The sequence below is a fragment of the Sphingomonas immobilis genome (assembly GCF_030580995.1).
In the GTDB taxonomy this organism is placed as follows: domain Bacteria; phylum Pseudomonadota; class Alphaproteobacteria; order Sphingomonadales; family Sphingomonadaceae; genus Sphingomonas; species Sphingomonas immobilis.
Genome location: NZ_JAUQSZ010000001.1, coordinates 504606 through 561439, shown reverse-complemented (window position 1 = coordinate 561439; position 56834 = coordinate 504606). Strand labels below are relative to the sequence as shown.

Below are 56834 nucleotides of genomic sequence, written 5' to 3'. Positions count from 1 at the left end.
CCACGCATTCGTCGCAGATGAACACGGTTGGACCCGCGATCAGCTTGCGCACCTCATGCTGCGACTTGCCGCAGAACGAGCAATATAGCGTGCTCTTGGAATCGCCGCCGCTGAGCTTCGTCATCAAAAATCATCCTTCGCGTCCATCCCGAACGCGTCTGTGCAAGAAGCCCATCGTAGACCGGGCGGCTTCATTCCTACAATCACCAAAATCGCGGAGCAGCGATGTCAGGTTTCACCCCTAACCCGCTGCTCCCCAATACATCGTTACGAGGAAGGCAGCGCCGGCGACGAACCCGAGTCGTCCGGCAGTGCCGGGCGCTTGTCGAACACTTCGTCGATCAGGCCGAACGCCTTCGCTTCTTCCGCTTCCAGGAAATTGTCGCGATCCATCGCCGCTTCAATCTTCTCGATCGGCTGGCCGGTGTACTGCGCGTAGAGTGCGTTCATCCGGTTCTTGATGCGCTGGATTTCCTTGGCCTGGATCTGGATGTCCGAGGCCATGCCCTGTGCGCCGCCCGAGGGCTGATGGATCATGATGCGCGCGTTGGTGAGCGCGACGCGCATCCCGGGTTCGCCGGCGGCGAGCAGGAAGCTGCCCATCGAGGCAGCCTGACCGATGCACACCGTGCCGACCCGCGGGCGGATATACTGCATCGTGTCATGGATCGCCATGCCCGCCGTAACGACGCCGCCCGGCGAGTTGATGTACATGAAGATGTCCTTCTTCGGATTTTCCGATTCGAGGAACAGCAACTGAGCGGTGATGACCGAGGCCATGTGATCCTCGACCCCGCCGGTCACGAAAATGATGCGCTCGCGAAGGAGGCGCGAATAGATGTCGAAGCTGCGCTCGCCGCGGTTCGACTGTTCGATAACGATGGGCACGAGCCCGCCGGTGATCGGATCGGTGCGGAAGCCGGGAGGCGCGAAATTGCCGGTCTCGAACGGATTGTGCATGGAGTTCTCTTGGTCCTTATGCCCTAGCGGAACCCTACATCGGCGCTGGCGAAAGCGAGTTCAAGCCCCGCCTTGATCGCCCCGACGGTCGATCCCCGGCGCGCGATGGGAAAGATAGGCCAGCCGCCGCACCTCGCGCCGACCGCGCACCACGGTATCGAGGATCAGCCCGGAGAACAGGCACAGCGCGGCTAGTATCATCAGCCCCGTCACCATCACCGCCGTCGGGAGGCGCGGGACGAGATGGGTGTGCCAATAGGTGATGACCAGCGGCACAGCGAGCCCGAGCCCGATCAGCGCCAGCAGCAGGCCAATGCCGCCGAAAAACAATATCGGCCGTTCGATCCGGTAAAGCTGGACGATCGTGCGCAGGATGCGGAAGCCGTCGCTGTACGTGCTGAGCTTCGATTCGGAGCCTTCGGGCCGTTCGAAATACGGCGTCTCCAGTTCCGCGACCGGCATGCGCAGTTCCAGCGCGTGGACGCTGATCTCGGTCTCGATCTCGAACCCCGCCGATAGCACCGGGAAGCTCTTCACGAAGCGGCGCGAGAATACGCGGTAGCCCGAGAGGATATCGGTGAAGCTGCGCCCGAACAGGCGCGCGAGCATGCCGGTGAGGAGCGCGTTGCCGAAGCGGTGGCCGCGCCGGTACGCGGCATCGGCCTGCGTCACGCGCGCGCCGACGATCATGTCGAGCTGTTCGTCGAGCAGGCGTTCGACCATCGCGGGGGCGGAAGCGGCGTCGTAGGTCGCATCGCCGTCGGCCATCACATAGACGTCGGCATCGACGTCGGCGAACATGCGGCGCACGACCGCGCCTTTGCCCTGGATCCGCTCGCTACGGACGGTCGCGCCCGCCGCACGCGCGGCGGCGACGGTGCCGTCCTTGCTGTTGTTGTCGTAGACGTAGATCGCCGCATCAGGCAGCGCGGCGCGAAACCCGGCGATCGTCGCACCGATCGCGGCCTCTTCGTTATAGCAGGGGAGCAGGACGGCTATTCTTGGTTCTGACAAAGTCCTCGCCCCATCCCCGTTCGGACTGAACCCGTCGAAGTCCTGTCCCTCTTAGACAAGAAGAACAGCCCTTCGACAAGCTCAGGGCGAATGGATTTAGGCCTCGGCCTTCTTCGCCGGGGCCTTCTTCGCCGCGGGCTTCTTGGCGGGCGCGGCCTCGGCGGTTTCCGCAGGCGCTTCCGCCTTGGCGGCGGGGGCCTTCTTGGTCGCGGCCTTCTTCACCGGCTCAGCGGCGACGGCCTCGGCGGGGGCAGGCTCTTCCGACGTGTCGACCTTGGCGGCGGCCTTCTTGGCAGGCGCCTTCTTGGCGGGCTCGGCAGCAGGCGCGTCCTTGGGCGAAGCGGCCTTGGCGGCGGGCTTCTTCGCGGCGGCCTTCTTCGCCTTGGGCTTGTGGTTGTCGTGGTCGTGGTGATGCGTGCCGGTCGAAAAGCCTTCTTCGCTCTCGATCGCCGCTTCCAGTTCCTCGCGCGTCACTTCGCGGTCGCTGATTTCAGCCTTTTCGAACAGCCAGTCGACGACCTTGTCCTCATAGAGCGGCGCGCGGAGCTGCGCGGCGGCCATCGGCTCGGACTGGACGTACTGGATGAAACGCTGGCGATCCTCGGGGCCGTATTGCTGCGCGGCCTGCGCGATCAGGCGGTTCATTTCCTGCGCGGAGACGTCGACGCCGTTCTTCTGGCCGATCTCCGAGAGGAGCAGGCCGAGGCGCACGCGACGCTCTGCGATGGCGCGGTAATCGTCGCGCTCGCCTTCCATTTCGGCGAGGGCGCCGGCGGGATCCTCCTCGTGCGTCGCTTCGTGCTGGAGCTGCTGCCAGATCTGGTCGAACTCGGCCTCGACCATCGTCGGCGGCACTTCGAAATCATGGCCCTCGGCAAGCTGATCGAGCAGCTTGCGCTTCATATAGGTGCGCGTGAGGCCGTTCAGCTCCTGCTCGATCTGGCCCTTGAGCAGACCCTTGAGCTGCTCCAGGCTCTCGAGGCCGAGCGAGGTCGCGAGGCTGTCGTCGATCTTGGTCTCGCCGGCGGTCTGCACCTTCTTGGCGGTGATCTCGAACGTGGCGGGCGCGCCGGCCAGATCCTTCGCCGGGTAATCCGCCGGGAAAGTGACGTTGAGCACGCGCTCCTCGCCGGTCTTCACGCCGACGAGCTGGTCCTCGAAGCCCGGGATCAGGCGGCCCGAGCCGATCTCGACGCCCATGTCGGTGCCGGTGCCGCCCTCGAAGGCGACGCCGTCCGCCGTCTTGCCGACGAAATCGACGGTGACGAGATCGCCCTGCTTCGCCTTGTACGTGTCCTTGGCGTCTTCCCAGTTCTTCTGCTGCTCGGCGAACTTCTGGAGCTGCGCGTCGATCGCGTCGTCGCCGGCGGGGACCGTCAGGCGTTCGAGCTTGAGGCCGTCGATGGCGGGCGTCGGCACGTCGGGCAGCACTTCGAGCGCGACCTGAACCGAGGCGTCCTTGCCGGGCTCATAGCCTTCGTCGAGGCTGACCGAGGGCTGGATCGCCGGACGCAGCTGCTTCTCGGCGATCAGCGACTGGATACCTTCCTGGATCGAGCTGTTGAGCGCATCCTGCGTCAGCGCCTCGCCATGCATTTTCCGCACGAGGTTGGCGGGAACCTTGCCGGGGCGAAAACCGGGCATCCGCACCTGCGGCGCGACGCGCTTCAGCTCGGCATCGACCTTCTTGTCGATATCCTTTGCGGTGATGGTCAGGGTGTAGGCGCGCTTCAGCCCCTCGTTCAACGTCTCGACAGTCTGCATCTCAGGTTCTCGTGCCTTTTCAGGGGAATCGGGATCGCGGCATCCCTTGCCACGGGCGGTGACTGGTGCGGGCGAAGGGACTCGAACCCCCACATCTTGCGATGGCAGGACCTAAACCTGCTGCGTCTACCAGTTCCGCCACGCCCGCATGGGACACCGCCGGTGTGGGGGGCGTCTATAGCAATGATCGGGGCGGAGGCAACCTTGCTTCCTGTCCCTGCGTTGATGGGGCGAAGAGGAGAGCCAAAATGGCGACCACGCCCCCGACAGAACTGCCCCCGCAACCGAGCACCCCCGCCCAGCCGGATTCGCCCCCGCCCGAGGTGAGTCCGCCGACGCCTGACGTCGACATCCCCGCGCCGCAGCCCGGCGACAGCCCCGGCGGTGCCCCCGCCTCGCCCACCGACCTGGGAGATTTCGCATGATCGATGGCAAGGACGAGCGCAGTGATCTCCAGCGTCTGGTCGAGGAGCGCAAGGACGCGGTCGAGCGCGGCGAAGGTGGGCCGGAACCCGATCCACTGGCGCGGCCCGGCGATGCCGATGGCGTCGGCGGGACTGGCGGCGTGACGAAGAACCAGGATTCGGACGCGCAATAGCGTCTAGGGCTTCACCCGCCGTGCCGTCAGCACCTTTACCGCCGCGGCCGGCATTTCGCCCTTGAATGCGCCGCGTTGGGTCAGCGTTGGGGAGACGGGCTGGTCCATGATGTGAATGATCACGTCCATCCCTTCGACGACATGGCCGAAGGCGGCATATCCGAGGCCATCGGCCGGTACGCCGGGTGCGGCGTCGAGCGAGCGGGTCTGGTCTCCGACGCTGACCGTGAATTCGCCGCGCCCGCTGCCTGGCTCCAGCCGGGCGAGCGAGATCGTGCCTTCGGTGTGGTGGAGGCCGGTCTCGGTGGTCGGCTCGTGCTTGATCGGAGGCAGGTTGCGCTTGGGGTCGCCCGCCACGCCGAACTGCACGAAGCCATAGCGATCGGCGACCTTCACCGTACGATAGAATTCGACGCCGTCGAGCTTCTTCTGGTCAACGTATTTCAGGAAATTGGCGGCCGAGATCGGTGCCTTGACGCTCTCCACCTCGATGACGACGCGCCCTGCACTGGTGTCGAGCGCGACGCGCGGGAGGGCAACAGCGGGCGTCGGCGATGCGACCGACGCGGGAGCCTGGGCGACGACGGGCGACGCGACCGCGACGAGCAGCGCCGCGAGCAAGCCGCCGCGCATCACGCCAGCGCCTTCTTCAGCAGTTCGTTGACGACCTGCGGGTTGGCCTTGCCCTGCATCGCCTTCATCGTCTGGCCGACGAAGAAGCCGAACAAAGCCTCCTTGCCGCCCTTGTACTGCTCGACCTTGTCGGCATTGGCGGCGAGGATGCCGGCGATGACGCCCTCGATCGCGCCGGTGTCGCTGGTCTGCTTGAGGCCGCGCTCGTCGACGATCTTCGCGGCGCCGTCACCGGTTTCTAGCATGATCTCGAACACCTGCTTGGCTAGGCTGCCCGATAGCGTGCCGTCGGCGACGAGGCCGAGCAACTCGGCGGCCTGCCCTGGCGACACCGGCGAGGTGGCGATATCCTTGCCGGTGCGGTTGAGCGCGCCGAACAGTTCCGACGTCGTCCAGTTCGCCGCCGCGACCGGCTTCGCGCCCGCCTCCAGCAACGTATCGAACCACAGCGCCGAGTCGACGTCGGCGGTCAGCACCGCCGCCTGATAGGGCGTGATCCCCGCCGCCTCGTACCGCGCGCGCTTGGCGTCGGGCAGTTCGGGCAGGCTCGCGCGGCATTCCTCCAGGAAAGCATCGTCGAGTTCCAGCGGCAGCAGATCGGGATCGGGGAAGTAGCGGTAATCGTGCGCGTCTTCCTTGGAGCGCATCGAGCGCGTCTCCCCCCGGTCGGGATCGTAGAGGCGGGTTTCCTGCACGATGCGCCCGCCGGCTTCGATCACCGCGACCTGGCGCTTGGCCTCCTGCTCGACGACCTGCATCACGAAGCGGACCGAGTTGACGTTCTTGGTCTCGGTGCGGGTGCCGAATTCGTCGCCGGGCTTGCGCACCGAAACGTTGACGTCGGCGCGCATCGACCCCTGATCCATGTTGCCGTCGCACGAGCCGACGTAGCGCAGGATCGAGCGCAGCTTGGCGAGATAGGCGCCCGCCTCCTGCGGGGAGCGCATGTCGGGCTTCGACACGATCTCCATCAGCGCGACGCCCGAGCGGTTGAGATCGACGTAGCTGCGCGTCGGATGCTGATCGTGCATCAGCTTACCGGCGTCCTGCTCGACATGGATGCGCTCGACGCCGATGCGCTTGCCCGACGCATCGGGGTTCTTCTCGTCGAGGCTGATGTCGATCGCGCCCTCACCCACGATCGGGTGATAGAGCTGGCTGATCTGATAGCCCTGCGGAAGATCGGCGTAGAAATAGTTCTTGCGGTCGAACCGCGACCATTTGTTGATCTGCGCGTCGATCGCCATGCCGGTGCGAACCGCCTGACGGATGCACTCGCGGTTCGGGACCGGGAGCATGCCGGGCATGGCGGCGTCGACCAGCGACACCTGCGTGTTGGGCTCCGCCCCGAAGGCGGTGGCGGCACCCGAAAACAATTTGGCGTTGGAGGTCACCTGCGCGTGGACTTCGAGGCCGACCACGACCTCCCACTCGCCGGTTTCGCCTGTAATGCGGTAGGGTGCCGTTGCGTCAGCCATAACCTAAAATCCGTTCGGGCTGAGCTTGTCGAAGCCCTGCCCTTCTTGGCCAGAAGTAAAGTACAGCCCTTCGACAAGCTCAGGGCGAACGGTGTTGAGGGCTTCTACCACCAAGCCTCGGGTCGCGCGACAAATCCCGCCCGCTGCTCGATCGCGAGGCCCGCGTTCAGCACGCCCTGTTCGTCGAGCGGGCGGCCGATGATCTGCAGGCCGAGCGGCAGGCCCTGTGCATCGAGGCCGCCGGGGACGCTCATTGCTGGAAGGCCGGCCAGCGACGCGGGCACGGTGAAGACGTCGTTCAGATACATCGCGATCGGATCGGCCTGCTTCTCGCCCAGCGCGAACGCCGCCGAGGGGGCGGTCGGGGTCAGCAGCAGGTCGCATTTCTCGAACGCCTGTTCGAAATCGCGGGCGATCAGCGTGCGGACCTTCGACGCCTGCGTGAAATAGGCGTCGTAGAAGCCCGCCGACAGCACATAGGTGCCGATCATGATGCGGCGCTTCACCTCTGACCCGAAACCCGCCGCGCGGGTGGCGGCGTACATGTCCTGCAGGTTCGCGCCTTCGGGCAGATCGCGCAGGCCGTAGCGCACGCCGTCGTAGCGCGCGAGGTTGGACGATGCCTCCGCCGGGGCGATGATGTAATAGGCCGGCAGCGCGTATTTGGTGTGCGGCAGCGAGACCTCGATGATCTCCGCGCCCGCGTCCCTCGCCCACTGGATGCCTTGCTGCCACAGTGCCTCGATCTCGGGCGGCATATTGTCGACGCGGTATTGCTTCGGGATGCCGATCGTCTTGCCCTTGAGGTCCGCCGACAGCCCCGCTTCCCACTGCGGCACCGGCAGATCGAGCGAGGTCGCGTCCTTCGGGTCGAATCCGGTCATCGCCTCGAGCATGATCGCGCAGTCGCGAACGTCGCGCGCCATCGGCCCGGCCTGATCGAGCGAGGAGGAGAACGCCACGACACCCCAGCGCGAGCAGCGGCCGTATGTCGGCTTGATGCCCGAAATGCCGGTGAAGGCGGCGGGCTGGCGGATCGATCCGCCGGTGTCGGTGCCCGTCGCCGCCGGGCACAGCCGCGCCGAGATCGCCGCCGACGATCCGCCCGACGATCCGCCGGGCGCGAGCGCCGCGTTGCCGCCGTCGTTGCGCCGCCACGGCGAGATGACGTTGCCGAATGCCGAGGTCTCGTTGGACGAGCCCATCGCGAACTGGTCCATGTTGAGCTTGCCGAGCATCCCCGCGCCCGCCGCGAACAACTTGCCCGATACGGTGGATTCGTACGTCGGCGAGAAGCCTTCGAGGATCAGGCTGGCGGCGGTGGCCGGCACGTCCTTCGTGCAGAAGAGATCCTTCATGCCGATCGGCACGCCGGCGAGCGGCTTGAGCGTCTCGCCCGCGGCCTTGGCGGCATCTGCTGCGTCGGCGGCGGCGATGGCGTGGTCGGGGGTCTCGACCAGAAAGGCGTTGAGCACCTTCGCCGACTGCACCTTGGCGATGAAGGCGTTTGCGACTTCGCGCGCGGAGAAAGCACCCTCGCGCACGCCGTCGCGGATGGCGGCGACGCCGAGATCGGTGAGGTCGGTCATGCCAGAATTCCGTTCGGGCTGAGCTTGTCGAAGCCCTGCCCTTCTTTTGCGACGGCGGAGAAGAAGTACAGCCCTTCGACAAGCTCAGGGCGAACGGAGGTGGTGATCGTCATCATTCGATCACCTTCGGCACGGTGAAGAACCCGTGTTCGGCCTGCGGGGCGTTCGCCAGCACCAGATCGCGGACGTTGCCGTCGGTGACGACATCCTCGCGCAAGCGCAGGTGATTGGGGATCACCGCCGTCATCGGCGCGACGTCCTTCGTATCGACCTCGCCGAGCTGTTCGATCCAGCCCATGATATTGTCGAGCTCGGGCGCGAGCTTCGCGGCATCTTCGTCGGAGATCGCGATGCGCGCGAGGCTCGCGATCTTCTTCACGGTGGCGGTGTCTACTGGCATCAGGCGCGGCTAGCATCGCCCACGTCGGTCATCAACCTTTCACCGATTGCACCGGGCGCATTCCTGCGCCAACCAGCACACACTTGCGCGCGGCGGTGGTTTTGCTGCACTGCACAATGGAAGTCCTTCGCCGATGGCACGAAAGTTCCTCTATGTCTTTGCGTTCCTCATCGTGATTGCCGCCGGCGTGGGCATCGCCTTCAACTTCTTCGGTACGCAGATCATGCGGATGGCGATGGTGCCCGGCGGCAGCGTCGAGGCGCTGTCGCCGCCGCCGGACTATGCGGATGCGAAGATGTGGCTCGCGCGGCCCGACATCGCGCGCAACCCCGCACGCTGGACGCCGCCGGGCTACAAGCAGGGAGCGAAGCCCGAGGCGGCGGTGTTCTTCGTCCATCCGACATCGTATCTCGTGCGTGCGCGCTGGAACGCGCCGCTCGACGACATGGATGCGAACACCAAGGCGGCGATCTTCCTGAAAGGCCAGGCAAGCGCGTTCAACGACTCCGGCGAGATCTGGGCGCCGCGCTATCGCCAGGCGGCGTTCGGCGCGTTCCTGACGACGCAGGCGAACGCGCAGAAGGCGCTCGATTTCGCCTATCGCGACGTGCTGGCGGCGTTCGAAGAGTTCCTGAAGCAGGCGGGCGACCGGCCGATCATCCTCGCCGGGCACAGCCAGGGGGCGCTGCACCTGACGCGACTGCTGCACGAACGGATCGCGGGGACGCCGCTCAGCAAGCGGATCGTCGCGGCCTATATCGTCGGCTGGCCGGTCTCGCGCAGCACCGACCTGCCGCTGATGGGGCTGCCCGAGTGCGCGCACGCTGATCAGGCCGGGTGCATCCTGTCGTGGCAGAGCTTCGCCGAGCCTGCCGATCCCTCGCTGATCTTCGACACGTTCGACGGCACGAAGGGCTTCACCGGCGCGTCGCGCAAGGGCACGCCGATGATCTGCACCAACCCGATCACCGGCACGCCCGGCACCACCGCACCGGCCAGCGCCAATCTCGGTACGCTTTATCCCAGCCGCGACCTGACCGCCGCCGATATCAAGCCCGGTCGCGTGGGCGCGGCCTGCGTGGGACGCGGACTGCTGATGATCGGCGCGCCGCCGTCGCTCGGCGGGTTCGTGCTGCCGGGCAACAATTACCACGTATACGACTACAGCCTGTTCTGGGCGAACGTCCGCGCCGACATCGCGCGGCGGCTCAAGGCTTTCCAGTCCCTGCCCCGCTAGGATGATTACCACCGACCGCACGACTTTCCGCGAGGCGCTGCCCGGCGCCGGGCGACTGCTGGGGATCGATCTCGGCACCAAGACGATCGGCACGGCGCTGTGCGACGCGGGCTGGTCGTTCGCCTCGCCCGCCTTGCTCATCAAGCGGAGCAAGTTCACCGCCGACAAGGCCGCGCTGGTCGCGCTGATCGCGCAGCAGCAGGTGAAAGGGATCGTCATCGGCCTGCCGATCAACCTCGACGGCAGCGAAAGCCCGCGCTCGCAGAGCACGCGCGCCTTCGCCCGCAACATGGAGGATGTCGCCCTCCCCATCCTGCTGTGGGACGAGCGCTGGTCTACGCAGGCGGTCGAGCGGCAGATGATCGCCGAGGACATCAGCCGCGCGAAGCGCGCCGAGCGTGTCGACAAGCTGGCAGCGAGCTACATCCTGCAGGGCGCGATCGATGCGCTGGTGGCCGTTTAATCGTCCGACTACGACCAATGTCTAACGCTGCGTGTTAGTACCGATGCGTACCTAAAGTACCGGTTAACCATTGCCGCCTAGGCCGTGGCAATGACATTCGCGCGGGCGCTCGTATTCGGACAGACAGGCGGGATCGTCCTCGCGCTGGGTGCGCTCGCGTTCCAGCCGCCCGCGCATGGCCGCATGATGCTGATACCGATGACCGCCCACGCCGCCGCGACGCTCGTGCCGCGCGCGACCGGCAACGGCGCGGCGCTGATCGCACGCGGTCCCGCCGGGTCGCTGATCGTGTCGGGCGACCGCAATCGCCTGCAGGCCGCGAATATCCTGATCCTTGCTGCACCCCCTGCAGGATGCGCCGCATGAGCGACGCTGTGGAACTCGATCGCCTGCGCCAGCGCGGCATGCAGATCCTCGCGATCGCCGGCTGGGCGAGCACGTTGGTTTGCCTGCTCATCGATATCACGCTCGACGGCACGCTCACGCCGGTCGCACTCGCTATTTCGGTGACCTTCAACATCGCGCCGAGTGTGATGGTCCTGCGCGGCCGCCACGACGAATCCGCGCGGCTGCTCATCGGCACGCTTGCCGCCGTCCAGCCCGCCGTCGCGGTGTCGCTGCTCGCCGGGCATCCGTGGCAGATGGACGGGCATATGTACTTCTTCGTCGGGCTCGCCGCGCTGACGGTGCTGTGCGACTGGAAGCCGCTCGCGCTCGCCACGGTGCTGATCGCGGTACATCATTTCGCATTCGAGCTGCTGATGCCGGCCTTGGTGTTCCCCGGCAACGGCAATATCGGCCGCGTTCTGATCCATGCCGCCGCGGTCCTCCTGCAATTCGCGGTGCTGAGCTATCTGACGGTGAAGCTGCGGCAATTGCTCGTCCGCCAGGCCGATGCGACGCGCGAGAGCGAGCGGCTCGCCACCGACGCCATCGCCCGCAGCCGCGAAACCGAGGCCGCGCTCGCCGCCGCCCGCGCCGCCGAGGGTCGCGAATCGGCGGAGCGCCACCGTCGCCAGGAGATCGAGACCGAAGCCGCCGCGCGCCGCCGCGAGGAAATGCTGACGCTCGCCTCCGCCTTCCACGCATCGGTCGCCGATATCGTCGCGGCGGTCGGCACTGCGTCGACCGAGCTCGACGGATCGGCGCGTTCGCTCAACGATCTCGCCAAGCGCGCCAATCGCGGCACATCGGACACGGCGCTGCTCGCCGCGCAATCGTCGGACACCGCACAGACGCTGGCGGCGCGGATCGCCGACCTGTCCTATTCGATCACCGCCATCGCCGCGAGCGCGACGCAGCAGGCGCAACTGAGCGGCAGCGCGCGCACCATGTCCGATTCGGGGCATCAGGCGGTGAGCGCGCTGGCCGAACGATCCGGCGCGATCGCCAGCTTCGCCGATTCGATCAGCGACATCGCCGGTCGCACCAACCTGCTCGCGCTCAACGCGGCGATGGAGGCGGCGCGCGTCGGCGAGGCCGGGCGCGGCTTCGCGGTGGTGGCGCAGGAAGTGAAGCAGCTCGCCGGCCAGGCTGCCGACGCGACGGGCGAGATCCGCAGCCTCGCAGGCTCCGTGCAAGGCGGCGCGGATATCGCCAACGGCGCGCTGCACGAGATCGCGACGATGGTCGGCGCGCTGTCCGAAGCGGCGCAGGAAATCCGCACCGCCGTCGACCAGCAGCGCGACACCGCCAACGCGATCGAGGCGACCGCACGCAACACCGCCGACGGCGCGAGCCGCATGGCGCAGCAGATCGGCGACGTGGTCGCCGTGGCGGGCGATACCGAGCGACTCTCGACCCGCGTGTCGGGCGCGGCGACGACGCTGTCGCGGACAGCGCAGGATCTGCAGGCCGCGACTGAGCGATTCGTGGCGCAGTTGAAGGCGGCCTGATTCGCCCGCGAAGGTAACGAAGGTAACGCAAAACGACGGTGAAAATGCGACGAAGCGTTGAGGTGTGAAGCAGTTGCGAGGGCGAACGGGCATCGGGGCGGGGGACGCGGCGCGGTGCATGTGCCGTCAGGATACGGAAAGGCGGCAGTGTAGGACAGAACCTGTCTCCGACGCCCCGGCCTCGACCCGGGGTGACGGGATGGATGTTTAGCTGTTAGTTTGCTGCGACAGAAAAATATCCCTCAAGCCGCCATTTGAGACGGTTGCGACACAATCACGAAATGCGATTCAACCGAGATTGGCTCCGGGGAATCTTTGAGCAACAAGCTCTGAAACAAGGTCTTGTCGGAGTTCAACTGAGTCTCGAGCAATGTACTCTCGGCTCGGCTCTTCAAGATCGCAACGGCCTTGAGTTGATCAGCGCAGACTTTCTCACCCGAGACGGCAGAAAACATCGACTTTCCGGTTTCGATTTTGAGATCTACCAGTAACGAAAGTGCGTCTTTTCCGGTTAATCCTTCGAAGTACTCCAGCATTTGACGAATTTCGGTTTCTGCGATGGACGCGTTCAATGTCTTAAAGCAGACAAGTTTAACGAAACTCTCAACCGTCTCATCGATTTGCGCGCGTCCTGCCGCAGCCCGCTCGTTTGCTGAAGCCTTGCGATCGAGAGCCAAGAGGAGCTTTACCTCGACAAGATTCAGAATATTTTGGATATTCAATATGTCGATATACTGCGCAGCCGTTGGCGATTTAAGCGAAGCTACCACTTCGTCGAGATAACTTGAGAAAAGCCTCACCTCTTTGGCAAGTGGCGCATAATTTGCCAATACCAGCGCCCTAGCCTCTTGAGCAGGTAAGTCATCCGCCATCACGAGTAGGTCGAGCGAAGCGCCAACTCCGGCAAACATCGCACTTTTGTGCCTCAAGTCCATCTTGGCGCCGATGTTGATGACGGCAGCTTCAGTTTCTTTCAATTGCTGCCGAAGCGCAACAAACGTCGCCAACGTGACCCCGATGTTCGCCACCGCAAGAACCGTATTAACGGGCCCAAGAAAATTAGATGCACCTTTTGCCAGCGGGCCAAGATTCTCCAGATGAGTCAATATTTTACTTGTTTCTATGTTCACGATGTTCGTACCGCGCACCTGATGGATGAGCGGATTAAACCAATCCGGAACAGCACAAACGTACTGCGTCAATTGCGTGACCAAGATTCTATCCCCCCGCGTTCGCCAATTGGCAGCCGAGCGGTACATCATGGTTTGAGGAAGATGCAAATAGCCCGGCCCGCTTGCCCTGCCCCGCTTAGCAGACTACCGAACCCCTTTAATGCCAGCATCCGATCACCGCCCCGCTTCCCAGATTTCGGGCAGCGCCGTTTTCCCGCACCGGCACCTCACCGGGATCGACGGGTTGCAGCCGCATGAGATCATGTTCCTGCTCGACGAGGCGGATCAGTGGATCGAGGCGAACCGCAACCGCGCCAAGAGCGACAAGCGGCTGGAAGGCCTCACGCAGATCAACGCATTCTTCGAGAACAGCACGCGCACGCTGCTGAGCTTCGAGATCGCGGGCAAAAGGCTCGGCGCGGACGTGGTCAACATGCACGCCGCGCAATCCAGCGTGAAGAAGGGCGAGACGCTGATCGACACGGCGATGACGCTCAACGCGATGCGCGCCGACGTGATCGTCATCCGGCATATGTCGTCGGGCGCGGTGCGGCTGATCGCGGGCAAGGTCGATTGTCCGGTGCTGAATGCCGGCGACGGGCAGCACGAGCATCCGACGCAGGCGCTGCTCGATGCGGTGACGATCCGGCGGCGGCGCGGCAGCATCGCCGGGCAGCGCGTGGTGATCTGCGGCGATATCCTGCACAGCCGCGTCGCGCGTTCCAACATCCTCGCGCTGACCGCGCTCGCCGCCGAGGTGCGGGTATGCGCGCCGTCCACGCTGATGCCGGCGGGGATCGAGGCGATGGGCGTCACGCCGTTCAGCGATTTCGACAAGGCGCTGGAGGGGGCCGACGTGGTGATGATGCTGCGCGTCCAGAACGAGCGGATGGCGGGCGGCTTCATCCCTTCGAACAGCGAGTTCCACCTGCGCTACGGCCTGACGCCAAAGCGGCTGGAACGCGCGCCCGGTGCGCTGGTGATGCATCCCGGCCCGATGAACCGCGGCGTCGAGATCACCTCCTCGGTCGCCGACAGCGCGCAGTCGGCGATCACCGAACAGGTCGAGATGGGCGTGGCGGTGCGCATGGCCTGCCTCGACGTGCTGACGCGGCGGGCGCGCGGCGTGGAGGGTTGGGCATGAACCGCACCCTCGCGCTGCTGAACGCGACGCTGGTCTGCCCGGTCGCGGGCGTCAGCAAGGGCGGCGTGCTGGTGGCGGGCGACCGCATCGCCGCGACCGGCCTGTTCGACCTTCCCGACGATGCCGAGACGATCGACTGCAAGGGCAAGATCCTCGCCCCCGCGATCGTCGATCTCGGCGTGTTCGCGATCGACCTGCCCGCCTTCCACGCGGGCGGCATCGTGCGCGTCGGGCTGATGCCCGATCAGTCGCCGGTGCTCGACAATCCCGGCCTCGTCCAGCGCGCGGCGCTGATCGGGCGGCCGGACCTGTGGATCCATCCGATCGCCGCCGCCACGCGCGGGCTGGCGGGCAAGGATCTCGCCGAGATGGCGATCAACCGCGACGCGGGCGCGCGCGCGGTCGGCACGGGCGCTGGCTGGATCGCCGATTCGGGCGTGATGCGGAAGGTGCTGGCGTACGCGGGCGACCTCGGCCTCACCGTTGTCGCGCACGGCGAGGATGGCGGCATGACGGCGGGCGCGGTCGCGACCGCGGGAGAGACGGCGACACGGATGGGCCTGCCCGCCGCCCCTGCCCTTGCCGAGCCGCTTGCCATCGCGCGCGACCTGATGCTGGCGGAGGATACGGGAGCTGCCCTGCACATCCGCCAGGTGACGACGGCGGCGGGTTTCGACCTGATCCGCGCGGCCAAAAGGCGCGGCGTGCGCGTGACGTGCGGCATCACGCCAGCGCACCTGTTCCTGTCCGACATCGCGATGAGCGACTTCCGTACCTTCGCGCATTTGTCGCCTCCCTTGCGTAGCGAGAGCGACCGCAAGGCGGCGATCGCGGCGGTCGGCGACGGCACGGTCGACGTGCTGTGTTCGGGCCACGATCCGCAGGGGCCGGAGGAGAAGCGCCTCCCCTTCGCCGATGCCGAGGCCGGGATGGCGGGCGCAGAGACGTTGCTGGCGCTGGCGCTGGGGCTGGTGCGCGACGAGGTGATCGCGATCGACCGGCTGTTCATGCTGCTCGCGCTCAATCCGGCTAAGGTGCTGGGGGTCGCGACGGGATCGCTGACGCCGGGCGCTCCGGCCGATCTGCTGCTGTTCGACGAGAACAAGCCCTGGAAGATCGATTCGGACGAACTGGTGGCGAAGGCGGGTAACACGCCGTTCGACGGCCTGCCGGTTCAGGGCAAGGTGCTGCGCCTGTTCAAGGGCGGCAAGTCGCTAATTTGAGCTTGGCCGGGGTCAGCCCCAGCAATCGTCGAGCTGCACCGAGGTTTCGAACTTGATGCCCGCGCCGCCACCCGGCCGCAGGCGTGCGACGACGCACAGGACGGGTGCCCGGCCGGGGAGTTTCGCATACACGACATCGCCGACCTGCAACTGGCCGGAGTCGAGCAGCAACATGCCGGAGGTGGAGATGTTCTTCACACGGCTGGAAAATGGGAGGATGGTGGGCCCGGCGATCTCGGCAGCGACATCCACGTCGTGTCGTGGCGCGCGCGGGATGATCCTGGGTTCGGGGCGGCGCAGGGCGAAAGCGGTCATGGACCTGGCTTAGCGCCGCTTCCCTAACGTCGCGTTCACCACGACATCGGTTTTTCTACTTAAATGAGCGTCTCGGCTTCGGGATGCATCTCGAAGCGAAGCGCCTTCGCGTCGAGTTCGCGCATATAGTCGCGGAGGAAACCCCGCGAGGTCGTGTCGTTCATGCCCTCGAGTACCCGCAGCACCCGCTCCAGTTCACGTTTGGTCGCTTCGATCTCGTACATTGGCCACCTCCCGGGCCCCCTCCTCCGTAAAATTACGCAGCGCATGGTTAACAAATCGTAAATTTCTGCCGTCGTCCCAAAGCAAAAGGCCCGCCCCCTTGCGGGAACGGGCCTTCGCGTGACGAAATGTCGAGCGGTTTTTAGCGTGAGGCGAGCTGCGGGCGGCCCGGCTTCACCCATGAGGCGAGCTGATCGCCGGCGCCTGCGCGCACGAAGCACTTGCCGCCGGTGGCGCGGTAGCTGAGGCAGAGCTTGACCGCTTCGGGGCGGGTGAAGCCGCCGACCGACAGGCGGTAGAAATTGCCGGACTTGGTCGCGAAGCTCATGCCCTGCGGCTTGTATGCGCTGAAGCCCGCGAAGCGGCGGCTGGCGCGGCCCCAGGCATCGCGCGCAACGCCGGCGTTGTCGTAAGCGCCGACCTGCACGAAGAAATTGCCTTTTGCCGGCTGCTGCTGCGGCTGGGCCGGAGCGGCGGTCTTGTACGAGGCGGCGGCGGCCTTGATGAGCGCGACCTTCTGCGCCTTCTGCGCCTTGGCGGGGAGCGGCTGGACCACTTCCTGACGCGGGCCGAACTGGATGCCGGTGTTGAGCGACGGCGCGACAGCGGCGACCGCGACGGGGGCCGGAGCGGCGGCAGCGGGTGCCTCGGTAGCAGCGACGACCGGAGCAGGCGCGGCCTCGGCAACGGCGACGGGTGCCGCCGCATTGAGCGCCAATGCGACCGGCTGGCCGTTGTCGGCGACCGGCTTCACGCCTAGCAGCTTCGCAACCTGATCCGATGCGCCGTTGGGCTTGGCGAACAGCGCCCATTCCTGGATGCGCTGATCGACATCGGCGGGCGAGAGATCGACCGCGATGATGGTCTTGGCATCCGCCCAGCGGCCCGCGAGCGCGAGGCTGAGCGCGAGGTTCTGGCGGGTCTTGGAGGTAGCGTCGGGCGAGCGGACCGCCGGGATCAGCAGATCGACCGCAGCCGACGGATCGCCAGCAAGCGCGATGGCGAGGCCGCGATCGGCGATCGGGATGATGTCGGCGTGACCGTCGAGCACCTTGCGCGCGCCGTGCCAGTCGCCGGTCGCGATCAGCGCGAGCGAGAGGTTGAGCGCGGCCTTGGCATTGTTGCCGTCGAGCGCGAGCGTATCGTTGAAGGCGTCGCGGGCGGAGGCGAAGCGACCGGCCTTGAGATACGCCTGGCCCAGCGTCATGCGGTACGCGGCCAGTTTCGGCGCGGCGGCGACGGCGCTCTCGGCGTGCTGGACTGCGCCGTTGGTGTTGCCGTCGGTCAGCATCGAGCGCGCGATGGCGGCCTCCACGCTGGCGTTGCGGTCACCCTGCGACTGATCGCGGTCCCCTGCGAAGGCGCCGCTGACGACCGCGCCGCCGAGCAGCAGGGCCGTGACGCTCATAGTCAGGATAGGACGGGTCTTCATCGAAATTTCCCCCCAGAAATTCAGCGTGCGGCCCGCGCCGGAAGCTGGCGGACCAGCTCCTCGACCTCGGGAATGGATTGCAGGAAAGCGTCGAGCGCTTCGGTGACGAGCGCCTGCGCGGAGACGCCCTGGACGGCCGAGGCGAGGCGCAGGCGCAGGTGACGCTCGCGGTCGAGACGCAGCGTGAAGGCCGAACGCGGGTTCTTGGCGCGGGCGCCGTGGCCGATCGTCGCCGCCATTTCGGGCGAGATGACCGGGCGGGCGACTTCGATGACCGGAGCGGGTGCTTCGAAAACGGGTTCCGGCGCGACTTCGGCGACGGGCTCTACGACGGTCTCAACCGGCGCTTCGAATTCTTCCTTCAGCGCCTCGCGCTGGACGAGCACCGGCGGCACCACGGCGACCGGCGCAGGCACATCCGCGCCCATGTCGTTCCAGCCGAGATCGTCCTCGCCGACCGGCGGATGGCCGAACGCGCCGAAGCCTTGCGGACGCATCGCCGGACGCGCCTGGCCCTTGCGGGCGAGCAGGGTCGCCGAAAGCGAGCCCATCGGGCGGGTGTTGTTGCCGAACATGCTCATGTCAGCTCACTCCCCGGCGGCCGAAACCACCCTGGGCGGCGCGCTGCGCGCCGAAACCGGCCGACGTCGTCGGGGCGGCGAACACGGTGCGGCGGAAATTCTTCTCGAGCCGGTCGGAAATGTACGTCCACAAAGCCTCGACCTCCTGTGCGGAGCGGCTCTTGGGATCGACTTCCATCACGGTGCGGCCATCGATCATCGAGGCGGCGAAATCGGTGCGGTGATGCAGGACGACCGGGGCGACGGTGCCGTGCTGCGACAGCGCGACCGCGGCCTCGGTGGTGATGCGCGCCTTCGGCGTCGCGCCGTTGACGACGAACAGCAGCGGCTTGCCGGCGCGCTCGCACAGATCGACGGTGGCGCCGACCGCGCGCAGATCGTGCGGCGACGGGCGCGTCGGGATGACGATGAGTTCGGCGACCGCGATCACGCTCTGGATCGCCATCGTGATGGCGGGCGGCGTGTCGATCATCGCCAGCTTGAAGCCCTGCTGGCGCAGCACTTCGAGATCGGCGGCGAGGCGCGCCACGGTGGTCTGCGCGAACGCCGGATAATCGGTGTTGCGCTCGTTCCACCAGTCCGACAGCGACCCCTGCGGATCGATATCGACCATGACGACGGGGCCAGCGCCCGCAAGCTGAGCTTGCACGGCGAGATGCCCGGACAGCGTGGTCTTTCCAGACCCGCCCTTCTGTGATGCCATCGCGAGAACGCGCATGTTGTATCGGACTCCCCGTTCTTCCGGGAAGGGATTGCCATGCCAGGCGTCAATAATAGGTTAATGCCATCGTCAGCGACCCAAATTGAGCGTGGACGTGCCTAACGATTTCTTTTCGAAATTGGCGTTACGAGGCATAGCATGGCTGTCGCGAGTGGCGTGGGATGGGTTCGGACAAGATGAAATTCGGGTTTTCGGGAACGTTTGCACTTGGGTTGACCGGGTTTCTCGCCGGCACCGGCATCATCCTGGCGACGATGCCCGCCTCCGCCGATGTGAAGGCCGGCGTCGATGCGTGGAGCCGCGGCGACTACCGCAAGGCCGTCGATCAGTGGCGCCCCGACGCGATCAAGGGCAACGCCGACGCGCAGTTCAATCTCGCGCAGGCCTACAAGCTCGGCCGCGGGGTGCCGCTCGACATGCCGATGGCGGAAAGCTGGTTCCGCAAGGCCGCAATGCAGGGTCATCAGCAGGCGGAGGACAATTACGGCCTCGTGCTGTTCGATCAGGGCAAGCGCAAGGACGCGCTGCCGTGGCTGGAGAAATCCGCGCAGCGCGGCGAGCCGCGCGCGCAGCTCGTGCTCGGTACGATGCTGTTCAACGGCGACGCGGTGCCGAAGAAGGACTGGCCGCGCGCCTATGCGCTGATCGTGCGCTCCGTCGCGGGCGGGCAGCCGAAGGCGCCGCAGGTGCAGGCGCAGATGGACCAGTACATCCCGGCGAGCGACCGCCAGAAGGGTCTCGAGCTTGCGCGCCAGTATGAGGACGATGCGCGCCGTCCACAGTTTACGCCGGATCGCCCGACGCGCGGCAATCCCGATCAGCCGCTGCCCGGTCGCGATGTAGCGGTCGGTGGGGCGGACGTGCCGCCATCGGACTACGGCCCGGATTCGCCGCCGCCGCCCGCGCCGAAACCGACGCCGAAGCCCCGGCGCACACCGGTGCCGGTCGAGGTGGCGAACGATCCCGCACCGCCGCCCGTGCAGCGGCCCGCTCCCCGTCCGCCGGTCACGGCGAGCGGCGGGCGCTGGCAGGTGCAGCTCGGCGCGTTCGGCGATGCCGGCAATGCGCGGAAACTGTGGGCGCAGGTCGGCGGCCGCTTCCCCGGCGCGGGCGTGACCTATGCGCAGGCGGGCAAGCTGACGAAGGTACTGGTCGGGCCCTATGGCTCGCGCGGTGCTGCGGTCGCGGCGTGCGGGGCGGTGAAGCCCTGCGTGCCGGTAGGGAACTGAGCCTCCCCTACCCGTTCGTCCTGAGCGAAGTCGAAGGACGTGCCAGGAACACCAGCACTCGGGACACGTGCTTCGACTTCGCTCAGCACGAACGGATTATGAAATAACCCACTCGCTCTTCGGAATCCCCTGCGCGTAGAGCAGCGCGGTCAGATCATTGTGGTCGATCCGCGCCGCCGCCGCCGCCGCGACGACGGGCTTGGCATGATAGGCCACGCCCAGCCCCGCCGCCCCGATCATCGCGAGATCGTTGGCGCCGTCGCCCACCGCGAGCGTCTGCGCGGGCGACAGACCCAGTTCGGCGGTCGCGGCCTGCAGCGTGTCGAGCTTGGTCTGCGCGCCGACGATCGGCTTGGTCACGGTGCCGCTCAGCGCCCCGTCCGCCAGCTCCAGCCGGTTGGCGACCGCACGGTTGAAGCCCAGCCGCGCCGCGACCGGCTCGGCGAAGCGGGTGAAGCCGCCCGAGACGAGGATCGCGGTGCCGCCGCGCGCGCGGAACGTCCTGATGAGGGTTTCCGCGCCGCCCATGTCGCGCACGCGCTCGGCAAGGCAAGTCTCGATCACGCTCTCGGACAGGCCCTTCAGCAGCGCGACGCGGGCATCGAGCGCGCCTTCGAAATCGAGCTCGCCGCGCATCGCCGCCTCGGTGATGGCGGCGATCTGCGGCTTGATGCCGGCATAATCGGCGAGTTCGTCGATACATTCGACGGTGATCATGGTGGAGTCCATATCGGCGACGAGCAGCGCCTTCTGGCGCGCGTGATTGGACTGCACCACCACGTCGACGCCCGCGAACACGCCCTCCAGTGCCGTGCGTGCCGCATCGGGCGCGGTGCGGAAGGCGATGTCGGCGGCGTCGCCTTCGTCGAGCCATTCCCACGCGACCGGTGCGCATTCGGCGGCGGCGAGCCGATCGCGCGCGTTCGAAATATCGGCTGCGGTCAGGCGGCCCGGTGCTATCAAAGTGGCGATGAACATGCGCGCTCCTCAATTCACCGTTCGTGCTGAGCGCAGTCGAAGCACATGGGATGCCCATGCCCTTCGACTTCGCTCAGGGCGAACGGAGGTTGGGAGCATATGACCAATCTCCCGAAGGTCGCGCTCATTGCAGGACCGACCGCGAGCGGCAAGTCCGCGCTCGCCGTCGCGCTGGCGGAGAAGCATGACGGCGTCGTGATCAACGCCGATTCCGCGCAGGTCTATCGCGACCTGCGCGTCGTCTCCGCGCGACCGTCTCCCGACGAGGAGGCGCGCGCGCCACACCGGCTGTTCGGGCATGTCGACGGGGCTGACCTCGGCTATTCCGCCGCGCGCTGGGCGAGTGAGGCGCGCGCGGAAATCGCGGCGGCGCACGCGGCGGGCAAGCTGCCGATCCTCGTCGGGGGGACGGGCCTGTATCTGCGTACATTGCTTGACGGCATCGCGCCCGTCCCGCCGATCGATGCGGGCATCCGCGCCGAGGTGCGCGCGCTGGCGGTCGCGGAGGCGCACGCCCAGCTCGCGACGCTCGATCCCGAAATGGCCGCCGCGCTCAACCCCGCCGACACGACGCGCGTCGCGCGGGCGCTGGAGACGATGCGCTCGACCGGCCGGTCGATCGCCGACTGGCGCGGTGCCAAGATCGGCGGGATCGGCGCGGAGATCGCCCTCGCCGCGCTCATCCTGCTGCCCGATCGCGACTGGCTCAACGCGCGGATCGAAGCGCGTTTCGAAACGATGGCCCGCGACGGTCAGGTGGAAGTCACCGCCCTGCTTGCCCGCGCCGACGTGCCGCCCGACGCGCCGGTGCGCCGCGCGATCGGCGTGGCGGAGATCGCCGCGCTCCTGTCGGGCGAGATCGACATCGCGACGGCGACAACCCGCGGCGCCACCGCCAGCCGCCAATATGCCAAGCGCCAGTACACCTGGTTTCGAAATCAGCCTCCCGCCGCTTGGATTCGCTCTCATTCGACAGATACGAACGAACAAATAGATCAAATAGCAACTTTATTACAATATTAGGTGTTGACGCGCATATTTGATGCGATTAGCAGCGCCGCTCCGATGGTGCTAAGGGGCGCCCTCGCGAAAGGAGACTGACTGTGGCCGAGTTGAGTGGAGCCGATATCCTGATCGAGACGCTGTGCGATCTCGGTGTGGAAGTCGTGTTCGGCTATCCGGGCGGCGCCGTCCTGCCGATCTACGACGCGATGTTCCGCTCGCAGCGGATCAAACACATCCTCGTCCGCCACGAACAGGCGGCGACGCACGCGGCGGAGGGCTATGCGCGTTCGACCGGCAAGCCCGGCGTGGTGCTCGTCACCTCCGGCCCCGGCGCGACCAATGCCGTCACCGGCATCACCGACGCGCTGATGGATTCGATCCCGATGGTCGTCATCACCGGCCAGGTGCCGACGGCGCTGATCGGCACCGATGCTTTCCAGGAAGCCGATACGGTCGGCATCACACGCCACTGCACCAAGCACAATTATCTGGTGAAAGACCCGGCGATCCTCGCCGATGTCATCAACGAGGCGTTCCATATCGCCACCTCGGGCCGCCCCGGCCCGGTCGTGGTCGATATCCCCAAGGACGTGCAGGTCGCGACGGCCAGGTTCACCAAGGGCACCGGCACCCCGGTCGCGACCGTCCACAAGACCTACCGCCCGCAGGTGAAGGCCGAGCCCACGCTGATCGAGCAGGCGATGGATATGCTCGCCGCGGCCGAGCGCCCGATCCTCTACACCGGCGGCGGCATCATCAATGCCGGCCCCGGCGCGAGCCAGTTGCTGCGCGAGCTCGCGCGGATCACCGGCGCGCCCGTCACCTCGACGCTGATGGGCCTCGGCGCGTTCCCGGCGAGTTCGGACCAGTGGCTCGGCATGCTCGGCATGCACGGCACCTACGAAGCCAATTACGCGATGAACCAGGCGGACCTCATCCTCTGCCTCGGCGCGCGCTTCGATGATCGCGTGACCGGGCGGCTGGATGCGTTCAGCCCCAACAGCCGCAAGATCCACGTCGATATCGATCGCTCGTCGATCAACAAGAACGTGCGCGTCGATCTGCCGATCGTGGCGGACGTGGGCCGCGCGCTCGAGGACATGGTCCGCGTCTACAAGTCGCGGCGGCATCCCAAGCCGGATCTCGCCGAATGGTGGCGGCGCATCAAGGGCTGGCGCGAGGTGCGCAGCCTCGATTTCCCGGAGAACAAAGCGGAGATCATGCCGCAGGCCGCGATCCGCGCCCTGTGGGAGGCGACGCACCGCAAGAGCCCGATCATCACCACCGAGGTCGGCCAGCATCAGATGTGGGCCGCGCAGCATTTCGGGTTCGAGGGGCCGAACAAGTGGCTGACGTCGGGCGGGCTCGGCACGATGGGCTACGGCCTGCCCGCCGCGATCGGCGCGCAGATCGGCAATCCCGGCGCGCTGGTGATCGACATCGCCGGCGAGGCGAGCATCCAGATGAACATCCAGGAGCTCGGGACGGCCACGCAATACCGGCTGCCGGTGAAGATCTTCATCCTCAACAATCAATATATGGGCATGGTCCGCCAGTGGCAGGAGCTGACCTATGCCAGCCGCTATGCCGAGAGCTATTCGGACGCGCTGCCCGATTTCGTGAAGCTGGCCGAAGCGTACGGCTGGAAGGGCATCTGCATCGAGGGGCCGGACCAGCTCGAAAGCGGCATCGCCGACATGCTGGCCTATGACGGCCCGGTGATGGTCGATTGCCGCGTGGCGCAGCTCGCGAATTGCTTCCCGATGATCCCGTCGGGCGCGGCGCATACCGACATGCTGCTGCAGGCGAGCGAAGTCTCGGGCGAGATGGACGACAGCGCGAAGGCGCTGGTGTGATGAGCACAATCTTCGTCGCCCCGGCGCAGGCCGGGGCCGCCGCGTTTGACGCGGACCGTCAGCCCAACAACCCAACGGCCCCGGCCTACGCCGGGGCGACGGAATAGCATCATGCACATTACCCAGGAAATCGCGCGCCCGCATACGCTGGCGATCATGGTCGACAACGAGCCGGGCATCCTCGCGCGGATCGCGGGGCTGTTCACCGCGCGCGGCTATAACATCGAGAGCCTGACCGTGTCCGACGTGACGCAGGATCAGGCGGTGAGCCGCATCACCATCGTCACCTCCGCGTCGGATCACGTGATGGAGCAGATCCTCGCGCAGCTCGACCGGCTGGTGCCGGTGCATTCGGTGACCGACCTCACCGCGCTCGGCGCGCATGTCGAGCGCGAGCTGGCGCTCATCAAGGTGCGCGGCGTGGGCGATCACCGCGTCGAGGCGCTGCGCCTTGCCGAGGTCTACCGTGCGCGCGTGATCGACGCGACCACCTCCAGCTTCGTGTTCGAGGTGACGGGCGGGCGCGAGAAGATCGACACGTTCATCGGCCTGATGCGCGAGATCGGCCTGATCGAGGTCGCCCGCACCGGCATCGTCGCGATCGCGCGGGGCAACGGCAGCTAATTCCAACGGACTGAACGACAACCAACGCCGTCACCCCAGCGAAAGCTGGGGTCTCCCGGTTCGGGCCGAGCGCCCTTCCCGCACGAGATGCCAGCTTTCGCTGGCATGACGACCATTTTGAAAGGGAAGAAAGAATGCGTGTCTACTACGATCGCGATGCCGATCTGGGCCTGATCTCGGGCAAGAAGATCGCCATCATCGGCTATGGGTCGCAGGGCCATGCCCATGCGCAGAACCTGCGCGACAGCGGCGTCAAGGACGTGGCGATCGCGCTGCGCGAAGGCTCGGCTACCGCCAAGAAGGCGATCGACGCGGGCTTCGCCGTCAAGTCGAACAAGGAAGCGGCGCAGTGGGCCGACATCCTCATGATCCTCGCGCCGGACGAGCATCAGGCCGCGATCTACGAGAACGACGTGAAGGGCAATCTCAAGCCCGGTTCGGCACTCGCCTTCGCACACGGCCTCAACGTGCATTTCGGCCTGATCGAGCCGCCGAAGGACATCGACGTCATCATGATCGCGCCGAAGGGCCCCGGTCACACCGTCCGCTCCGAATATGCGCGCGGCGGCGGCGTGCCCTGCCTGATCGCGATCCATCAGGACGCGACCGGCAATGCGCATGACGTGGCGCTGGCCTATGCTTCGGGCGTCGGCGGCGGCCGCAGCGGCATCATCGAGACCAACTTCAAGGAAGAGTGCGAGACCGATCTGTTCGGCGAGCAGGCCGTGCTGTGCGGCGGCATCACCCATCTGATCCAGGCCGGGTTCGAAACGCTGGTCGAGGCGGGCTATGCCCCCGAAATGGCCTATTTCGAGTGCCTGCACGAGACCAAGCTGATCGTCGACCTCCTCTATGAGGGCGGCATCGCCAACATGCGCTACTCGATCTCGAACACCGCCGAATACGGCGACATCACCACCGGCCCGCGCATCATCACGGCGGAAACCAAGGCCGAGATGAAGCGCGTCCTCGCCGACATCCAGTCGGGCCGGTTCGTGAAGAACTTCGTCCTCGATAACCGCGCGGGCCAGCCCGAACTGAAGGCCGCCCGCAAGGCCGCCGAGGCGCACCCGATCGAAAAGACCGGCGCCGAGCTGCGCGCGATGATGCCGTGGATCGGCGCGAACAAGCTGGTCGACAAGGACAAGAACTGAGGCGCGGCGTGAGTCAGGCGGCAGCGCCAGCCTGACTCACGCAAGCCCGGCCGGCACGGCGAAGCCGGCGCACAGGAGCCGGCTTTGCCGGGTCCGACGCGCCGCCTACCGGAAGCAATTGACGCGGCACCGTGCCATCGCGCACGGTGCCGTCGTCGTTTCTGGGAGAGAGACAATGCGCACCGCCCCTGCCCTGCTGCTGTTCCTGGCCGCCCCTGCTGCCGCGCAGATGACGCTGCCGGTCGAGGCGCCAGGCAAGCCCGATCCGAAGATCGCGACCTCGGGCAAGTACAAGATCGAGCCGACGCACACGCAGGCGCTGTTCACCGTCACGCACCTCGGCTGGACCTATTACACCGGCCAGTTCACCAATCCGACCGGCACGCTGACGCTCGACACGAAGCGCCCGGCCAATTCCAAGGTCAGCGTCACCTTCGCGATCGACAAGGTGCTGACGACGGTCCCCGATCTCGACGCGCATCTGAAGGGCCCGGATTTCTTCGATGCGGCGAAATTCCCCACCGCGACCTTCACCTCGACCAAGGTCACGCCGACCGGCCCGGCGACCGCGACCATCGCGGGTACGCTCACCCTGCACGGCGTGACGAAACCGGTAACGCTCAAGGCGCGCTTCATCGGCGCGGGCAAGACGTTCTGGGGCGAGAAGAAGATGGCGATCGGCTTCGCCGCCACCACCAGCATCAAGCGCAGCGCCTTCGGCATGGGCGCGAACATCCCGCTCGTGTCCGACAATGTCGATCTGGTGATCAACGCCGGGTTCGATGCGGATTGATTGCGAAACGATCCGTTGCCGCATCGGCGTTTGACGCCGCGGCGCGGGTCGCCCAGCTAGGCACGGTCCAACCCGGAGACCCGATGATGCGATCCAAAGCCCTGTTCGCCGCCGCAGCCCTGCTGCTCACCGCCCCCGCGCTCGCGCAGATGACGCCGCCCGCCGACATGCTGCACGGCAGCGGCACCGCCGCCGACGTGAAGGCCGGCACCTATGCGGTCGAGCCCAATCACACCCAGGTGACGTTCAGCGTCAGCCATTTCGGCATCTCGCCCTTCGCCGGCACCTTCTCCGGCGCGAGCGGGACGATGACGGTCGATCCCGCCAAGCCCGAGGCGACGAAGCTCGACGTGACCATCCCCGTCGCCAGCGTACAGACGACCAGCGACGTGCTGACCGGCGAGCTGAAGGCCGCCGACTGGCTCGACGCCGCCAAGTTCCCGACCGCCACGTTCCACGCGACCAAGGTGACGCCACTCGGCAAGGACGCGGTTTCGGTCGATGGCAACCTCACGCTGCACGGCGTCACCAAGCCGGTGTCGTTCCGCGCCAAGCTGTTCGGCGCGGCGACCAACCCGATGAGCAAGAAATTCTCGATCGGCTTCCTCGGCCGCATGACCTTCAAGCGTTCCGATTTCGGCGTGAGCAAGTACGTGCCGATGGTGTCGGACGAGACCGTGCTCGTCATCAACGCCGCGTTCGAGCAACAGTGAGCGAAGCGCCGTCCGAACAGGAAGGCCGCCCCGGCGTCGGCCGCGTGGAGGCGTTTTCGGACGGCGTCATCGCCATCATCGTGACGATCATGGTGCTGGAACTGCACCCGCCGCTGTCGGAAAACATGGCGAAGCTGTGGACGCTGTGGCCCATCTTCCTGGCCTATGTCCTGAGCTATGCCTATGTCGCGATCTACTGGGTCAACCATCACCGGCTGTTCAGCCATGCGACGCGGGTGACGAACGGGCTCGTCTGGTCGAACATGCTGCTGCTGTTCGCGCTGTCGCTGGTGCCGTTCTCGACGTCCTATCTCGGCGAGCATCGTTTCAGCCGCGAGACGACATGGCTGTACCTCGCGACGATGCTGTTTCCTGCCGTCGCCTATACCTGGCTGCAAGCGGTGATCCGGCGCACCGGAAAGCAGGGCGCGGCGGCCGAGGCCTATCATGTGTCGAGCAGCCGGAAGGGACTGTTCGCCACCGCACTCTACCTGCTCGGCGTCGCCCTCACCTTTCTGTCGCCCTGGGCGGGAATCGGCTGCGCGGTGATCGTCGCGATCCTGTGGTTTCTGCCCGATAGCCGCATCGACGGGCTGTTTGCGCGGAAATGACCGATACGCGCTGGACTTCCTGACCACGCCCGCGCTATCGGGATCGCAGATGACGACCCGGACCGGCCTTCTCCTGCTTCGACTTACGCGCCCTTAGGCGCGAACGAACCCCTGCGCGGTTTCCCGCGCGGCGCGCCTGAGGGCCTGACACATTCCCGTCATTCCAGTCAGCGAGAACCCGCAAATGTTGCGCGATCCTTCCGTAAAATACCGCCCCTTCCCGCAGGTCGATCTGCCTGACCGGCAATGGCCGAGCCGCACCATCACCCAGCCGCCGCGCTGGCTCTCCACCGATCTGCGCGACGGCAACCAGGCGCTGATCGATCCGATGGACGCCGAGAAAAAGACGCGCATGTTCGATCTGCTCGTCAAGGTCGGCGTCAAGGAGATCGAGGTCGGCTTCCCGAGCGCAGGCGCGGTCGAGTTCGATTTCATCTCCGGTCTCGTCAAGACCGGGCGGATCCCCGACGACGTCATCGTTCAGGTTCTCACGCAATCGCGCCGCGACCTGATCGAAACGAGCTTCGAATCCTTGCGCGGTGCGCCAAGGGCGATCGTCCACCTCTACAACGCCGTCAGCCCGGCGTGGCGCAAGATCGTGTTCGGCATGACCCGCGACGAGATCAAGCAGATCGCGGTCGACGGCGTGAAGGTGCTGCGCGATCAGGCGGCGGCGCAGCCCGGCACCGACTGGCTGTTCGAATATTCGCCCGAAACCTTCTCCACAGCCGAACTCGATTTCTCGGTTGAGGTTTGCGAGGCGGTGATGGACGTCCTCCAGCCGACGCCGGATCGCCCGCTGATCCTCAACCTGCCCGCCACGGTCGAGGCGGCGACGCCCAATATCTATGCCGACCAGATCGAATGGTTCTGCAAGCATATCCGTAACCGCGAGTCCGTGGTCATCAGCCTGCATCCGCACAACGACCGCGGCACCGGCGTCGCGGCGGCGGAGCTCGGGCTGATGGCGGGCGGCGACCGTGTCGAGGGCTGTCTGCTCGGCAATGGCGAGCGCACCGGCAATTGCGACCTCGTGACGGTCGCGCTCAATATGTACACGCAGGGGCTGTCGCCGGGCCTCGACTTCTCGGACATCGACGAGATCGTCAACACGGTGCAATATTGCACCCAACTCCCCGTCCACCCGCGCACCCCCTATGCCGGCGAGCTGGTGTTCACGGCCTTCTCGGGCAGCCATCAGGATGCGATCAAGAAGGGCTTCGCCGCGCAGGAAGCGCGCAACGACGAACTGTGGGAAGTCCCGTACTTGCCCATCGACCCCGCCGATCTCGGCCGCAGTTACGAGGCGGTGATCCGCGTCAACTCGCAATCGGGTAAGGGCGGCGTCGCCTGGGTGATCGAGCAGGACAAGGGCCTCAAGCTGCCTAAGCGCCTGCAGGCCGATTTCAGCCGCCACGTCCAGGCGCTCGCGGACGAGACCAGCCGCGAGCTCAACGCCGCCGATATCTGGGGCCGGTTCGAGGACACGTACCTCGCCAAGCCCGCCGACCGCTTCGCGCTCGGCGCCTATGACGAGACGCGCGCACCCAATGGCGAGCGGCTGTTTGTCGGCGATATCGAAACGGGCGGCGAGCATCACTCGGTCAGTGGGCGCGGCAACGGCCTCATTTCCAGCGTGGTCGCGGCGATCGACGATGCCTTCGCGGTGAAGCTCGAGGTGGCGGATTACGTCGAGCATGCCATCGGCAAAGGCTCGGACGTGCGCGCCGCCGCCTATGTCGAGTGCCGTACGAGCGATGGCCGCACCGTTTGGGGTGTCGGCATCGACGAGGACATCGCTACCGCCTCGGTCCGCGCGGTGCTGTCGGCGGCGAACCGCGCCTGACCGGCTACTATCATGCGCGGGCGGGTTAGCCCCGCCCGCGTACGATCTCGCAACCGACGGCGGCGTCGGGGTAGATGTCGGGCTTGCTGGTGCGCACCGTCACCTGCCGCACGCGGGCGTCGCCGAGGCAAAGGGCGGCGATCGCCTCGCAGAGCGTTTCCTGCAGCGCGAAATGCCGCTTCGCCGCCAGCGCGCGGATGCCCTCGCGCACGAAATCATAATCGAGCACCTCCTCGATCCGATCCTCGGACGGCGACGCAGGATAGTCGATGTCCATACGCACCGACACGATCACGCGCTGGTGCGCGGCCAGTTCCTGCGGATGGATGCCGAGGCCCATCACGACCTCCAGCCCCTCCAGGATCGTCGTGAAGGTGGCCGTCATGCCCCTGCCCCCTGGCGCGTCTCGAACATCACGTCGCGCGTCTTGGGCAGGAAGCGTTGGCCGTTGTCCACGAACACGGTCTGCCCGGTGACGCCGCGCGCCGACAACAGGAAAGCGGTCGCGCGGGCGATGTCGCGCACATCGACCGGCCGCCCGAGCAGGTTGCGGCTGGCAACCGCGTGGAACTCCTCTTCGCTCTGGTCGCCGCTCGGCAGCGAGATGCCCGGTGCGACGGCGTTGACGCGGATGCGCGGGCCCAGCCCCTGCGCCAGCATCACCGTCGCGGCGGCAAGCCCGGCCTTGGCGCAGGTATAAGAGAAGAAATCGGGGTTCAGGTTCGCGAGCTTCTGGTCGAGGATATTGACCACCGCCCCCGCCCCCAGATCGTCCTGCGCGGCGAGCGCAGAGGCGAGCAGGACGGGCGCGTGCAGATTGACCGCCTCATGCTCCCTCAGGCTCGCGGCATCGGCCAGCGGCGGACGGTCGTAGGCGAACATCGACGCGCTGTTGACCACCGCCCCCACCGGCCCGCCGAACGCAGCACGTGCAGCGGCGATCAGCGCGGCGGGCGTCGCCGCGTCGGCGAGATCGCCGGTCAGGATCGGCGCATCCTCCGCCAGATCGCCGAGCAACGCCCGGTCGAGTTCCGAATGGTGATGATGGATCGCCACGCGCCAGCCCGCGTCGGCCAGCCCGCGCGCGATCACCGCGCCGATGCGTCGCGCGCCGCCCGTCACGATCACGGTGCGGGGCACGGCGCGGGGCACGGCGTGGGGCACGGCCGCGCTCACGCGCGCGGGTTGCCGATCAGCGCCAGCACTTCCTTGCGGCTGCGTTCGTCGTCGCGGAACACACCCATCATGCGGCTGGTCGTCATCGATACGCCCGGCGTGCGCACGCCGCGCGCGGTCATGCAGGCGTGGGTCGCCTCGATCACCACGGCGACGCCGATCGGCTTGAGATTGTCCCAGATGCAATCGGCGACTTCGGCGGTGAGCCGTTCCTGCACCTGCAGCCGCCGCGCGAAGGCGTGCAGCACGCGCGCCAGCTTCGAAATGCCGACCACGTAATTGCCGGGCAGATAGGCGATGTGCGCCTTGCCGATGATCGGCGCCATATGGTGTTCGCAGTGCGATTGGAACGGAATGTCCTTCAGAAGGACGATCTCGTCATAGCCGCCGACCTCTTCGAACACGCGCGACAGATGATGCTCGGGATGGTCGCTATAGCCGGCGCAATATTCCTTCCAGGCGCGGGCGACGCGCTTGGGCGTGTCGATCAGCCCTTCGCGATCGGGATCGTCGCCGGTCCAGCGGATCAGCGTGCGGATCGCATCCGCGACATCGTCGGGAACCGGAATCTTCGGCGTTTCGGAAACGAGATCGCCATTGCCCGCGTCCTCGGAATGGTCGTGCATCGTCGATCCTCACCTTCTTTTCTTCCCCGCCGCCCGCGCTACCCGAATTAGGCGGCGGAGGCGCGGGGAATTTCATTTCCCAAACGAGATCATCGGCATAGTGATCCATGCGGATATCCGATGCGGCACGCAATGCATTGACTGAATCGCGCACCGCGCTAGTCAAGCTCTCAAAATGACAAACGATCGGACCGTCAAGACACGGCCGGCGATAATAGGGGCGCAACCGGGATGAGATTCGAATTTCTCGCGGCAACCGCACTAGCGGTAACTGTCGCCGTGCCTGCTTTTGCCGAAGGCGGCACCTCCGCGCCCGACGAAACGGCGCAATCGGACGATATTATCGTAACCGCGACCAAGCGCGAACGTACGCTCGGCGATGTGCCGCTGTCGGTATCGGTCACGACGCCCGAAACGATTCAGCGCGCGCAGATCATCGACGTGATCGACCTGCAAACCGTCGTCCCGTCACTGATGGTCCAACAGTTTAACGCCATCGGGCAGACCAATTTCTACATTCGCGGCTTCGGCAACGGCAACGGCAACGACGGGATCGAGGGATCCGTCGGCCTGTTCATCGACGGCGTCTATCGCACGCGCACTTCGGCCGGCATGGACGATTTGCCCGAGATCGAGCGGATCGAGGTGCTGCGCGGCCCGCAATCGACCTTGTTCGGCAAGAACGTGTCGGCGGGCGCGATCAGCATCGTCACCAAGAAACCGCAATTCGCCTGGGGTGGCAAAGCGGAGCTGACCGCAGGCAACTACGGCCTGATGCGCGCTTCCGCGACGCTTACCGGGCCGATCTCCAGCACGCTCGCGCTGCGGCTGTCGGGCACGATCAACCAGCGCGACGGCACCTTCACCGACACGCTGACCGGGCAGGACATCAACAACCGCAATCGCTATTCCGTGCGCGGCGATCTGCTGTGGCAGCCGAACGCCGATCTCAGCGTGCGCATCCTTGCCGACTATACGCGCATCAAGGAACGTTGCTGCGGGGTCACCTCGCTCCAGAATGGGCCCGCAACGCAATTCATCGGCGCACCGGCACCTTTTGGGCTGGGCAAGGCGATTTCCGATCCCGCGAATCCGTTCAGCTACAAGGTCGCGTTCAACACCGATCCCAGCAATCGTCTGGTCGGCAAGGGCGTGTCGGGCCAGATCGACTATAATCTCGGCTTCGCGTCGCTGACTTCGATCACCGCCTATCGCAATCAGGTCAACCAGTCGCAGCAGGACGTCGACTTCACCGGCGCCGATATCGTCACCAACACGACCGCCAATGATATCAGCACCTTCACGCAGGAAGTTCGGCTTGCCTCCAAGGATGGCGGCCGTTTGAACTGGCTGCTCGGTGCCTTCTATCAGGACGAGAGCGTCGATACCGGGCGCGACATTCGTTTCGGTCGCGAGACCCGCGCGTTCGCCGACGGTGTGAGCGGCGGCGCGATCGGCCAGCTCGAAACACTCCAGTCGCTGGTCAATCCGGGCGTGATACCGGGCCGCACGTACTTCCAGCCGGGCCAGGGTCTGTCGGATCGCTACAAACTCTCGCAGCGCTCCTTCTCGATTTTCGGCGAGGTCGATTTCAAGGTCACCGACCGGCTGACGCTGACCGCCGGTGCCGCCTATCTCAACGATCACAAGCGCGCCCAGTCGTTCGTGGTGATGAACGAGCCCTTTTCGGCGCTCAATCTGCAGAACGTGCCGGAGCTCGGCTTCCTACCGCTGGCGATCCTCAACCCGCTTGCCCCGCCCGGCGCAACCATTCCGACCAATCTGTTCGCGCCGCTCAGCCAGCTGCAATTCTTCTATGCCAACTCGCCGGTCCACGGCCCGGTCAACTTCCCCAACGCGACGGAAAGCGGGGTGCTCGATGGCGACAAGGTCACCTATTCGCTGCGCGCGGCATATGATTTCGGGCCGGTGAACGTCTATTTCAGCTACGCCACCGGCTGGAAGGCGGCGGCGTTCAACCTGTCCTCCGACGGCCGTCCGCCCGATGGCAACGGTGTTGGCCGCTCGGCCGCGCCGGAGAACGTCACCGTCTACGAGGCGGGGATCAAGGCGCAGTTCCGCGGCGGCTATCTGAACCTCGCCGTGTTCAAGCAATCGATCATGGGCTTCCAGTCGAACATCTTCACCGGCTACGGCTATTCCCTCCTCAACGCGGGCGAGGAGTCCGTAAAGGGTTTCGAGGTCGACGGTGCCTATGCCCCTGTGAAGATGCTGAGCCTCACGGCGGCGGCGACCTATCTCGCGCCGCGCTATGACAGCTTCAAGGGCGCGAGTTGCGTCAACTACGATCTCGTGCGCTGCCCGATCAATCCGGTCACGGGCCTACGCCCGAATTTCCGCGATCTGACCGGCGATCTGCCCGCCGGAATCCCCGAGTGGCGCGTGTCGGTTTCCGCCACCGCCAATCACGACATCGCACCCGGCGTGAACGCCTATCTGCGCGGCGAATACGACTATACCAGCCCGAATCACCTGTCGGAATCGACCCCGCCGGGCATCGGCACCTGGGGGGCGAACGTCGTCAACGCGAGCGTCGGAGTCAGCTTCGAGCGGGTGAAGCTCGACCTCATGCTGTGGGCGCGCAACCTGACGAACGACAATTCGATGATCAGCACCTTCCCCACCGTCGCGCAGGACGGCAGCTACACGGGCTATCCCACGCAGCCGCGCACTTTCGGAGCGACGATCCGCAAGTCTTTCTGAAACAACGACAGTTTATGTCGCCCCGCAAGATGAATGGAAGTGGGATCGTGAAGAGTGTTGCTGCATGGCGACTTGTCCCCTTCCGGCGACGGCAGCCATAACGGTTACAAATCTGCGTCAACCGCGCCCGCGGGAGAGTGACAAACGCAAAAAGGCAGCGCACAAGCGGGCCCACGCTGTCTCCAGGCGTGAACCCGATGTCGGCTTTAACGACACAGCAGGAAGGAAGACCAATGGCAAAGACCCCGTCCGCCGCGCCGAAGACCGGCGGCATCCACGCCCCGATCACCCCTTCGCCCGAGCTCGGCGCGATCGTCGGCACCGACAAGCTGCCCCGCAGCGAGGTGATCAGCAAGGTGTGGGAGTATATCAAGAAGCACGACCTTCAGAATCCTGCGAACAAGCGTGAGATCCTGGCTGACGAAAAGCTGAAGAAGATCTTCGGCAAGGACAGCGTGACGATGTTCGAAATGAACAAGCATCTCGCCGGCCACATGAAGGCGTAAATTCTCTATCCGGCGCAGGCACTTGATCCTGCGCCGCCGCGATCCGGCCGGCTCGCCTCTCGCGAAACCGGCCGGACGGGCCTGCCACGGGCAGGAACTTACCGCATATTCGCTTCGTTTGGCCTCCCAGTTTACCAGGAGAGACCAGATGACACGCACCAACCTGTTCGTCAGCGGCGTCAGCGCCGCCGCGCTGTTGTTCGTGAGCGCGCCCGCCCTTGCGCAGGGCAAGGCCGACCGCGCCCGCTCCGCCATCGCCGAAGCGCAGGGCAAGATCGACGCCGCCAACAAGATCGGCGTTTCAGGCGACGCCCCCCGCCTTTCGGCACAGGCCCAGGCATCGCTCCGCACCGCGCAGGAAGAACTCGCGCGCGGCATGAAGGACGAGGCGATCGCCAATGCGCATCACGCCTCCGAACTCGCCGACACCGCGCTCGGCGTAGCACAGCGCGAGCGGGATTCCGCCGCCGCCGCCCGCGCATCCGACGCGCAGCAGCAGACCGTAGCGGCGCAGCAGGCCGCAGACGCCGCCAACCAGCGCGCCGATGCCGCGCAGCAGGCCGCCGCCGCAGCGCAGGCCGATGCCGCCGCCGCACGCAACGCCCCGCCGCCCCCGCCGGTCGTAATCGCCGCGCCGCCTGCCCCGACCACGACGGTGACGACCGAAACGGTGAAGTCGGCGAGCGCATCGACCGCGCCGCGTCGCAAGGTGGTGCGCAAGACCACCACCGCCCGCAAGGCCGCGCCGAAAGTGACCGAGCGCACGACGACGAGCATCACCACGTCGCAGTGATGCAAAACGTGCCGGGGAGCCGTTGGCGGCTCCCCGGATCTTTTCCGAGATAGTGAAACTGGTGGTCCCGGAGGGACTCGAACCCCCGACGCCCACATTAGGAATGTGGCGCTCTATCCTGCTGAGCTACGGAACCGCTCGACCGCATCCCTACCGGGGCGGCGCGTGTGGCTCAAGCTAGTTGACCGAGTCCGGCGGCAGGACCGGGAACGGCAGCGGCGCGACGGGAACGCCTTCTTCGACCAATGCCTTGGCCTCGGCGAGCGACGTCTGGCCGTGGATGATCGCGGCGGGCTCATCGCCGATGTGCATCGCCCGCGCCCGGTCAGAAAAGGCCGAGCCCACCCATTCCGACTTTTCGAGCGCCTTGGCCTGCGCGGCAGCGAGTTGGCGCATGGCCTCCTTCATCACCTCGGGCGGCGGTGCGTCCTTGGCCCGCACGACCGCCTTGGACGAGTTCGGGCGACTGTTGCCCTTGGCGGCGACATTGGGCGCCATCACCGCCTTGGAGATCGCGCCGTCGCCGCACACCGGGCACGACAGCAGGCCGCGTTCGCGCTGATCCTCGTAAGCCGCGCTCGATCCGAACCAGGCCTCGAAAACATGGCTTTGCGCACAGGCGAGATCGAACACGATCACGCCGTCGCCACCTCCGGGATGGCACGCCGATGCGCCAGCACCGGCACACGCGCCCGCACGTCGGAGATCAGCGCGGGGTCGATCTCGGCGAAACCGATGCCGGGCGCCTCGCCCATGTCGAGCAGCACGTTGCCCCAGGGATCGACGACGAGCGAATGGCCGTAGGTCTCGCGCCCGTCCTCATGGCTCCCGGTCTGCGCGGCGGAGATGACGAAGGCCGCACTCTCAATCGCGCGCGCGCGCTGCAGGATATGCCAGTGCGCCGCCCCGGTCGGGCGCGTGAAGGCGGCGGGGATCGCCAGCAGGGTCGCGCCGGCGTTGCTCAGCGCGCGGAACAGATCGGCGAAGCGCAGATCGTAGCAGATCGACAGGCCGAGCTTGCCGGCGGGCGTCTCCACCACCACCGCGCCCGCGCCGGGGGCATAGCTCGCGGATTCGCGCCAGCTCTCGCCGCTCGGCAGATCGACGTCGAACAGATGGAGCTTGTCGTAGCGCGCGCGGATCTCGCCCCGGTCGTCGATCACGAAGGCGCGGTTCGCCAGCCGCCCGTCGGGCGCCAGCACCGCCAGCGAGCCGAGATGCACCCAGACGCCGTGTTCCTTCGCCGCCGCGCGCGTGGCCGCCAGCACAGGATCGTCGCTCTCCTCACGGATCACCGCCGCCGCGCGCTTGCGATTGCTGTCGACGAGCCCGGACATCTCCGGGGTGAACAGCATCGCCGCGCCGCCATCCGCCGCCGCGCGGATGCCGTCGACGATCGTGCGCGCATTGGCGGCGGGATCGATCCCGCTCGTCATCTGGAGCAGCGCGACCTTCATGCGGCCAGAAGCGCGTCGAGCTTGCCCTCACGCTCCAGCGCGGCGAGATCGTCCGATCCGCCGACATGCCTTCCGTCGATGAAGATCTGCGGCACGGTCGAGCGGCCGTCCGCGCGATCGAGCATCTCCTTGCGCTTCGGGCCGCCCATCGTGATGTCGAATTCCTCGACCTCGACGCCCTTGTCCGCCAGCAGGCGCAGCGCCCGCGAGCAATAGGGGCAGAAGGCCTTGGTGTAGATTTGTATGTGTGCCATGCCGGTAGAAGTGTGGGGTCGCCCCCCGCTTGTCAATCGCTTGCGCCTTCATCTAGCACGCGCGCCCAGCACAGGATCGTGACCGAGGCGGCGCCAGCGCGCAGCAGCGCGGCGGTGCAGGCGTCGGTGGTGGCACCGCTCGTGTAGATGTCGTCGATCAGCGCGACCGTGCGGCCCTTCACGCGGTCAGGATGCGCGACGCCGAACACGCCCTTCACCGCCCGCTTGCGCGCTTTCGCGCCGAGCCCGCGCAGCACCGGCGTCGCGCGGCGGCGGACCAGCGCGACGGGATCGTGCGCGATGCCACTGCTCCGCGCCATTGCCGCCGCGATCAGCGCCGCCTGGTTGAACCCGCGCGACCACAGCCGCCAACGGTGCAGGGGCACCGGCAGCAGCAGGTCGGCCCCATCGGGCAGCAGGCGCGCCATCTGTCGCGCAACCGTTTCGGCAAAGGCGATCCGCCCGCCGTATTTCAGCCGCAGCGCGACAGTGCGCGCGACATCGCCGTACGCGACCGCCGCCAGCACGCCGTCATGGCGTGGGGGATCGGCGCTGCATGCGGCGCAGCGAGCGTCGTCGCCCATATCGTGGTCGAACGGTACGTGGCAGCCAGCGCACCACGGCGGCGCGAGGAAGCGCAAGCTGCCCCAGCAGGCGGCGCAGAAGCGGTGATCCTCGCCCGTTACCGCGCCGCACCCCGGGCAGCGCGGCGGCAGCGCGAGCCCGGCGACGAAATGGAGCGGAGACAGGAGGCGAAGCACGCCCGCGCTTGTCGCAAGCCGCGCTTCCCGGCACAAGCCGCCCGCGATGAACGACTCCGCGGGCGTCCCCGACATCTTCGACCGCGCCGCGCGCCGCCTGCGCCGGACCCGCGCCGCGCCCGGCTTCGCGGCGTTCGATTTCCTGCGCGCGGAGATGCTCGACGGGATCGCCGACCGGCTGCTCGACGTGAAGCGCGCGTTTGCCGACGTGCTTGATCTCGGCTGCTTCGACGGCGGTTTCGTCGCCCCGCCCGGCGCGACGGTGACGCGGTGCGACGCCTCCGCCGCTTTCGCGGGCATTGCGGGCGGGATCGTCGCGGAGGAGGACCGCCTGCCCTTCGCGCCCGGCAGCTTCGATCTGGTGGTGTCGGCGGGGGTGCTCGACAGCGTCAACGATCTGCCCGGCGCGCTGATCCAGGCGCGGCGCGCGCTGCGGCCCGACGGGCTGTTCCTGGCGGCCTTCACCGGCGCGGGATCGCTCGCGACGCTGCGCGCGGCTCTGCGCGAAGCGGAGGGCGAGCGGCCTGCGGCGCGCATCCACCCGCAGATCGACGTGCGCTCGGCGGGCGATCTGCTGGTGCGTGCGGGCTTCGCGCTGCCCGTCGCCGACAGCGAGACGCTGACGGTGCGCTATTCGGGACTCGGCGGGCTGCTGCGCGATCTGCGCGGCATGGCGGCGACTAACGTGCTGGCGGGCCGCGCTCCGCTGCGGCGCGACACGCTCGCGCGCGCGTCCGAGGCGTTCGCGGCGCGCGCCGATGCCGACGGCAAGACGCCGGAGCGATTCGAGATCGTCTATATGACCGGCTGGGCCCCTGCCCCGTCGCAACCGCAGCCCGCGAAACGCGGCAGCGCCACCGCGTCGCTGGCGGCGGCGTTGCGACAGAAGCCGTAGGGGTAGGCCGTCACTTCGTTCAGGCGGAGCCGAAAAGGGTGACTATCGAGCATCGGAGCGCAGCGTGCTCAAGGCACGTGAGCACCGAAGCGCAGAGAATCGCGCTTTGCAGGCCCGCATGAGCGGAGTGACCGCCTACCCCTAGCCGATCAGGCCGCTGCCGCTCTTTGCCAGCATCCGCCCGATCGCATCGAACAGCGAATCCATCGCCACCGGCTTGAACAGTACTTCGTCCGCGCCCTCGGCCAGACACGTCTCGCGCAGGTCGATCGCGGTGTCGGCAGTGAGGATGACAACGGGCAGCTTGCCCTTGGCATCGCCGCGCGCGCGGATGCGGCGCAGCGCCTCGAGCCCGTCCATGCCGGGCATGCGCAGATCGAGCAGCACCATGTCGAAATCGGTCCGCTCGATCAGGTCGAGGCCGATCTCGCCGCTCTCCGCGCCGACCATCTCGGCACCGGCGACATCGAGCATGTCGTTGACAACGCGCCGATTCATCGGATCGTCTTCGATGAACAGGATTTTCATCGCCGGTCGCCGGCGCGATAACCCAAAATGGGGCGATTTGGTCTCATCATACACTCACTATCGGATCATGCCGCTCGCGTTACAAGCCCGTTAGCAACGGTTTGCTGCAGTTCCGTATCATACATTAGGGCCGCCAAGGCTGCGCCCGCAATCGGTTTCGCCACAATGCGGTCGATGCCCGCCTTCATGGCGCTGGCACGCATCCCGTCATCCGGCGCGGCCCACAGCAAGGTCGTCGTCGCGCCTGCAGCAGCGCGCGCAAGGCCGGACAGTGCGGCATCGATATCCTCAGCCGGGACGCAACCCTGATCGACCAAAATCTGCGCGACACCACCGTCCCCGATACGCGTCACCGCCTCCTCAATGGACGCAGCGAACACAATTGTTCCGGCGCGCGGCTCCAGCACGGCGCGCAGCATAGCCCGCGCGATCGGGTTGCGATCGACGATCAGCAGCACGCTCGGCGCGGCGTCCGCGGTCTCCTCGACGGCAGGCTCCGCGAGCACCAGCGGCAGATCAACGAAGAAGGTCGATCCGGCGTCGAGCACGCTTTCGACACGCACGTCGCCGTCCATCGCGCGGGCGAGATTGCGGCAGATCGACAGGCCGAGGCCGGTGCCGCCGAAGCGCCGCGTCGTTCCGGCATCGACCTGGCGGAAGGATTCGAAGATGAGATCGTATTTGTCGGCAGGGATGCCGATGCCGCTGTCGCTGATCGCGATGGTCAGCACGTCGTCGACCGCGCGGACGCTCAGGCGAACCTCGCCCTTCTCGGTGAATTTGAGCGCGTTCGACAGCAGGTTGAACACGATCTGGCGCAGTCGCGCGGCGTCGCCGACGATCCGGTCCGGCGCGGCATCGAGATCGAGCGCAAAGCCCAGCCCCTTGGCCTTCGCCTGTTCCTGCCACAGCCGGCAGACGTCGCGCAGCGTCGCCTTCAGATCGAACGGCGCCTGCTCGATCGTCATGTTGCCGGTTTCCATCTTGGCGACGTCGAGAATGTCGTCGACCAGCGCGCGCATCGTCACACCCGCGCCATGCACCACGCCGAGCCGGTCGCGCAACGTCGGCGCGAGGTTCTGGTCGGCGAGGATCACCTGCGTCATGCCGAGGATACCGTTCAGCGGCGTTCGAATTTCATGGCTGGTCGTCGCCAGGAACTCGGTCTTGGCGGCAAGCGCCTTGGCGAGCGCGACGTTGGTTGCGGCAAGATCGATATTGGCGGCGCGCACTTCGTTGCGGCTGCGGCGGATCGTGAAGAGTCCGACGCCGAGCAGGCCGACGATCACCACCGTGACGACGGCGGCACCGATGAAGATCAGCCGCTGCGTATCGGCGCGCGCGCGTTCGAATGCGGCGGTGCGCGTCAATTCGTCGTTGCGCAGCTTGGTGATGCGCAATTCCTGATTGGCGAAATCGAAGCGTGCTGAGGCCAGCGCCGAATTGCTCGATGCGGTGGCGCGCGAAGCCTCGTCGTCGAGATGCTTCTGCGCCTCCAGATGCGCCATAGCCTGCTTGTCGTCGCCGATCGCCTTGAAGGCGAGATAGGCGGTTTCATGCGCCTCGCGGTCGGCGAGCGTCGGGTTGGCGGGATCGCGATCGGCAAAGGCGCGCGTGATCAGCTCTGCCGCGCGCCTGGCGTCGTGATGCTGGAGCGCGGCCTGCGCGGCTAGCGGCCAGAATTGCGCGACGCCCGCGGCGGCGGCCTTGTCCTTGCCGTACTGGAGCCCCTCCGCGATGGTGCGATCGGCAGCGTCGAGATGGCCGGCGAGCAACTGCGTGCGGGCCAGATTGCTGAGCAGGCGCGCCTCCAGCATCGGGCTGTGCATCTTGCGCCCCAGCATGATCGCCTCGCGGAACTGCTTCTCCGCCTCGGCGTAGCGGTGCATTTCCTTCAGCGCGCAGCCGCGGATGTTGAGGATCGGCATCAGCAATTGCGGATCGGCGCTATACACTTCGCGCGCCTGGTCGGCGTAGCGCAGCGTCTTGGGATAGTCGTTCGCCTCCTGATACAGGAGCGCGATGCTGAGCAGCGCGATCGCCCGGCTGCGTGTCTCGCCCGTATCGCGGAACGTGTCGTGCGCCTGCTGGAAATCGGACAGAGCACGGGCGACATCGGCCTTCGCCATATGTACGCCGCCCAGCGACAGCAGCAGGTCGCCCTTGAGCTTGGTCGGCTTCGGATCCTGCGCGATGCTCTTGTACGCGCCTTCGATCAATGGCGCGGCATTGCGCATGTCGCCGAGCCGGGAATAGGCCTCGCCGCTCAGCCAGCGCGCCGTCGCCAGCGCCGTCACGCGGCGCGCGGGCGGCAGCGTCGCTGCGATCGCTTCGGCGGCACGCGCCTTCTCGATCGTCGCCATCGGATTGGCGACCATGGCCGCCTTGGCTTCAGCGATCTTTGCATCGAAAGCGTCCGGTGCGCCGGCGGCACGCACCATCGGCGCCGCGACCAGCATCAGGATCGCCAGCAACGGCGCAATCACGGTGAAGGGGCGGAACATGCTCATGTCCGGCCAGTCTAGGCCGGAACGCCTTAACGTCGCGCTAAACGAACCGCTCAGGCGCTACGCCAGAAGCTCGCCGGGCGCTTGAACATATCGCGTGCGTCGTGATCGAACTGCAGCTTCTGGTCGTTCATGAACGCGCGGAAGGCGTCTATCGAGATCGGCCGGCTGATGAGATAGCCCTGGACGATATCGCAGCCCATTACCGTCAACAGCGCCATCGCGGCCTGCGTCTCCACACCCTCGGCCGTAACTTCCATGTCGAGCGCGTGCGCCAAATCGATCGTCGAGCGCACGATCAGCGGGTCGCGGTTGCTGCTGGTCAGTTGCAGCACGAACATCTTGTCGATCTTCAGCTCGCGCGCGGGAAGCTGCTTGAGATAGGCGAGAGAGGAAAGGCCCGCGCCGTAATCGTCGATGGCAATGGCGATGCCGACATCGGCGAAGCGGCGCAGATTGGCGATCGCGCTCTGCGGATCGCGGATCACGGCGGTTTCGGTGATCTCGAAACCGATCTTCGCACCGCTTGTTGTGATCGTGCGGCAAGCCTCCTCGACGAAACGCGCGTCGCCGAGCAACTGGCCGGAGATGTTGATGAAAATCGTCAGGTCGCGGCCATCGGCGGAAAGAAGGCGCTGGTCGGCGATCACCTGATTGAGCGTCCAGTAGGTAAGATCAGCAATCTGGCGCGCTTCCTCCGCCAGCGTGATGAAATCGCCCGGCATGATCAGGCCGTGGCGCGGATGCTGCCAGCGGACCAGCGCCTCCGCACTGTTGATCTCCTGCCGGCGGACATGGACCTTGGGCTGATATTGCAGGAACATCTCGCCATTGGCGATCGCGGCGGGCAGTTCGCGCGTCAGCGTCAGCCGGTCGAGCATCGGCGTGCCGATCGACAGATCGCGGACCACGATGCGTTGCTCGGCGCGCGCCTGGTCGAGCGCAGCCTCGGCCTGTTCGGCAAGCCGAACGTCGTCTGTCACGCCAAGCGGCGCCGCGGCGGCAGCGAGGGTGACCTCGATGTGCAAGTCCTCGCCGTCAATTACGAACGGAACCGCAAGCGCAGTATCGAGCGCGGCGACGATCCGTTCGACATCGGCGACGTTATCGCCGCCGGCCTCGAACTCTACCGTGGTGCGGCTCGCTGCCGTACCGAGGAGCGACGGGTCGGTGGCAGCAGCGCGCGCCAACAGATCGAGCGCAAGCCGGTCGGCACGGGCGCGGCCCAGATGACGACGCAGCGAGGCAAAGTTGGTGATCTCCGCCAGCGCGACGAACTGCCACGGCTGAAGGGCTCGCGGCGTCGCGGCATCGGCATGGATAACAAGCGGCCCTGCGCCCGCGCGGCGCAGCTTGCGCGTCGGCAGACCGGCGACCGCGACGTCGGCGACGGGTACGATCGTCTCGGCAGTACCGCGCGTATCCGCCAACGCGCCGATTGACGCGGCCACGCGTCCGCCGCGCCGAAGCTGACGGCGTGCGGGTTGGGGCTTTTCGACGGTGCGCGCCATGTTCCGTGACCTAGCAAACCAGCCCTGAAGGAACGGTTAAACGCTGCCGCGAGGGAGCGGAACGGCCCGCAAATAGGTTTGATTCGTGCCTAACTTTCCATTAACTGAAAGCCGCGCTCAACGTAGCGCGCTAGGGAGAAAGTAAATGCTTAAGTTCCTTCTCTCGCTGGTTTACAGCGACACGAACATCAAGCCCTGGTAAAACAGGGATCGACCCGGTCGGCGGTTTAATTGGGGGTTTTCCGCAGCTTAGCATCCGACCGGGTCGATTTTTACCGATACAGAACGGGCGGTCTTCGGGCCGCCCTTTTCGTTTGTGGGGCATGAGCGGCTGACCCGCTCCGGGTAGACAGCCGGTGGACAGCGACAGAAAACACGATGTTTGCACCGCCTAAGTACGAATACCTAGGTCCGATTTCGGCACTCCGAAATCAGCGCAGCGCCTCGCAAAATCGCGCCATGAAAGTCGCCCCGCGTGTCAGTTGCGCGACCTCCAGATATTCGTTCGGCTGGTGCGCCTGTTCGATCGATCCGGGCCCGCAGATGATCGTCGAGAAGCCCGCTTCCTGGAATTGTCCGGCCTCGGCGGCATAGGATACGACCCGCGCCGGGCCGTTGTCGCCGGCCAGTCGCCGCGCCAGCAGCTCCGCCGCGCTGTCGGGATGCGGCGCGAGCGGCGGCGTCGCCGATCGCCGCGTCACCTCGACTCCGGCATCGGCGAAGCGCGCCTTGATCGCCGCATCCTCCGCCGCGCACAGCGCAACGAACGGCGCGATCACCGCGTCGGGATCGGTCCCGCCGGGCGCGCGTAGATCGAACACGAACACGCATTCGCGCGCGAGGATGTTGACCGCCGTCCCGCCGTTCACCAGCCCGATCGTCAGCGTCGCGTGCGGCGGATCGAACGGCGATGCCGGATCGGGATTGCGCTCCAGCTCCCCCGCCAGCGTCGCCAGCGCGTTCATCAGCTTCACCGCGACCATATTGGCGGAGACGCCGAGGTGCGTGAGGCTCGAATGCGCCTCATGCCCGCGCACCGTCACGCGCCAGCTCGATATGCCCTTGTGGCCGCTCACCACCTCCATGTTGGTGGGCTCGCCGACGATCACGGCGAGCGGCGCGGGCAGTTCCTTCACCAGCTCGCGGATCATCGAAGGGGCACCGAGGCAGCCGACTTCCTCATCATAGGAAAACGCCAGGTGCATCGGCCGCGCGACGGGTGCGCGCGCCACCTCAGGGACGACCGCCAGCGCGAGCGCCAGGAACGCCTTCATGTCGCACGTGCCGCGCCCGTAATAGCGCTCGCCGCGCCGCGTCAGCGTGAAGGGATCGCTCGCCCAGTCCTGCCCGTCGACCGGCACGACATCGGTATGGCCCGACAGCACGACGCCGCCCGCCACCGCCGGGCCGACTGTCGCATAGAGGTTCGCCTTGCGCCCGTCCTCGTTGACCACCCGGCGCGAGGCGACGCCGTATTGCCCAAGGAAATCCTCGACATATCCGATCAGCGCGAGGTTGGAATCGCGTGAGGTCGTGTCGAACGCGATCAGCCGTTCGAGATGCGCGAGCGCGGCGGATTCTATTTGGCTGGCGTCCATCGCACCAGACTAACCCCTCACGGAGCCGCTGGCGAGCCTTCCTCCCAGCCGCCGCCGATCGCCTTGAACAGCGACGCGGTGTCCTGCCGCAACTGGCTGTCGCTGGCGGCGAGCTGTTCGCGCGCCGACAGGGCCTGCACCTGCGCATCGAGCAATGTGTTCTGCGCGACGAAGCCGGTGCGATACTGCGCCTCGACCGCGTGAACCGTTGCCTGCGCATCGGCGAGCGCACGCTTCAGCGTCGCGTTGCGGCGGCGCTCGGCATCGAGGCGGGCGAGCGGATCCTCGACGTCGCGCAAAGCCCCCAGCACGGTCGCACGATATTGCGCATAGGCCTGTTCGCGATCCTCCTTGCGCAGGCCGACGGTGGCCTTGCGCCGACCCCAATCGAGGATCGGGAAGGTCGCCCCGCCAGAGACATTGCCCTGCACACTGTCGCGGCTGAACAGGTTCGACAGCGACGTCGACAGCAGGCTCGCCGCCCCGGTCAGCTTGAATTTCGGATAGAGGTCCGAGACGGCGACGCCGATATCGGCGGTCGCCGCCGCGAGCTGCCGCTCCGCCGCGCGGATATCCGGCCGCCGCCGCAACAGATCGGACGGTAGGCCCGCGGGCACGTCGGGCAGGCCGAGCGGAACAGCAGCCGACTTGGCAAGCTCCTCGTCGAGCGCCTCGGGCGTATCGCCGACCAGCACGCCGAGCGCATGGACGCGCACGCGCACGTCGGCGCGGAGCGGCTCCAGCCGCGCTTCCAGGCTGGTCAGCGTTCCGCGCTGGCGCGTCACGTCGATCTGCGGCGAAAGGCCGGCCTTGGCTGTATGCCCGGCGATGGCGAGCGTGCGCTTCTCATGCACGATCTCGTCCTCGACGATCGCGATCTGCGCCTGATCGAGCCGCAGCGCGAAATAGGCCTGCGCCACTTCGGCGGCGAGCGTCACGCCGGCATCGCGCTGGTTCCAGATTGCGGCATCGGTGCGCGCGACCGCGCCCTCGACCTGACGCCGTCCGCCGCCGAAAAGGTCGATTTCCCAGCTCGCATCGAAGCCGACCGAATAGGTGGTGATGCCGGTGCCGGGCAAAGCGATGCCGCCCGTGGAGCCGCTCCCCGACCCCGATCCGCCGCCAGAGAACAGCTGCGCGATCTGCGACAGCCCGGCATTCTTGCTGAGTTCGATATGCGAAGCGTTGGCGCTCGATCCGACAGTGGGCAGACCGACGCCGCGCGCCTGGATCTCGCCGAGCCGTGCCTGCTTCACGCGCGATGCGGCGATCGCCATGTTCGGGCTGTCCTTCAGCGCGCGCGCGACGAGCGCGTCGAGCTGGGGATCGCCGAACGCCGTCCACCAATGCGCCGGGTCGACGGAGGAACCGGGGCCCTGCTTTTCCGCGAAGGCGGGGGGCACCGCCATTTCGGGCGGCTTGTAATTGGGGCCGACGGTGCAACCGCCGACCGCAGCGGCGGCCGCAAGCGCCACGAGGGTGTATTTACGGATCAATGCGCCATCCCTCCGCCGGTATTCTTGCCGGGCTTCATCAGCAACACGACCGGGGTGACGATCAGCACGATGACCATCAGCGCCCGAAAAACGTCGAGGAACGCCAGCATCGCCGCCTGCTTCTGCACCTGCGCATACAGCACGCCGAGCGGCAGGACGCTGGGATCGCCCATGCCGCTGAACACGCCGGTCGCGGTCTGCAACCATTCCGAGTAGTTCGGATTGACCGGGCTCAGCCCCTCGACCAGATGCGCCTGGCGGACCTGCAGACTGCTCGCCAGCATCGACTGCGAGCTGGAGATGCCGATCGTCCCGCCCAGGTTGCGCGCGACGTTGAGCAGGCTCGACGCCTGCCCGGTCTTGTTGCGCGGCAAGCCCGCGAACGCGACCGCGTTGAGCGGCACGAACAGGAACGGCAGCGCAACCGATTGCAGCCCGCGCGCCCAGGCCGCCTGCCCGAAGCTGATGTCGGCATTGAGATGCGACATATACCAGAGCGCGAAGGCCTGCATCAGCAGTCCGGGTATCAACATCATGCGCACGTCGATCAGGCCGCTCAGCCTCCCGGCGAAAGGCACCATCACCAGCGTCGCCACGCCGCCCGCCGTCAGCGCGAGGCCGGCATCGAACGAGGTATAGCCGAGCACCTGTTGCAGCATCTGCGGAATGAGCTGCGTCGTGCCGAACAGGATCAGCCCGACCAGCCCCATCACCAGGATCGAGGCGGCAAAGTTGCGGTTCTTGAGTAGCCGGATGTCGACAACCGGATCGTCGTGATTCAATTCCCAGATCACGAGCGCGATCAAGGACGAGGCCGCAATCGCGGCCGATGTGACGATCAGCCCGCTCGCGAACCAGTCCTCGCGCTCGCCGCGATCGAGCGTGAGCTCGAGGAACCCAAGCCCCAGCGCCACCAGCAGCACGCCGATATAATCGATGCGGATGCCGCGCTCGAACAGCGTCTTGCGCTCCTTCACCAGCGCCTCGGGCTCATCGACGAACAGGTTGACGCCGATGAACGACAGGATCCCGATCGGCACGTTGATGAGGAACACCCAGTGCCAGCTCGCAACCTCGGTGATGTAGCCGCCCAGCGAGGGCCCGAGCACCGGCCCAACCACCACCACGATCGCGAAGGCGGCGATCGCCATGCCGCGCTCCCGTGGCGGGAAGGTGTCGACCAGCATCGATTGCTCGACCGGCGCGAGACCACCGCCGCCGATGCCCTGCAAAACGCGCGCGATCACCAGCGTCGTCAGATTTGGCGCCATCCCGCACAGCAGCGACGACAGCGTGAACAGCGCGATCGACATCAGGAAATAGCGTTTCCGTCCGATCACGTCAGACAGCCAGCCGCTGATCGGGATGATGATCGCGTTGGCGACGAGGTAGCTTGTCAGCACCCACGTCGCCTGATCGTTCGAAATCGACAGGCCGCCGGCGATATGATCGAGGCTGACGTTGGCGATCGAGGTGTCGAGCACCTCCATGAAAGTCGGCAGACTGATCAGCGCGACGATCGCCCAGCGATTGTACGGCCCCGCCGCCGAGCGCGACGGATCCCAGCCGTCCGCGCCCTGGCCCGCGGCGGGAGCGGCGCTCGCCACTTCAGCGGACCTTGACGGTGGGGATGACCGACATGCCTGGGCCGAGCGGATATTTCTTCGGATCGGGCCCGTTCTTGGCGTCGAACTCGATCCGCACCGGCACGCGCTGCACCACCTTCACGAAATTGCCGGTGGCATTCTGCGGCGGCAGCAGTGCGAACGCCTGCCCCGCACCGCGCTGCACCGAATCGACGTGACCCTTGAACTCGATATCGGGATAGGCATCGACCTTGATCGTCACCGGCTGGCCGATCTTCATGTCGCGGAGCTGGGTTTCCTTGAAGTTGGCGGTGACCCAGACGTGATCGGGCACGATCGCCATCAGCTGCGATCCCGGCCCCACATAGGAGCCGAGGTTGACCTGCCGATTGACCACCTGCCCAGAGACCGGCGCGGTGAGGCGCAGGTCGCCGAGGGTGACGTTGGCCTGATCGACCTGCGCCTTGCGCGCGCCCACGACGGCCTTCGCTGCGGCGACCTGGCGCCTGGCGACCTCGACCTGCGAGGCGGCATTGTCGATCTCGCGGCGCGCGGCGGCGGCATCGGCGGCGGTCGAACGCGCGGTGGCGCGCGCGGCGTCGAGCTGCTGCCCGGCGACGGCGGCGGGATCGAGGCGGCGGAGCTGTTCGTAGCGCGCGAGATCCTGCGCGGCCTTCTGCGCGGTGGCGAGCGGGGCGCGCGCGGAGTCGATCGCCTTCAGCACGCTCGCCTGCGCCGCTGCGACCTGCGCGTTCGACTGCTCGACCTGCGCGTTGGCCTGCACGACGTTCGCCTGCGCCTCGGCAAGCTGCGCCTGCGGGCCATTGGGCTTGATCACCGCCAGCAGCCGACCCGCCTCGACATGATGGTTGTCGAGCTCGGCGACCTCGACCAGCGTCCCCGCCACGGTCGGCGAGATGCGCACGATATGCGCATCGACGAAGGCGTCGTCGGTCGCCTCATACTGCCGCGCGTCGAGATAATAGAGCGTGCCGACGATCGCGATCACCGCCACGACGGCGATGACGATGAACCAGAAGCTCGGCCGGCTGAACAGCGAGGGCTTGTCGGATTTCGGCTGCGCGTCGTCCTGCTTCTCTTCGGGCTTATCCGTGTTGTCGGCGTGCGGCGTATCGTCCGCCTCGGGCTTGTCGGCCTGATCCTCGGTCATGCAGCCTCCTGGCGTTCGGCGATCAGCCGGTCGATAATTGCTTCGGCATTGGCGACGATGCGCAGGCGGATGGCCTCCACCAGCGTATCGTCAAAGGTTTCGCGCCCCATCATCTTGAGCATCGACGCGCGCAGCGACTTGGTCGCAATGATCTGGCTGAACATCGTGAAGCCGGCGATGCGCGCGGTCGCGCGGTCACGCACGCCCGATGCGACGCAGACCAGCTCGACCAGCCGCTCGATCGCAGGGCCCATCGCCCCCTCGTAGAGCTTGTCGAACGCCGCAGTCGGATGGAGTTGCTCGCGGACGATGAACAGTCCCCATCCCGGGTGCCGCTCACTGGCGAGCCTGTCGACGAACACTTCCAGCATCCGGCGGATCGCGACACGAGCTTCTGCGGGATCGGTCGGGACCGCCCCGTCGAGCGCGACGTCGGGCACCATTTCCGCGACCATTTGCGCCGCGATATGTTCGGCCGCAGCGAGGTACAGGCCCTCCTTGCCGCCATAATGATAGGTGATCGAGGACATTGCGGTGCCCGCCGCGCTGGCGATGCCGCGCGTGCTCGCGCCGTCCAGCCCCTTTTCGCCGAATTCGCGAATCGCAATGTCGAGAAGGCGTTGCTGCACCATGTCTCGCCGTTAATTCGTTCGAACGAACAAGGCAAGCGACTATTTGTGCAATGCGGGATGAATCAGGAAACGGACGCGGGCGAAGAAGGTTCCGGCTCGCTGAAATCGACATCGTCGCGCAGCGATCCGAAGCGCAGCGTGAAGAGATCGGCGAGGTAATTCTGATACAGTCGCCAGGGCCGCCTGCTCCCCTGCCGCGGCATCCGATCGATCGCGCGAGTGATGTAGGTGGAGCTGAAATCGACGAACGGCAGTGGTTCGATTCCGTCCTCGGGCACGCGCGGCGTGACCCGCCGGAACCCACGCCGCCGCATCATCTTCAGCAGGCGGCAGACATAGTCGGCGGTGAGATCGGCCTTCAGCGTCCATGACGCATTGGTATAGCCGAAGGCGAGCGCGAGGTTGGGTACGCCGCTGAACATCATGCCCTTGTAAGCATAGGTGCGGGCGAGATCGACCGGGACACCGTCCACCGCGAGCGCGATGCCGCCGAGCAACTGCACCTCCAGCCCGGTCGCGGTGACGACGATGTCGGCGGCGATTTCCTCCCCTGATGCGAGCGCCACCCCGCCCGGCGTAAGGCGCGCGATCGCCCCGGTCACGACCGAGGCCGTGCCGCTCCCGATCGCGGCGAACAGATCGCCGTCGGGCACCAGGCACATGCGCTGGTCCCAAGGCGCATAGGTAGGATTGAAGTGCGTCGCGACGTCATAGTCCGCGCCAAGCTCGGTCTGGATCAACTCGGCGATATGCTTCCGCGTCGCCTCGGGCCGCCAGCGCGCGAGGTTGTAGAACAGCATCTGGATCGCGACGCTGCGCCACCGCAGCAACCGCAGCGCGAGGCCGTGCGGCAACACGCGCCGCACGCGCGCCGCCCACACGTCGTCGCCCGGCATCGAAACCACATAGCTCGGCGAGCGCTGCAGCATCGTCACGTGCGCCGCCTGCTTCGCCAGCGCCGGCACCAGCGTCACCGCCGTCGCCCCGCTGCCGATGACGACGACGCGCTTGCCGGCATAGTCGAGATCGCCGGGCCAGAATTGCGGATGGACGATCCGCCCGCCGAAATCTTCCGCACCCGCGAACGTGGGCGCATGGCCGCGCGCATAATCGTAATAGCCGCTGCACGTATAAAGAAAGCCGCAGGTGATCGTATCGCCGCCCTCGATCTCGACGGTCCAGCGCGCGTCCGTCGTGGACCAGTCGGCGCGGCGCACGCGGTGGCGATAGCGGATCGCCTGCTCCACCCCGCATTCCGCCGCCGTCTCGCGGATATAGTCCAGGATCGACGCGCCATCGGCGATCGCCTTCGCCCCCGTCCACGGCCGAAAGGCATAGCCGAGCGTGAACATATCCGAATCCGAGCGGATGCCGGGGTAGCGGAACAGATCCCATGTCCCGCCGCTCGCCGCGCGACCTTCGAGGATGACGAAGCTGTGGCCGGGCAGCTTCCTGCGCAGATGACACGCCGCGCCGATGCCTGAGAGGCCGGCACCCACGATCACCACGTCGAAATGCTCGGGAGTCATGTGCGCCGCTTAGGGCTTATCGATCCCGGGGCGAACCTACAAAATCCTCCCCCTGGCGGGAGAGGATTCCGTTTCAGAAATCCCTCTTGTAGCGCACGCTGACGTTCGTGTTGCCGAACGTCCCCGCCTGCGACAGCGCGCTCAGGCCCTTCGCCAGCGCCACCTCGAGCTGCGTCGCGGTGAAGCCCTTCGCGTCGGTGATGATCTCCACGTAGATGTTCTTGGTGATGTACTTGCCCGCCGCGAGGCTGGTCCCCTGCCCGCTCGTCTTGTCGCCGCCGACGATGCGCAGCCGGTCGATGCCTGTCGCCGAGCGCAGCTTGCCGAGCGGGTTGAGCCCGCCGCCGCTGCCCCGCAGCGAATTGAGCGCCGCCGCAAGCTGGATCGCCTCGACCGCCGACAGGTTCGTCACCGAGCTGCCGAACAGCAAGCGGCTCAGCACCTCGTCCTGCGGCAGCACCGGCGTCGAGGTGAAGGTGATCTGCGGGCGCTGGCCCGTCCCGCCGATGTTGATGACGGCGGAGACGGTATCGACCGTCGTCGACGCGCTGATATCGAGTTCGGGATCGGATAGCATGCCGCCGTTGAAGCGCACGATGCCGCGGTCGATATCGAAGCGCTTGCCCGAGAAGGTGTAGGTGCCGCGCACGATATCCGCCCGCCCGACGATCTGCGGGTTGGCCGAGCTGCCGGTGATGCGGAAATCGGCCGACCATTCGGATTCGAGGCCCATGCCGCTGACGAACAGCTGGTTGGCCGCGCGCACGCGCAGATCGAGCTTGAACAGGCCGACGGGCGCGGCGGCGGGGCCGTTCGCCGCCGCCTTCACCATGTCGCTCTTGCGCCGCACGCCGGTCAGCTCGGGCACTTCGGCCTGGCCCTGCACGATGATCTCGTAACGGGCGTTGGGGATGCGGATATCGCCGGTGATGTTGCCGCCGTCCGCCTTGGAATTGGTGACGCGGATCGTGCCGGTAGCGGTCGCGCCGAGCGCATCGCTGCGCGCGAGCTGCGCGTTGTTGAGCGTCGCCGTCACGTCGATCGGGAAGCCCGCGTCGGCCGCGAAGCCGACCGAACCCTTGGCGTCGACCGTCCCCGTCCCGGCCTTGGCCTGCAACGTCGTGATCTCCAGCCGGTCGTTGGTGAAGCGCCCGCCGATCCGCATATTGGTCAGCCGCGTGCCGTAGGTTTCGTTGGTGTAGGTGAGGTTGTCGGCGCGGATCAGGCCGTTGAGCTGCGGCGAGGACACCTTTCCGCTGAAATCGGCGGCGACCGCGATCGGCCCGCTCAGTTGCTGGTTGGCGAGCCCCGCCAGCGAGAACAGCACCGCGCCCGGCCCGTTGTAGCGGATACCGCCCGACAGCGGCGCGGACATCAGCCGCGTCGTCCAGCTACCCGAACCCGGCGGCAACGGCCGCAGCGTCGCGACCATCCGCCCGACAGTGGTCGCGCCGCGATTGATGAGCGCGCGCGCCTCGCCGCCATCGGTCAGCAGCTTGCCCGCAAAGACGATATCGACCGGCGCGGAGACGCTGGCGAGGCTGGATCGCGTGAAGTTCGAAATCCGCAGCCGCGCATCGGCCTGCGGGAAGCTCGCGCTCGTCGGTTGCGAGAAATCGAGCGCGCCGGTCGCGCTGCCGCCCAGCCCGAGCCCCGGCACGACCGCGTTGATCATCGACAGATCGAGCTTGTCGAGCCGCACCTGCGCGCTCAGCCCCTTGCCGTAGCTGCCCGCGACGCGCGCCGATCCGCCGCCGGTCCCGCCGAAATCGAGCCGCGTCGGCTGCAGCGTGTACGTCCCCTTGGCAATGGCGATGCGCGCCGGCGTCGCCGTCTTGAAGTCGATGCCGTTCGCCTGTCCCTGCGCGGCGATCAGCCACAGCGCCGGGCTCAGCCGCGCATTGGCGGCGAGGCGGAAGGGCACGCCGGTCGATCCGGTCGCGAGCAATTGCGCCGTGCCCGAACCACCGACGTAATCGACCTTGCCGCGCGCCGAGGAGATCACCGCCGCGCCGTAACGCAGGTCGGCGATCTGCGCGTCCGCGACGATCTGCGGTGCCTTGGCATAGAGGATCGCGGAAGCCTTGATGATCGCGCGGCCGATGGTGAATTCGGTCGCACCCGGTATTTTCGCGCCGTAAGCGGTCGCGGCGACGTCGGCGCGCTGGACCGAGCCTTGCGCGGCCAGTGTCGCGGCACCGTTGATGCCGGAGCCGGCGAACTGCACACGGCCCGCGAACGGCCCCGCCTTTGTCTGCTGGACCTTGCCCCGGATATCCATGCCCGCGAAGCGCGCCTTGCGGATATCGACCGTCAGCACCGGCCCGAGCGAGGCGATGACGTCGGCGGTGAACGGCCCGTAATTGGTCCCGCCCTTGGCGACGATGGCATAGGCTTGGCCCGTGCCCCGGATCACTGCCTCGACATTGACGAGCCCCACGCCGACGCCCGGTCGCGCCGCGCGCAGCAGGACGACGGGCTTCTCCAGCGTCCCCGTCACCCGCGCCGAGAGCGGGCCGTATTGCGTCGAATAGGCATCGGCGTTGACCGCGAGCGGCCCCTTCGGATCATACCGCCCACTGCCGCCGCGCACGGTGAATTGCGGTGCCGCCAGCGTCAGGTTGCGGAAGGTGATGATGCCGTTCGGATCGTAGCCGACATCGGCCTTGACGATGGCGTTGCCGCCGAGGAATTCGCGCGCGCCTTCGTTGAAGATCTGCGACGTGCGCGCGACGACATGGCCGGTGATGCCGAAACCGCCCTTGGGGGCCGTCACCAGCTTCGCGTCGCTCGCGAGGCTGACGATGCCGAAGCCCTCGACCCGGTAATTGTTGACCCGCCCGTTGAGCGCGCCGCGGTACATGCCGCTCGACAGATCGGCGACGACGATCGCGGTCGCGTCGATCTTGCTGGAACGGATCCTGAGGTTGTCCGACAGGATCTTGTCGCCGCTGATCGCGAGATCGCCGTTGATCGCGACATTCTGCAACAGGCCGCCGGCCGCCGCGTTCAGCCCCGTCACGCGGGCGGCGCGCGCCGCGATCGGCACCTTGATGTGCCTGGCGTCCACCGTCGCCAAGCCCGAGGCATAGACCTGATCGACGCGCAATTCGCCGAAGCCGATCGAGGCCGCCTTGACGACGTAATTGACCGTCGGCGTCGCGAACGCGCCGTCCACGACGACGCTCGCCGCCACGTCGCGGCCGTTGAGGTTGGGCGCGATCGCACCGGGCGTCAGCAGCTTCGCATCGACCTTGAACTGACCGAACTTGCTCGCCGCGAGATCGACCAGCCCGCCGCCCGCCACCGCCAGCGCGTCCGATTTGAAGGCGAAGCGCGTATCGATGCGGCGCTGGTTGAGCGTCGCATCGACCGACACGTCGAGCTGCGGCGCGGTAATCCGCGCGACGGGGTTGACCGGCGTCGCCTGATCCTTCGGCGCGCCGCCGGGATAGAGTCCGGGATGCGTGTTGCCGCGCAGCTTGAAAGTGCCGCTGTTGGCGGTCAGCGTCAGGTCCGCCAGCGACGCTCCGCCGAGCGTGCCCGTCACCTTGCCGTTCCACGCCTTCCAGCTGCCCGTACCACCGATCTTCAGGTCGAGCGGCGCGGTGGTCTTGGCGAGCGACGCCACGACGCCACCGGCCGGCGCGGCCAGCACGGCGTCCACGTCGAATTTATTGTCGTCCGGCACGGCATCGAGCTTCACCGCGAGCTTGTCGCCGCCGCTCGACGCGACGTTCGCCGTCACCTGCGCGCGCCGGTCGGCGATGTGCGCATTGCCGTCGATGGCGATGGCATAGGCCGTGCCCGCCACCGCCTTCTGCAGGATGAAGCGCCCGACCTTCAGGCGGCCCACGTCGATATCGATGCTCGGCAGCGTCGGGGTGCCGGGATCGACCGGCACGGCTTTCAGCGCCGGCGCGCGGCTCATCGTGATCAGCGCGGCGGTCGCGCTGCGCACATCGGCATGGTTGCGCGTGAATTCGAACGGCCGCCAGTCTACGGCGATCTCCGGCGAGGTGAGGAACAGGCCGTTCTGGTCGCTCACCCGCACGTCGCGCAGCACCATCGCGCCGTAGATCGATCCGTCGATCCGCCCGACCTTTACGTTGAGCCCGGACGCCAGCGTATAGCCGTTGACGATATTGACGACGAAGCGCCGCCCCGGCTGCGTATCGAGCCCGAAGATCAGCGCCACGATCGCCAGCAGCAGCCCCGCCAAGCCGATCGCGACCCATTTCGCGATCCGCTGCCACAGCGGGCGCTTCACCACCACGACCTCATCCGCAGGCGCCTCGCTCGCCATCAGAACGCCTGCCCGATGGAGATGTAGAGTGCGATCAGCCCGTCGCCCTTGCGCTTGTTGAGCGGCGTCGCGACGTCGACGCGCAGCGGGCCGAAATTGGTGTAGAAACGCCCGCCGATACCCGCGCCGAATTTGAGATCGCTCACGCCGGGGATACTGCTTTCATAACTGTTGCCGCCGTCAAAGAACGGCACGATGCCGAAATTGCCGAAGCGGTATCGCGCCTCGATCGAGAATTCGCTGAGCGAGCGTCCGCCGACCGGATCGCCATTGGGATCGAACGGCCCGAGCCGCTGATATCCGTAGCCGCGCACCGATCCGCCGCCGCCGCCATAGTAACGCCGCGACGGCGCCAGTTCGTTGCGCGAAATGCCCATGATCGATCCCGCCCGCACGCGACCGGCGATGACGAGGCTGTCCGACACCGGATAATAAGCGCTCGCCTCCACCAGCCCGCGGACATAGGGGCTCGCCTTGCCCTTCACCGAGGCTTCGGGGCTCAGGTTCACCTTCACCCGGTAACCCTTGGTCGGGTTGAGCAGATTGTCCGACGTGTCCCACAGCGCCTGCACCGGAAGGGCTGCGATGAAATAGGTCTTTCGCGTCTTATCGAGCGCGGTGAAATCGTAGATGCTCTCGTTCGTGCCGGTCAGCTCGAAGCCGAAATTATAGGTCAGCCGCTTCTGCCAGATCGGGGTGGAATCGTAGGAGATGCGGCCCGCCAGCGTGCCGGTGAAGGCATTGTAGGCGTCGTAGTTCGAATGATTGGCCGACGCCGTCAGCGATACGGTGCGGTCGCGCTTGCCGGCATTGGAGCGACGGAAGGTCGTGCTGAGCCCCTGTTCCTGTGAGCCACCGATCACGTTGACGATCAGCGCACCTTCGGGCTCCCAAAGGTTGCGGTGGGTGAAGGTGCCCTCCAGCCGGAAGCCCTGCCCGGTGCTGTAGCCGCCGCTCACCGCCAGGCTGCGCGGCGGGCCGGCGATCTGGCGCACCAGCAGATCGACCTGCTGGGTGCCGTCGGGGCCCGGCTGGCCCGTCTGCACCGGCTCGACCGATACGGTGGAGAGCAGCCCGGTCGCGATCAGCGCCTGCCGCAGGTCATCGACCTTGCGCGTATCCCACAGC

53 protein-coding genes and 2 tRNA genes (2 of these 55 cut by a window edge) are annotated in these 56834 nt (G+C 66.7%); 20 read left to right on the top strand and 35 right to left on the bottom strand.

The genetic code is table 11. The features are described from left to right. The 5 genes from clpX to Q5H94_RS02795 all read right to left on the bottom strand — a co-directional run. Window positions 1-124: the 5' end (the start) of an ATP-dependent Clp protease ATP-binding subunit ClpX gene (clpX, locus tag Q5H94_RS02815; protein WP_304559696.1), read on the bottom strand. 1145 nt of this gene lie to the left of the window's left edge; the window shows 124 of its 1269 coding nt (coding positions 1-124); it begins with the start codon at window positions 122-124; its stop codon lies off the left edge, out of view. A 143-nt stretch (window positions 125-267) separates the two neighbouring features. Beyond that, on the bottom strand, window positions 268-960 hold the full coding sequence (locus tag Q5H94_RS02810; RefSeq protein WP_304559695.1) for an ATP-dependent Clp protease proteolytic subunit: 693 nt from the start codon (window positions 958-960) through the stop codon (window positions 268-270). A gap of 60 nt (window positions 961-1020) precedes the next feature. Then, entirely contained in the window at window positions 1021-1974 is a 954-nt protein-coding gene (locus Q5H94_RS02805; protein ID WP_304559694.1) for a glycosyltransferase family 2 protein, read from the bottom strand. 96 nt (window positions 1975-2070) lie between these two features. Next, window positions 2071-3738 (bottom strand): trigger factor, encoded by a 1668-nt coding sequence (tig, locus tag Q5H94_RS02800; protein ID WP_304559693.1) that lies wholly within the window; start codon window positions 3736-3738, stop codon window positions 2071-2073. A 63-nt stretch (window positions 3739-3801) separates the two neighbouring features. Further along, a tRNA-Leu gene (locus Q5H94_RS02795) sits at window positions 3802-3886 on the bottom strand. Between the two features lie 273 nt (window positions 3887-4159). Between Q5H94_RS02795 and Q5H94_RS02790 the strand changes: the two genes are divergently transcribed. Beyond that, the gene (locus Q5H94_RS02790) at window positions 4160-4336 is read left to right on the top strand and encodes a hypothetical protein (RefSeq protein WP_304559692.1); all 177 of its coding nucleotides are present in this window, start codon (window positions 4160-4162) and stop codon (window positions 4334-4336) included. 3 nt (window positions 4337-4339) lie between these two features. On the opposite strand, the gene Q5H94_RS02785 is transcribed toward Q5H94_RS02790, so the two are convergent. The 4 genes from Q5H94_RS02785 to gatC all read right to left on the bottom strand — a co-directional run bounded on the left by Q5H94_RS02785 (window position 4340) and on the right by gatC (window position 8436). Continuing rightward, window positions 4340-4969 (bottom strand): peptidylprolyl isomerase, encoded by a 630-nt coding sequence (locus tag Q5H94_RS02785; protein WP_304559691.1) that lies wholly within the window; start codon window positions 4967-4969, stop codon window positions 4340-4342. Then, a complete protein-coding gene (gene gatB / locus Q5H94_RS02780; RefSeq protein ID WP_304559690.1) occupies window positions 4969-6447 on the bottom strand; it encodes an Asp-tRNA(Asn)/Glu-tRNA(Gln) amidotransferase subunit GatB in 1479 nt (492 codons plus the stop codon). The genes Q5H94_RS02785 and gatB overlap by 1 nt, the downstream gene beginning before the upstream one ends. Before the next feature lie 104 nt (window positions 6448-6551). Beyond that, window positions 6552-8036, bottom strand: a complete 1485-nt coding sequence (gatA, locus tag Q5H94_RS02775) for an Asp-tRNA(Asn)/Glu-tRNA(Gln) amidotransferase subunit GatA (protein WP_304559689.1) — start codon at window positions 8034-8036, stop codon at window positions 6552-6554. 112 nt (window positions 8037-8148) lie between these two features. Beyond that, window positions 8149-8436: an Asp-tRNA(Asn)/Glu-tRNA(Gln) amidotransferase subunit GatC gene (gene gatC, locus Q5H94_RS02770; protein WP_304559688.1), complete on the bottom strand. Its 288-nt coding sequence runs from the start codon at window positions 8434-8436 to the stop codon at window positions 8149-8151. 133 nt (window positions 8437-8569) lie between these two features. On the opposite strand from gatC, the gene Q5H94_RS02765 reads away from it, so the two are divergent. The 4 genes from Q5H94_RS02765 to Q5H94_RS02750 all read left to right on the top strand — a co-directional run bounded on the left by Q5H94_RS02765 (window position 8570) and on the right by Q5H94_RS02750 (window position 12031). Then, window positions 8570-9673, top strand: coding sequence for a DUF3089 domain-containing protein (locus Q5H94_RS02765; RefSeq protein ID WP_304559687.1), 1104 nt, complete (start codon window positions 8570-8572; stop codon window positions 9671-9673). A gap of 1 nt (window position 9674) precedes the next feature. Then, on the top strand, window positions 9675-10136 hold the full coding sequence (ruvX, locus tag Q5H94_RS02760; RefSeq protein ID WP_304559686.1) for a Holliday junction resolvase RuvX: 462 nt from the start codon (window positions 9675-9677) through the stop codon (window positions 10134-10136). A gap of 90 nt (window positions 10137-10226) precedes the next feature. Continuing rightward, on the top strand, window positions 10227-10502 hold the full coding sequence (locus tag Q5H94_RS02755) for a hypothetical protein (RefSeq protein ID WP_304559685.1): 276 nt from the start codon (window positions 10227-10229) through the stop codon (window positions 10500-10502). Beyond that, the gene (locus Q5H94_RS02750) at window positions 10499-12031 is read left to right on the top strand and encodes a methyl-accepting chemotaxis protein (RefSeq protein ID WP_304559684.1); all 1533 of its coding nucleotides are present in this window, start codon (window positions 10499-10501) and stop codon (window positions 12029-12031) included. Before Q5H94_RS02755 ends, Q5H94_RS02750 begins: the two co-directional genes overlap by 4 nt. Before the next feature lie 242 nt (window positions 12032-12273). Here the strand turns inward: Q5H94_RS02750 and Q5H94_RS02745 are convergent, their stop codons facing one another. Beyond that, a complete protein-coding gene (locus tag Q5H94_RS02745; RefSeq protein ID WP_304559683.1) occupies window positions 12274-13245 on the bottom strand; it encodes a hypothetical protein in 972 nt (323 codons plus the stop codon). 118 nt (window positions 13246-13363) lie between these two features. On the opposite strand from Q5H94_RS02745, the gene Q5H94_RS02740 reads away from it, so the two are divergent. Next, on the top strand, window positions 13364-14347 hold the full coding sequence (locus Q5H94_RS02740) for an aspartate carbamoyltransferase catalytic subunit (protein WP_304559681.1): 984 nt from the start codon (window positions 13364-13366) through the stop codon (window positions 14345-14347). Then, window positions 14344-15570, top strand: coding sequence for a dihydroorotase (locus Q5H94_RS02735; protein WP_304559680.1), 1227 nt, complete (start codon window positions 14344-14346; stop codon window positions 15568-15570). Before Q5H94_RS02740 ends, Q5H94_RS02735 begins: the two co-directional genes overlap by 4 nt. A gap of 12 nt (window positions 15571-15582) precedes the next feature. Here Q5H94_RS02735 and Q5H94_RS02730 read toward each other — a convergent pair whose 3' ends face one another. The 5 genes from Q5H94_RS02730 to Q5H94_RS02710 form a co-directional block, all read right to left on the bottom strand. Next, a complete protein-coding gene (locus Q5H94_RS02730; RefSeq protein ID WP_304559679.1) occupies window positions 15583-15885 on the bottom strand; it encodes a PilZ domain-containing protein in 303 nt (100 codons plus the stop codon). Between the two features lie 59 nt (window positions 15886-15944). Further along, complete coding sequence (locus Q5H94_RS02725) at window positions 15945-16109, bottom strand: hypothetical protein (RefSeq protein ID WP_304559678.1); 165 nt, start codon at window positions 16107-16109, stop codon at window positions 15945-15947. 140 nt (window positions 16110-16249) lie between these two features. Continuing rightward, the gene (locus Q5H94_RS02720; protein WP_304559677.1) at window positions 16250-17539 is read right to left on the bottom strand and encodes an SPOR domain-containing protein; all 1290 of its coding nucleotides are present in this window, start codon (window positions 17537-17539) and stop codon (window positions 16250-16252) included. 20 nt (window positions 17540-17559) lie between these two features. Continuing rightward, on the bottom strand, window positions 17560-18120 hold the full coding sequence (locus tag Q5H94_RS02715; RefSeq protein WP_304559676.1) for a hypothetical protein: 561 nt from the start codon (window positions 18118-18120) through the stop codon (window positions 17560-17562). A 1-nt stretch (window position 18121) separates the two neighbouring features. Beyond that, the gene (locus Q5H94_RS02710) at window positions 18122-18838 is read right to left on the bottom strand and encodes a ParA family protein (protein WP_304559675.1); all 717 of its coding nucleotides are present in this window, start codon (window positions 18836-18838) and stop codon (window positions 18122-18124) included. 215 nt (window positions 18839-19053) lie between these two features. Here Q5H94_RS02710 and Q5H94_RS02705 point away from each other — a divergent pair, with 215 nt between their 5' ends. Continuing rightward, window positions 19054-20070, top strand: coding sequence for an SPOR domain-containing protein (locus Q5H94_RS02705; protein WP_304559674.1), 1017 nt, complete (start codon window positions 19054-19056; stop codon window positions 20068-20070). A 96-nt stretch (window positions 20071-20166) separates the two neighbouring features. Here the strand turns inward: Q5H94_RS02705 and serB are convergent, their stop codons facing one another. Beyond that, window positions 20167-21048, bottom strand: a complete 882-nt coding sequence (serB, locus tag Q5H94_RS02700; protein ID WP_304559673.1) for a phosphoserine phosphatase SerB — start codon at window positions 21046-21048, stop codon at window positions 20167-20169. Between the two features lie 99 nt (window positions 21049-21147). Between serB and miaA the strand changes: the two genes are divergently transcribed. The 8 genes from miaA (at window position 21148) to leuA (ending at window position 29650) form a co-directional block, all read left to right on the top strand. Next, window positions 21148-22071, top strand: a complete 924-nt coding sequence (miaA, locus tag Q5H94_RS02695) for a tRNA (adenosine(37)-N6)-dimethylallyltransferase MiaA (protein WP_304559672.1) — start codon at window positions 21148-21150, stop codon at window positions 22069-22071. A gap of 80 nt (window positions 22072-22151) precedes the next feature. Next, a complete protein-coding gene (locus Q5H94_RS02690) occupies window positions 22152-23909 on the top strand; it encodes an acetolactate synthase 3 large subunit (RefSeq protein ID WP_304559671.1) in 1758 nt (585 codons plus the stop codon). Window positions 23910-24020: 111 nt separating this feature from the next. Beyond that, window positions 24021-24533, top strand: coding sequence for an acetolactate synthase small subunit (gene ilvN, locus Q5H94_RS02685; protein WP_304559670.1), 513 nt, complete (start codon window positions 24021-24023; stop codon window positions 24531-24533). A 134-nt stretch (window positions 24534-24667) separates the two neighbouring features. Beyond that, entirely contained in the window at window positions 24668-25687 is a 1020-nt protein-coding gene (ilvC, locus tag Q5H94_RS02680; protein ID WP_304559669.1) for a ketol-acid reductoisomerase, read from the top strand. Between the two features lie 175 nt (window positions 25688-25862). Then, window positions 25863-26480 (top strand): YceI family protein, encoded by a 618-nt coding sequence (locus Q5H94_RS02675; protein WP_304559668.1) that lies wholly within the window; start codon window positions 25863-25865, stop codon window positions 26478-26480. Window positions 26481-26566: 86 nt separating this feature from the next. Beyond that, window positions 26567-27193, top strand: coding sequence for a YceI family protein (locus tag Q5H94_RS02670; RefSeq protein ID WP_304559667.1), 627 nt, complete (start codon window positions 26567-26569; stop codon window positions 27191-27193). Beyond that, window positions 27190-27804 carry a TMEM175 family protein gene (locus tag Q5H94_RS02665; RefSeq protein ID WP_304559666.1) on the top strand — a complete coding sequence of 205 codons (615 nt, stop codon included), beginning with the start codon at window positions 27190-27192 and terminating at the stop codon, window positions 27802-27804. The genes Q5H94_RS02670 and Q5H94_RS02665 overlap by 4 nt, the downstream gene beginning before the upstream one ends. Before the next feature lie 184 nt (window positions 27805-27988). Further along, the gene (gene leuA, locus Q5H94_RS02660) at window positions 27989-29650 is read left to right on the top strand and encodes a 2-isopropylmalate synthase (protein ID WP_304559665.1); all 1662 of its coding nucleotides are present in this window, start codon (window positions 27989-27991) and stop codon (window positions 29648-29650) included. A gap of 25 nt (window positions 29651-29675) precedes the next feature. On the opposite strand, the gene Q5H94_RS02655 is transcribed toward leuA, so the two are convergent. The 3 genes from Q5H94_RS02655 to folE are packed head-to-tail and all read right to left on the bottom strand — an operon-like array spanning window position 29676 to window position 31452. After that, window positions 29676-30035, bottom strand: coding sequence for a dihydroneopterin aldolase (locus Q5H94_RS02655; RefSeq protein WP_304559664.1), 360 nt, complete (start codon window positions 30033-30035; stop codon window positions 29676-29678). Next, entirely contained in the window at window positions 30032-30814 is a 783-nt protein-coding gene (locus Q5H94_RS02650) for an SDR family oxidoreductase (protein WP_304559663.1), read from the bottom strand. Before Q5H94_RS02650 ends, Q5H94_RS02655 begins: the two co-directional genes overlap by 4 nt. 8 nt (window positions 30815-30822) lie before the next feature. Beyond that, window positions 30823-31452: a GTP cyclohydrolase I FolE gene (folE, locus tag Q5H94_RS02645; RefSeq protein ID WP_304559662.1), complete on the bottom strand. Its 630-nt coding sequence runs from the start codon at window positions 31450-31452 to the stop codon at window positions 30823-30825. A gap of 231 nt (window positions 31453-31683) precedes the next feature. Here folE and Q5H94_RS02640 point away from each other — a divergent pair, with 231 nt between their 5' ends. The 3 genes from Q5H94_RS02640 (at window position 31684) to Q5H94_RS02630 (ending at window position 35475) form a co-directional block, all read left to right on the top strand. Next, entirely contained in the window at window positions 31684-34176 is a 2493-nt protein-coding gene (locus Q5H94_RS02640; RefSeq protein WP_304559661.1) for a TonB-dependent receptor, read from the top strand. A 233-nt stretch (window positions 34177-34409) separates the two neighbouring features. Beyond that, entirely contained in the window at window positions 34410-34682 is a 273-nt protein-coding gene (locus Q5H94_RS02635; RefSeq protein ID WP_304559660.1) for an SWIB/MDM2 domain-containing protein, read from the top strand. 148 nt (window positions 34683-34830) lie between these two features. Then, a complete protein-coding gene (locus Q5H94_RS02630) occupies window positions 34831-35475 on the top strand; it encodes a hypothetical protein (RefSeq protein ID WP_304559659.1) in 645 nt (214 codons plus the stop codon). Window positions 35476-35534: 59 nt separating this feature from the next. Here Q5H94_RS02630 and Q5H94_RS02625 read toward each other — a convergent pair. The 5 genes from Q5H94_RS02625 to Q5H94_RS02605 form a co-directional block, all read right to left on the bottom strand. Further along, a tRNA-Arg gene (locus Q5H94_RS02625) sits at window positions 35535-35611 on the bottom strand. Window positions 35612-35652: 41 nt separating this feature from the next. Continuing rightward, window positions 35653-36114, bottom strand: coding sequence for a DUF1178 family protein (locus Q5H94_RS02620; RefSeq protein ID WP_304559658.1), 462 nt, complete (start codon window positions 36112-36114; stop codon window positions 35653-35655). Further along, window positions 36111-36932: a carbon-nitrogen hydrolase family protein gene (locus Q5H94_RS02615; protein ID WP_304559656.1), complete on the bottom strand. Its 822-nt coding sequence runs from the start codon at window positions 36930-36932 to the stop codon at window positions 36111-36113. The genes Q5H94_RS02620 and Q5H94_RS02615 overlap by 4 nt, the downstream gene beginning before the upstream one ends. Beyond that, window positions 36929-37186: a glutaredoxin 3 gene (grxC, locus tag Q5H94_RS02610; RefSeq protein ID WP_304559655.1), complete on the bottom strand. Its 258-nt coding sequence runs from the start codon at window positions 37184-37186 to the stop codon at window positions 36929-36931. Before grxC ends, Q5H94_RS02615 begins: the two co-directional genes overlap by 4 nt. Window positions 37187-37218: 32 nt before the next feature. Continuing rightward, on the bottom strand, window positions 37219-37947 hold the full coding sequence (locus Q5H94_RS02605) for a ComF family protein (protein WP_304559653.1): 729 nt from the start codon (window positions 37945-37947) through the stop codon (window positions 37219-37221). A gap of 46 nt (window positions 37948-37993) precedes the next feature. On the opposite strand from Q5H94_RS02605, the gene Q5H94_RS02600 reads away from it, so the two are divergent. Continuing rightward, complete coding sequence (locus tag Q5H94_RS02600; RefSeq protein ID WP_304559650.1) at window positions 37994-38842, top strand: class I SAM-dependent methyltransferase; 849 nt, start codon at window positions 37994-37996, stop codon at window positions 38840-38842. Between the two features lie 141 nt (window positions 38843-38983). Here the strand turns inward: Q5H94_RS02600 and Q5H94_RS02595 are convergent, their stop codons facing one another. From Q5H94_RS02595 to Q5H94_RS02545, 11 genes are all read right to left on the bottom strand, one after another. Continuing rightward, entirely contained in the window at window positions 38984-39370 is a 387-nt protein-coding gene (locus Q5H94_RS02595) for a response regulator (protein WP_304559648.1), read from the bottom strand. Window positions 39371-39435: 65 nt separating this feature from the next. Further along, window positions 39436-41880: an ATP-binding protein gene (locus tag Q5H94_RS02590; protein WP_304559646.1), complete on the bottom strand. Its 2445-nt coding sequence runs from the start codon at window positions 41878-41880 to the stop codon at window positions 39436-39438. A gap of 50 nt (window positions 41881-41930) precedes the next feature. After that, window positions 41931-43328, bottom strand: coding sequence for an EAL domain-containing protein (locus tag Q5H94_RS02585; RefSeq protein WP_304559644.1), 1398 nt, complete (start codon window positions 43326-43328; stop codon window positions 41931-41933). A 491-nt stretch (window positions 43329-43819) separates the two neighbouring features. After that, window positions 43820-44986, bottom strand: coding sequence for an acetylornithine deacetylase (gene argE / locus Q5H94_RS02580; RefSeq protein WP_304559643.1), 1167 nt, complete (start codon window positions 44984-44986; stop codon window positions 43820-43822). A 17-nt stretch (window positions 44987-45003) separates the two neighbouring features. Beyond that, on the bottom strand, window positions 45004-46482 hold the full coding sequence (locus Q5H94_RS02575; protein ID WP_304559642.1) for an efflux transporter outer membrane subunit: 1479 nt from the start codon (window positions 46480-46482) through the stop codon (window positions 45004-45006). Next, on the bottom strand, window positions 46479-48089 hold the full coding sequence (locus Q5H94_RS02570; RefSeq protein WP_304559640.1) for a DHA2 family efflux MFS transporter permease subunit: 1611 nt from the start codon (window positions 48087-48089) through the stop codon (window positions 46479-46481). The genes Q5H94_RS02575 and Q5H94_RS02570 overlap by 4 nt, the downstream gene beginning before the upstream one ends. Before the next feature lies 1 nt (window position 48090). Further along, window positions 48091-49239, bottom strand: a complete 1149-nt coding sequence (locus Q5H94_RS02565; RefSeq protein WP_304559638.1) for an HlyD family secretion protein — start codon at window positions 49237-49239, stop codon at window positions 48091-48093. Further along, entirely contained in the window at window positions 49236-49871 is a 636-nt protein-coding gene (locus tag Q5H94_RS02560) for a CerR family C-terminal domain-containing protein (RefSeq protein WP_304559637.1), read from the bottom strand. Before Q5H94_RS02560 ends, Q5H94_RS02565 begins: the two co-directional genes overlap by 4 nt. Window positions 49872-49933: 62 nt before the next feature. Continuing rightward, a complete protein-coding gene (locus tag Q5H94_RS02555; protein WP_304559635.1) occupies window positions 49934-51400 on the bottom strand; it encodes a flavin-containing monooxygenase in 1467 nt (488 codons plus the stop codon). Window positions 51401-51473: 73 nt separating this feature from the next. Beyond that, on the bottom strand, window positions 51474-55706 hold the full coding sequence (locus Q5H94_RS02550; protein WP_304559633.1) for a translocation/assembly module TamB domain-containing protein: 4233 nt from the start codon (window positions 55704-55706) through the stop codon (window positions 51474-51476). Next, window positions 55706-56834, bottom strand: partial view of an autotransporter assembly complex protein TamA gene (locus tag Q5H94_RS02545; protein ID WP_304559750.1) — the 3' portion only. 965 nt of this gene lie beyond the right edge of the window; the window shows 1129 of its 2094 coding nt (coding positions 966-2094); the start codon falls outside the window, past its right edge; its stop codon occupies window positions 55706-55708. Before Q5H94_RS02545 ends, Q5H94_RS02550 begins: the two co-directional genes overlap by 1 nt.

Bases quoted from the DNA above. Each gene is read 5' to 3' on its own strand.
- Q5H94_RS02720 (WP_304559677.1), bottom strand. From the start codon at position 17,539: ATGAAGACCCGTCCTATCCTGACTATGAGCGTCACGGCCCTGCTGCTC.
- Q5H94_RS02670 (WP_304559667.1), top strand. From the start codon at position 26,567: ATGCGATCCAAAGCCCTGTTCGCCGCCGCAGCCCTGCTGCTCACCGCC.
- Q5H94_RS02785 (WP_304559691.1), bottom strand. From the start codon at position 4,969: ATGCGCGGCGGCTTGCTCGCGGCGCTGCTCGTCGCGGTCGCGTCGCCC.
- Q5H94_RS02655 (WP_304559664.1), bottom strand. From the start codon at position 30,035: ATGACGGCCACCTTCACGACGATCCTGGAGGGGCTGGAGGTCGTGATG.
- serB (WP_304559673.1), bottom strand. From the start codon at position 21,048: ATGTTCATCGCCACTTTGATAGCACCGGGCCGCCTGACCGCAGCCGAT.
- Q5H94_RS02675 (WP_304559668.1), top strand. From the start codon at position 25,863: ATGCGCACCGCCCCTGCCCTGCTGCTGTTCCTGGCCGCCCCTGCTGCC.
- Q5H94_RS02765 (WP_304559687.1), top strand. From the start codon at position 8,570: ATGGCACGAAAGTTCCTCTATGTCTTTGCGTTCCTCATCGTGATTGCC.
- Q5H94_RS02710 (WP_304559675.1), bottom strand. From the start codon at position 18,838: ATGCGCGTTCTCGCGATGGCATCACAGAAGGGCGGGTCTGGAAAGACC.
- grxC (WP_304559655.1), bottom strand. From the start codon at position 37,186: ATGGCACACATACAAATCTACACCAAGGCCTTCTGCCCCTATTGCTCG.
- Q5H94_RS02640 (WP_304559661.1), top strand. From the start codon at position 31,684: ATGAGATTCGAATTTCTCGCGGCAACCGCACTAGCGGTAACTGTCGCC.
- gatB (WP_304559690.1), bottom strand. From the start codon at position 6,447: ATGGCTGACGCAACGGCACCCTACCGCATTACAGGCGAAACCGGCGAG.
- argE (WP_304559643.1), bottom strand. From the start codon at position 44,986: ATGGACGCCAGCCAAATAGAATCCGCCGCGCTCGCGCATCTCGAACGG.
- tig (WP_304559693.1), bottom strand. From the start codon at position 3,738: ATGCAGACTGTCGAGACGTTGAACGAGGGGCTGAAGCGCGCCTACACC.
- Q5H94_RS02635 (WP_304559660.1), top strand. From the start codon at position 34,410: ATGGCAAAGACCCCGTCCGCCGCGCCGAAGACCGGCGGCATCCACGCC.
- Q5H94_RS02560 (WP_304559637.1), bottom strand. From the start codon at position 49,871: ATGGTGCAGCAACGCCTTCTCGACATTGCGATTCGCGAATTCGGCGAA.
- gatC (WP_304559688.1), bottom strand. From the start codon at position 8,436: ATGCCAGTAGACACCGCCACCGTGAAGAAGATCGCGAGCCTCGCGCGC.
- Q5H94_RS02550 (WP_304559633.1), bottom strand. From the start codon at position 55,706: ATGGCGAGCGAGGCGCCTGCGGATGAGGTCGTGGTGGTGAAGCGCCCG.
- Q5H94_RS02565 (WP_304559638.1), bottom strand. From the start codon at position 49,239: ATGACCGAGGATCAGGCCGACAAGCCCGAGGCGGACGATACGCCGCAC.
- Q5H94_RS02715 (WP_304559676.1), bottom strand. From the start codon at position 18,120: ATGAGCATGTTCGGCAACAACACCCGCCCGATGGGCTCGCTTTCGGCG.
- miaA (WP_304559672.1), top strand. From the start codon at position 21,148: ATGACCAATCTCCCGAAGGTCGCGCTCATTGCAGGACCGACCGCGAGC.
- Q5H94_RS02790 (WP_304559692.1), top strand. From the start codon at position 4,160: ATGATCGATGGCAAGGACGAGCGCAGTGATCTCCAGCGTCTGGTCGAG.
- Q5H94_RS02595 (WP_304559648.1), bottom strand. From the start codon at position 39,370: ATGAAAATCCTGTTCATCGAAGACGATCCGATGAATCGGCGCGTTGTC.
- Q5H94_RS02750 (WP_304559684.1), top strand. From the start codon at position 10,499: ATGAGCGACGCTGTGGAACTCGATCGCCTGCGCCAGCGCGGCATGCAG.
- Q5H94_RS02810 (WP_304559695.1), bottom strand. From the start codon at position 960: ATGCACAATCCGTTCGAGACCGGCAATTTCGCGCCTCCCGGCTTCCGC.
- ilvC (WP_304559669.1), top strand. From the start codon at position 24,668: ATGCGTGTCTACTACGATCGCGATGCCGATCTGGGCCTGATCTCGGGC.
- ruvX (WP_304559686.1), top strand. From the start codon at position 9,675: ATGATTACCACCGACCGCACGACTTTCCGCGAGGCGCTGCCCGGCGCC.
- Q5H94_RS02590 (WP_304559646.1), bottom strand. From the start codon at position 41,880: ATGAGCATGTTCCGCCCCTTCACCGTGATTGCGCCGTTGCTGGCGATC.
- Q5H94_RS02740 (WP_304559681.1), top strand. From the start codon at position 13,364: ATGCCAGCATCCGATCACCGCCCCGCTTCCCAGATTTCGGGCAGCGCC.
- Q5H94_RS02555 (WP_304559635.1), bottom strand. From the start codon at position 51,400: ATGACTCCCGAGCATTTCGACGTGGTGATCGTGGGTGCCGGCCTCTCA.
- leuA (WP_304559665.1), top strand. From the start codon at position 27,989: ATGTTGCGCGATCCTTCCGTAAAATACCGCCCCTTCCCGCAGGTCGAT.
- Q5H94_RS02630 (WP_304559659.1), top strand. From the start codon at position 34,831: ATGACACGCACCAACCTGTTCGTCAGCGGCGTCAGCGCCGCCGCGCTG.
- Q5H94_RS02735 (WP_304559680.1), top strand. From the start codon at position 14,344: ATGAACCGCACCCTCGCGCTGCTGAACGCGACGCTGGTCTGCCCGGTC.
- folE (WP_304559662.1), bottom strand. From the start codon at position 31,452: ATGCACGACCATTCCGAGGACGCGGGCAATGGCGATCTCGTTTCCGAA.
- Q5H94_RS02730 (WP_304559679.1), bottom strand. From the start codon at position 15,885: ATGACCGCTTTCGCCCTGCGCCGCCCCGAACCCAGGATCATCCCGCGC.
- gatA (WP_304559689.1), bottom strand. From the start codon at position 8,036: ATGACCGACCTCACCGATCTCGGCGTCGCCGCCATCCGCGACGGCGTG.
- Q5H94_RS02600 (WP_304559650.1), top strand. From the start codon at position 37,994: ATGAACGACTCCGCGGGCGTCCCCGACATCTTCGACCGCGCCGCGCGC.
- ilvN (WP_304559670.1), top strand. From the start codon at position 24,021: ATGCACATTACCCAGGAAATCGCGCGCCCGCATACGCTGGCGATCATG.
- Q5H94_RS02615 (WP_304559656.1), bottom strand. From the start codon at position 36,932: ATGAAGGTCGCGCTGCTCCAGATGACGAGCGGGATCGATCCCGCCGCC.
- Q5H94_RS02755 (WP_304559685.1), top strand. From the start codon at position 10,227: ATGACATTCGCGCGGGCGCTCGTATTCGGACAGACAGGCGGGATCGTC.
- Q5H94_RS02725 (WP_304559678.1), bottom strand. From the start codon at position 16,109: ATGTACGAGATCGAAGCGACCAAACGTGAACTGGAGCGGGTGCTGCGG.